This is a genomic window from Paenibacillus sp. USHLN196 (genome assembly GCF_037144955.1).
Classification (GTDB): domain Bacteria; phylum Bacillota; class Bacilli; order Paenibacillales; family Paenibacillaceae; genus Paenibacillus; species Paenibacillus xylanexedens_C.
In genome coordinates, this window is record NZ_JBBCYH010000029.1 from 1 (window position 1) to 48,598 (window position 48,598).

The following is a 48,598-nucleotide window of genomic DNA, read 5'->3' on the forward strand; positions in this document are numbered from 1 at the left end:
GGCGGCGTAGGGGTACCAGGAAATGCAAATTATGATGAATCTATTAGATCCAATGATTATTTCACTGGCGGCGGGAATTTACAAAATGAATCTGTGTCCTTATCAGGCGGCGCAGGGGCAGCACCAGGGAACGCAAATTATGATGAATCTGCTAGATCCAATGATTATTTCACTGGCGGCGGGAATTTACAAAATGAATCTGTGTCCTTATCAGGCGGCCAAGGATCTTCAGGAAATGACGCTTTTTTATTTGCGTCTTTGCCTAATGAGGATCAAGCGATAGACTCGCGTGTGCCGCATAACACCACTAATAGTGGACAAGCGCCACAGACGGTACCTCTTAACGTCATTCCTGGCACAAGACGGGAACAAAGCCAAACCCAAAGCTCAAGTCCAAGAAGACCGCAGCCAGAGAGAATACGAACATCCAGAGGGGTAGAATCTCTTGGGAACAGAAGCGTAGAACGTCAAGCAGCAGATCATGCCGATTCTACACCTATACGTTCTGGACAACAGGAAAACCGGGTGCAGAATATTCCGTTAAATCCTTCTAACAACGAGGGGGGCGACGAGTCATGAAGGGACCAGTGAAAACATGGCTTGGCTCAATTATAGCTTTAGGTATGATAGCCTTACTTATTGGATCGATTTTTGAAGGGAATCGCATTGAAAAAGAACGGGCTGCTGCTGAACAGAAGCAGCAGCCTGTTACTCAGGAGAAGCCGGTTCGCCAGTACACCCCAAATGAGCAAGCCGTATCAGAGAAGGAGGCTGAAGAGGTAGCGGCCCCAACGGAAGAAATGCAAACGGAGATCCAGAAAGTTATTCCGGAATTTCTGAAGGTGTATGTACCGTTCGATGTTGAAAGTCCAACTGATTTTTTAGAACAGTCTAAGCCTTATGTAACTGATAATCTCTATAAAGCATTAGAACAGGAGCAACGCCGGGGTACACTAACGATCGTCAAAACCAAGCTGATCAATGTAGATCTGGAACCGCAGAAAGAGGGATTGCAGGAACAATGGTGGAATGCAGACATTGAGGTGGAGCATACCGATCAGGACGGCCAAACTCGTGCAAGTACGTTAGCCTATATCATTAAGGTCAAATTGATAGATGGAAAATGGAAGATTGATGATCTTGGTGTACGTTCAAGGGCGTGGAATCCATGAAGAAATTCACTATATTTGGCGGATTGGCCTTAATTCCGATTTTCTTTGTTGGTGTCCTGTTTGTACTTATGTTTATGGTTATGATGTTCAGTAGCTCTGATTCTGGTGATTACGGGGGCGGTGCAGGATGGGGCAGTGGAATCATATCTGAGCTGGGCGAATCTGAGATCCCAGCGGAGTATATCCCAATTTATCAAGCTGCCGCAGAGAAATATGGAGTTCCTTGGAATCTATTGGCGGCAGTACACCGAATTGAAACCCGGTTCTCTACGTTAGATCCCATGATTTCATCCGTTGGGGCAGAAGGGCACATGCAGTTCATGCCATGTACTTTTATCGGATGGGGGCATAGCTCTTGCAGTGGTTCAGGAGCAGGGAATTTCAGTGCCGAAGAGAAAACCAGCTTGGTCGTTATTTCCCAGTATGGCGGCTATGGCGTAGATGCGAATGGTGATGGAAAAGCAGATATGTGGGATTTAGAGGATGCTGTCTTTTCCGCAGCCAATTACCTCGGGAAAAACGGTGCCGCTTCGGGTAACGTTGAAGCAGCGCTATACCAATACAACCACAGCCAAGAATATATTTCTGAAGTAATGAAGTACGCTACCCTTTACGTAACTGAAGGGTACGATGCTATTACGATACCGCAACCGGGTAAAGCCGGGTTTAGTCGTCCGGTCAACGGCCAGGTTACGTCCGGATTTGGCCCGCGTACACATCCCGTTACTGGCGAAGTAGGAAAACCGCATGAAGGTGTAGACTTTGCTTGTTCCCACGGACAGCCGATACCAGCATCTAAAGCTGGAAAGGTTATTATGGCGGGCTGGCAAGATGCGAGTAACCCCAGTAAAGGTTACGGCCAGTATGTACGTGTGGATCATGGGGGCGGTTATGTGACTACCTATGCCCATTTGTCTTCGATCAATGCTCGTGTAGGGGATCAAGTAGCTGCGGGAACTGTGCTTGGCGGGTGTGGGTCAACCGGCAGCAGCACCGGGAACCATCTACATTTCGAAATCATTATCAATGGCAGAAAAGTAGATCCTTTGCCGTTTGTGGGGGATAAGAGACGTGCTAAATGAAAAAATCATTGTGCGGGTAAAGGAACACGTCCCTGGATATGAGGGCAAGACCGTTGGGGTTGCCAGGAAAGGTGATATTTTTATTTTCCGGAATCCAATAGGTCATTTGAGTGATGCTGAATACCTGACATGTTATAAGCTTGGCAGAAGTGACTTTGTAGAGCCGTTCAAGCGCTCTACAGAGCGTCAGTGGATCGAACAGGAAGAAAAGTACCAGATATACTTCAATGAGCTTTCTGAGCGATTTATGCCCATTATAGAAGCCTATTGGCAAGAGGATGGGGCAGATGTAGAACTATATTGGTCTGTTATGGAGAAACAAGGTATAGAAAGCCACTGCGCGGATCTGATGCTCTTTAATCAGTATTTATGGCGTAAAGCCAGGGAGCTGGAAGAAAATGAATCGGCGAATCTTAGGCGAATTGATCAGGTTTATGAGATGATCAAGGGCATTAGTAAGATATTTGAGGTTAGAGCCGGACAAAGCTCAATAGAAACAGACTCTATATATTTCAAAACAGACGATTCTATTTTCTGGCATGGGTGCTTATAAGGGGGAGAATGCATGTTCAAGGCATACAGATTTATAAGGCGTGGTGGAAAGTATCTTCCACCTGATCCATTAGAAACGGCAGCGGACGTTTACCAATACGTCCAAACTCATAAGGAGCAATATCCGGAAGTCCGCATTACTGCCGATCATGACGAATTCATTGCAGTTCAAGCGCTAAACGGAATTATTGTCTTCCCAAAAAAATGGGCTTTGATGGAGGTCAAACAGAAGTACATCGATGAGCCCGTAAGTTTCAAATCAGACGCTTTTAAACAGGCTTTGGAACGGTCCGGGTTCCCTGCTGAACGAAATATAGACTTTACTGTTCTTGCTGCACAGCACTATTTAACGGAGCTGTACGAAGGCATAGAAGGAGAGGATTAGTTTCTTTTTACCAACAACAAGGCGGCTCCCTCGTGAGGGGAGCCGCCTCTATTTTTGACAGGTATTAATGGTACACTCTAATGGCACCTTCATACCCTAAATTCAAAGCAATATCTATTATCCGGTATTTAACATGGCGGATGTGTTTAACACGACAGGGGTTATTGCGGTCATGATTGACACGCTCCGGGCATCCAGAGCGGATAAGGCATCGAGTCAGAGATCAGATGAAAATCAGGCTTGAGGAATCATGCTCCAAAGATTCCGGAATAAAATCCAAAATGGCGATAGCGATTAAAATTCCTGCGCTTAAAGACATCAAATCATTCAAACCCTTGCGCGAACAGTCACGTTTTAACAAAAAAATTAGGCCGCCGATCACATTGGCGATCGCCGCCAGAAATACATAAAACAAACTTCCCCAATTATCACAACCACCCTGATCTAATCCGTACTGTCATTGAGAGGCTATTTTTGTGATGATCCAGATATTTCATTTCACTCTGTGTGTAATAGATTTTTAGGTTGTACATGTTTTTTTCTTTTCTTCAAATTAAGTCCTTCTCTTAACATTTTTGATCACTACTCTACTATGGGGAATGCTTGGTATGTTGACCATACTGAAACTTAAATCCTGGTCAGGAACTTCATAATTCATGCGATTCACTAAATAATCGAGACTCACTTTCATGACTTCAATGGTGACCCACTCACCGGCACAGCGATGTCCCATCAAGTAATCGCCACCACCTTGCGGAATGAAGCTGAAGGGGCTTCCGTCCCATTCGGCAAACCGAACCGGATTGAATACCTCAGGATTGTCCCATATTTTAGGATCATGATTGGTGCCATAAAGATCTAACAAAGTTAATGTGCCTTCTTCAAATTTATAGTTGTTCCAGGTGAAATCTTTTTTTACCAAAGCCGCGACAAACGGAAAAAACGGATAAAAGCGGCGTACTTCCTGTATAAACATCTGAGCATATTTTTCATCGCCGGATTCAAGTTTCCCCCTTTCTTCCGGATAATGATGTACTGCCAGCGCAGTGAAATTGATGAATATAGCGATAGCTACAATCGGTCTCAAAATATTGATCACTTCCACAGCAGCGGTCTCTGCATCCAGGAGATTCTCTTCTAGATCGCGATGCCAGGCAAACCTGTGTAATGCAGTATTTTCAGGGGGGGTTACTTTCCCATCACGAACCTCATTAATGAGTTCTTCGATCCACTTTTCTACCTGATTCCGTGCATGTCTCCCTAGCCAATGAGCTGGACCGATAGCAGCTGCCGACTCGAACATCGCTTCCAAATCGTTTGTCAGCTTCTTCACTTCGTCTTCTTGTACCGGTACACCAGCCCACTGGCAGGCTGTCCGGCACATAATTTCCTGCACTTCTTCATAAAGAACAACCTCATCCATCAGTTCCCATTTTTCCACTGCCATCTCCCACTGTTTTTTTGTAATCTCGGTCAGTTTCTCAAGTCCATCAGGAGACATAATTGACATAAACATTTCCTTACGGTGCTTATGGGCCTCTCCATCTAAAGCCTGAACACCATTTTTGCCAAACAATGTTTGTACCACCCGGTTTGGTGCTGCATCTTTCCTTTTGAATTTTTCAGTGTCATAAAAAACTTCCGCAGCTTCCTTTCCTCCCATGCAGATTGCTTTCTTTCCAAACACTCGGGTCTCGAATACATCAGAATTAAAACTGTGACGTCTGTTCAAAATGTACAAATATCCTTCTCTCATAAGACTTAGGCTATGGTCTATTCCTTGTTCTCTAGGCATTTCATTTGTATTTGACATATAATCCAACTCCATTCTTCATGAGTGATTATTCCTATTATTGGTAAAATATTCACTTTTCATTCGTAAGCGGCAAACCCAGCGCACCTTCTGCGTTACCCGAATTCATGAGAAAATGAGGCAACTTCAATTAGCAGGAGTTTGTCTCATGACGAAAAAAGAACAAAGACGTCAGGAAGATCAGTTAAGATATTGGCTTCGTACTTTGAAAGGTCGTTCGTCCAGGACGGCAAAATCCTCCGCGACGTTGTTCCGCTCTCCATCAGCGAACCAACGCCCCGTTCGGCACCCTCTCTTCATCCATATGTCGGCTTCGCACGGATTGAACTATCTACTTTACTGATGTTACCCCTTCTACGGGCAAAAGTACCGGCTTGCATTTGCACTTTGAAATCTTTGTTAATGGGCGGCGCGTTGATCCGTCTCCATTTATCGGTTTGTAAGGTTCGGAATTTTTAGGCGAATGGATCTCCTGCAGGCGACTTGAAGCGCGTGGATCTCGCCGGAAAACGAACGATCGCAGCTACATTTACTGTAGCTCTGTACAAACGGACGCGATACATTGCTCAAACAGGCCCTCCTATTATGAAGGATAGACAAGTATCCTCATGTTGGATGTACTAAAAGCGTAATCCGAAAATATCGGTCGAAGGTAGCTCCGGGCAGAAATGTCCGGAGCTGCTTCGTTTTATTTTACGGTCGTGCTGGGCCTTAGCATTACTTTGTAAAAACAATAAGAAACTTTATCTGATATTTAGCGTCATAAATAAGTCTATATTTGTCGAATAAAAGAGCAGAATTCTAAGACATCGAGGTGGAAAATGAAGAAACCTTTATCCATGTTGTTATTTATGTTGGTATCTTTTTCTATGTTCGCTGGAATCGGACAAGCAGAATCGATTTTTCCCAAGCTTTTTTTGAACGGGAAACAACTCGAAACCGAAACGCGTATTGTAAACAATTCAACGCTCGTTCCGATTCGTGCGGTGGCTGAAGGATTAGGTTTCGATGTGAGTTGGAATCAATCAAACAAGACGGTGGGTATACATAACGGTACAACCCAAATTACATTAAAGATTGATGATCGTATGGCACTTGTTAATGACAAAACAGTGAACTTGGATACGCCAGCAAAAATTTTCAACGATAATTCTTTGAAGTACGTAACGATGGTTCCGATTCGATTCGTCAGTGAAACAATGGGACTCAAGGTTAATTACGATAATCTGGCCAAATCTGTTTACCTCGATCAACCGATTGTAGCACCGGACAAAGATGCAGGATCGGGTTCCAACTCACTTCCTGACAATGTTACAGGTTTATTAAAGTCGATTCGGTTTGACGGGCTGGGTACCTTAACAATAGATTACCACGGGCAAGTCAATGTAAACGATCCTATTATTTTAAGTGACCCGGACCGTATTGTCATTGATATGCCGAATGCAGATTTCGCATCGAAGTTTAATCCGGCATTTATCAACTCATCTACGGGAGAGATTTCGGTCGACAATCATCCGGAACTAACCAAGATACGGTACTCCTATTATTCAGACAAACCCTCGACTGTAAGGGTCGTACTTGATTTGAAAGCCAAGACAGATTACCAGTTGATCAAAAAAGACGGTTCTATTCAAATTAGTCTGCTTAACGGAAATGAACCGGTAATTCCTTCTCCCGTGCCAACACCACCGTCATCGGGCGAAGATAAGATCTTTAAGGTTGTTATCGACCCTGGCCACGGGGGTAAAGACCCGGGAGCTCAGAGTTCAGGACGATCGGAGAAAGACTATAACTTGTCATTGTCACTAAAAGTTAATACGCTTCTTATGAACGAACCTCGGATCAAGCCATATATGACTCGTGCCGATGAAACGTTCGTCTCATTGAACGACAGGGCTTCATTCGCCAACAATCTTAAAGCTGATTTGTTTATTTCTCTTCATGCCAATAAAGCGGAATCATCAAGTGCTTCCGGGACAGAATCATTCTATTACCATACCAATAGTCAAACCTTAGCACAAATCATTCACAAGCATGTTCTTAAAGCCGTAGGTCTGAAAGACCGTGGCGTGAAAACCGCAGGGTATGTTGTTATCAAGAAAACGACTATGCCGGCGATTCTAATCGAATCTGGTTTCTTATCCAACCAAAACGATTCCTCCGTTCTCTTCGATGAAACGAAGCAAAATGAAATTGCCAAAGAAATTGTGGCAGGAATCAAAGAATATTTAAATATTTGACAAGGAGGGAAATCACATGAGGAAACCTTGGAAAATGATAGCTTGTTTTCTTTTGGGTAACATTGTTTGTTTTAGCAGCTGTAGCCTGTGGGACAAAGCAAGAATCCCCTGGAAACCAATTGGCTAGCAATCAAACGAATAGTAAAGAAGAAGTACAAAAGCGAGAAATTAACGTCTTCTTCGCTAATGCTGATTGGACCGATTTAATCGAACGGCAAATCGAAATCAGCTACAAGACCGATAACGAAAAAATCGAGCAAGCATTAGATGCGCTCCAAAAGGACGAAAATTCGGTAGAAACGTCTTTGTGGAAACAAGCCCAATTCAACAAAGTAACCGTGCAGGATGGAGTGATTACGCTTGATATCCACTTACCTAACAGTGCACGGCTTGGATCTACCGGCGAGGATATGGCACTTCAGGCGATTCAAAAAACGGTTTTTCAATTTGATGAAATCAAATCACTCGACATATTGGTCGATGGCAAAGCGGTTGAAAGTCTAATGGGTCACGTTGAATTGGAACATCCAATTATGAAAAGCAAAAATTAAATATTCTGACTTTCCACATTAATCTTCGGAAGCAGCTCGCGCTGCTTCTTTTTTTGTCTCGAAAAGCATGCTTTTCGAGACGGTGAAGATCCCCCCTATTTTCGCGTATCAAAATGTATTAAAATGATTTTAGGAACGTATCAAATAAATTCGATACTTTTTGATACATATTTAGGGGAGAGTGGTGAGCTTGAAGCTGGCATATGGCCGGGTATCGGCCAAAGACCAAAATCCGGAACGGCAGCTCGTCAAGTTCAGAGAGCTGGGCATTGAAGATCGGTTTATTTTTGTTGATAAACAGAGCGGCAAGGATTTCGACCGACCACGCTATCAGGCGATGCGTCTGATGATCCGGGAAGGTGACTTGGTTTATATTGATGCGCTGGATCGGCTTGGCCGGGATTACGATGGCATTATTACCGAATGGAAGTATATCACAAGGGAGATCGGCGCTGACATCGTATGCCTGGATAACGAAACGTTATTCGATTCCCGGAAGTTTAAGACGATGGGTGATTTTGGGAAAGTGATGGAGGATCAATTTTTAAGTCTACTGGCGTATGTAGCCGAACAGGAACGGAAGAAGAACCGGCAGCGGCAGGCGGAAGGGATCGAGGTTGCCCGGGCGGATGGTGTGACGTTCGGCAGGCCCAAGCAGGAGATCGACGACAAGTTTGTTCAGGCATATAGGGAGTGGAAAGCCGGTGCATTGACAGCGACCGCGGCCATGCAGCAAATCGGAATGAAGAAGCCGACTTTTTACCGGCGCGTCAAGGAGTATGAGCTGGAAATCAGGTAGCAGCTAGAAAGATGAGATCGAGACTGTCTGTTATAATTGGCATTTTACAAAACGAGTTAGCCTGGTCCAATATCTCAAGAAAATGAAATAGGCTTCCCGTGACAGGGAAGCCTATTTTTTATAGCAAAAATATTTTCAAAATGAATATTTTTCTCAAGCCGAAGAATAATCAAATATGTATTTGAATATACGAAAGGTTTGGAGTATTATAATAATCAAATTAACGTTTAATTGTTGAGGGGGCAAAGAATCGACTATGAATAACTCATGGAACAAAGTGATTTATCGGTTCTGGGCTCCCTTTTATGATTATCTCTTTAATTCCGGGCCCTTTTTAAAGGCACGGAAAAAGATTTTTGAGAACCTCGATATTAAGCCTAGAAGCAAAATTCTTTTTGTCGGTGTCGGTACGGGAGCAGACTTACAGTTCATTATGGGCAAAGATATTTCTGTTACTGCAATCGATTTGTCTTCCGAAATGCTTGATAAAGCAAGAAATAAATATGATGCACCAAACTTTACGTTCACAGAAATGGATGCGCAAGATTTGGCCTTTTCTCAGGAATCGTTCGATATGGTCATTGCGAATCTGATCCTATCTGTCGTACCCGATCCGGATCAGTGTTTTCAAGAAATGATTCGGGTTACTCGAACTGGGGGACGTATAGTCATTTTCGATAAATTTGCTCCTCCCTCGCAGGAATTGCCCGCAATTAAGAAATTCCTTCGTCCCGTCGTAGCAATGATGGGGACGGACATTGGCCGTCATTTTGAACAAATCGTAAAACCATACGAAAACCATATTCGAGTGGAGGAAGATGAGTCTGCCTTATTTAACGGTATGTATCGTAAAATCATACTTCGTAAAATCCAAGCTTAAACTACTGGCAAGATGGCGGATAGAGGGTGAAAGATGCGTAAACGAGACAATAGAGATTTTATACCAGCCCTGAGATTTCATTGGCTTACATCATTTTATGATCCGATATTACGCTGGACAAGGAGGGAGTCTACCTTCAAGAACAAATTAATTAGACAAATTATTAAGCTAAACCAGCTAATAGCTTGTCAAGATTTTTCATTATAAGGTCGAGAAAATACTGTTATTGTTGAGCACAAACAGACCATAATTCGTATTATGATTGATGGTTATAAAAAAAGGAATGGAGTGAAGTTTATTCACGTCATTCCATTCCCTTATTATAAATTTAGCGACTCTTTACCAATAACTCAATGGCTTCTTGAACAAGCTTATTGCTATCGCGTCCAGCTGATTGTTCTTCTAACAAACATTGCTGTAAGTTCTCAGCGACAATTTGAGCGATAGCCTTGTCGGATGCATTTCGCACAGCAGACAATTGACTCACGACTTCCTTACATGATTTACCTTCATCCATAAGTCTTAGTACGCCGCGTATCTGACCCTCGATTCTTTTCAACCTTGTTTTCATTTCATTCGTGTAATTGTAGTCCATGGGTTATTCACTTCCCTTCTAACATACCTGTATGGGTATATTATAAGCAAAAAAATAATTATGACAAGCTTTTCTAAATAAACAAATTCACTTTTGCATCAGTAGCATCCCCAAGATAAGCAGCAACACCTGCATATTCTAGCCCATCAATAAGTTCTTCTTGTTTTAAGCCCAGCAAGTCCATTGTCATCGTACAAGCAACAAGTTTGACTCCTTGCTCTTTCGCCAATTCAATAAGTTGGGGGAGGGAAAGCGCATTATGCTTTTTAATCACGTGATTAATCATCTTTGGTCCCATGCCCATAAAATTCATCTTAGACAACTCAAGCTTTTTAGATCCTCGCGGCATCATCCATCCGAACGCTTTTTCAAGCAATCCTTTTTTTACTTTTACGACTTCATCTTTGCGCATTGCGTTCAATCCCCAGAACGTAAAGAATATCGTTACTTCATGGTCATACGCAGCTGCTCCGTTGGCAATAATAAACGCTGCAATGGCTTTATCTAAATCTCCGCTGAAAAATACAATTGTCGACTTTTGCTTTGTTGGTTCCATCATGAATTCTCCTCTGAATAACGTATTATAAAATTGATATCCAAACTTTTATGGCAGTGAATGAAATTAAGACAACCAAGGCATAGCGTAAATACTTCGTATTGATTTTGGCACTCATTCTGGAACCGAGTGGAGCGCCAAGAATGCTACCGATGACAGTAAAGAGGGTAGGCGTAATCGGAATACTTCCAGCAGTAATCTTGCCGATTACGCCACCGATTGCAGAGATGAATACAATAGCAAGAGACGTTGCAATCGTTGTTCGAGTCGGGATTTTCAAGACGGTTAACATGATGGGAATAAGAATGAATGCCCCACCAGCTCCGACAATACCTGAAACGATGCCAACGATAAATGCCGATATTACAGCTATGGTCTTGTTAAATGTGATTTGTTTAGCGTTGTCTTCTTGTTTCCCCTTATTGGGAATCAACATTAATACAACAGCTACAATTGCCAATACGCCGTAGATGATATTGATGGTATCACCAACGATATATTTAGAAGCAATTCCTCCAATTAAGCTCCCACATAAAATGCTAATCCCCATGTAAAGAACAAGTCCAGCATGGATACGAGCGGTGTTTTTATTGTTCTTTTTCTTTCTGAAAGCAAGAACACCAGCAAGAGACGCGAAGAACACTTGGAACATGCTAATACTGGACACTTCATGAGCAGTAAAATCGGCAACTCCCAGGCTAGACGGTACAAAGAGCAGAAGGGGATAATTTATAATCGCGCCCCCGATGCCCAATAATCCCGAAAAAAACGAACCTACAAAACCAAGGAGCATCATCACGATATACAAAAAGGTATCCATAATACCTCCTTCGTTCGTCACAACATCTTTCGTGTAAACACTGTACGAAAGGTCAAATGTGATATATAATAAAACCAAGTAATTAAGTGTGGAAAGAAGGTGATACGCTTTGCTTCAATTTCTAAAATCGATGTTCATCCATAAATGTCCTGAATGTTCGGAACCCCTAGTTGCTGAAAATGATACGTTATGCTGTATCAAGACTTGTCCGAACGTGCATTATCGGGAAGAAACGTATTGTTCGATGGGTGTGAAAATCATATTTGATTCAAAATAAGAGCGAACACTATGCGGTAGTGTTCGCCTTATTTGTTCTTACAGCTTTTTCACAAGGAATTTATAAATGCCATCTTCTTGTTCGTGCGATACGAGTTCGTGTTTCGTTTGTTTGACCCAAGCTTGAAAGTCATTCAGAGAACCTTTATCCGTTGAAAGAACGAGCATGGTTTGTCCTGTTTGTAAGCCATCCAGTGCTTTTTTTGCTTTCACGATTGGCATCGGACAAGCCATTCCTTTTGTATCAACAATCATATCTGCTTGCATGATATATCCCCCTTAATTGTCGTGAACAGCACAACGATTTGGACCAATTTCCATCTCGCGTTGCTCTTCTTCACTTGGTTGAATTTTTCCCATATTGGTCTGTCTAATCTCTTGATATGCGTTAGGTTGCGGTGGCAAATTGTTCGTCACAATGTTACGGAACTCTGCTTCATCTTCGATATTCAGACCCCGATTATATTGATACAAATCCCCCAAACGAGCTGATACCGTTCCGTCATGACTTAGTTCGGTGATTTTCCCGAAATGGGCAGGAAGTACAACTAAATCATTTGAAAGTTCTTTATAACGTTTGTAGAGCGTTTCACGTAAATCTCCAACCCAATCCTCGGCTTTACCCGCTAAGTCAGGTCTCCCAATGGAGTCAACGAACAAAATATCTCCTGTCAGCAAATATTTATCATCAATTAAGAGTGTTGTACTTCCGATGGTGTGACCAGGCGAATAAATCGGTTGAATATTGATTTCAGTATTACCGACTCGAAGAGTATGACCTTCTTCAAGCTTTTCAAAACCAAAGATGACTTCCGTAGCATCTTTGGGCGGAAGCCAATATGTTGCTCCAACGTTATCCGCTAACTTTTTACCACCTGAGATATGGTCAGCGTGTAGATGAGTGTCGATGGTGTACTTGATTTGGACCTGATTTTCAGATGCAAAGCGTTCTAATTCATCCGTCATTCGTGGCGTATCAATGATGGTTGCTTCTCCGTTGGAAAAAACGAAATAACTTAAACAACCCTTGCCAATTCGGATAAATTGATAAATTGCGCCCCCGTTTTTCAAATCCCCAATTTTTATGGGTTCCAAATGTTCACTCCAAGACTTCATTCCACCTTGAAGATAAAAGATATGTTTGCGACCAGCTTCTACAATTTGGTCAGCCACAAATTTGGATGAACCTTCTTTTGCGCAAACAACCAATATCTTTTTATCATTCGGAATTTTATCAAGCTCTGGATCTACACCGTCCAACAATTCAAAGTATGGAATGTTAATGACTTCAATTCGTTCCCCTTCAATTTTCCAATTATTAAAGTCACTTTCGTTTCGAACATCCAAAATAAATAATTCTTCTTTGTTCAAAATCATACGAGTGAGTTCTTTGGCATTCATCAAGCTTGCTTCCACTTCAAACAACCTCCTTAAAACGACAATGAAATATTGGCATCTTTTGCAAAATCCAAGAATGTTACAGCCCCACCAACTTCAATTCCGTCAATAAAATCTTCTTTCTTCAAATTCATGACATCCATCGTCATTTGACATGCAATAATCTTTACGCCCATCTCTTGTGCCATACTGACCAGTTCAGGAATGGAGGGGATGTTGGCATTCTTGAAACCCTCGATGAAGTGTTCTTTACCAGAAGGCAAAGGAAGTTGATGATGGGCTTGTTTGTGAATGAGATTCAGCCCTTCAAAAGTAAAGAAAATGGTGACCTGTGCTTCGGTAGCCGCGGATGCAGTTGCAATGTTAAACACCTTATATGCGTCAAATAACCCACCGTTACTAGCGATAATGGCAACTTTTGTGGACATATTTATAACCTCCGTTAATTAGATTTTTTCAGTTGGACCTGTCCAGCCCGACATTCCAGGCAAAATGTTTGTTACTTGCTTAAACCCGTTTGCTGTTAGCAATTGACAAGCCATATCGCTACGGCTTCCAGTACGACAAATGACATGAATATCATCATCCTCATTCAGCTCATGCATACGTTGTTCCAGTTCACCAAGTGGAATGGACTTCGCACCTTGCAGATGATTGAATGCGTACTCTGCAGGTTCGCGAACATCCAGAACCGTTAGATTGTCGTTGTTTTCAATTTTCTGTTGTAAGTCCTCATTCGAAATGCTGTGAGGATGTTTCATTTCATCTTTTACTTCGTTGGCGGCTGCTTTTCGTACAAAATGTTTTAGCACTTCGCCTTCATGGACGGTTCCTAAATATTGATGCCCTGTATTCCTAGCCCATCCCTGAATATCAGCCAAAGAACCTTTATCCGTGGCTTGAACTTCAATGACTTGCCCAGCTTGAAGTTCATCAATTGCTTTTTTTGTTTTCACAATGGGCATCGGACAAGCAAGACCTTTACAATCCAATGTCTTATCTGCTTGGATATTGATTGTCATTTTTTTACCCCCAATTAGTTTTTCTCAACGGTTTTCCATTCCATTCCAATATGCCACCAATCATATTTTTAACGTTAGTGTACCCAATTGAAACCAAGAATTCGCAAGCTTTTGCACTTCTATTTCCGCTTCTGCAAATGCAGACGACTTCTTCATTAGGTTTAATCTCATTAGCCCTTTGAGCTAATTCACTTAGAGGAATGTGCTTTGTACCACCAATATGACCAGCTGCATATTCTTCGGCTTCTCTTACATCAATGAATTGAGTTTTTGAAGTGTATTTCAATTTTTCTTGTACTTCGTGAGGCGTAATGACTTGCCATTGTTGTTCACTCAATGTTGATCCTCCTCATTTTTATTTTCTTTTTAATTTACTCTACGAGCATATATACATATACCCCTATGGGTACTATATAGACGAATTTATCATTTGTCAATGTTAAATTGGTGGTTATAATCAAATGTATACTTGATTGTAGGAAAAGTTTGGTGTATCGTAATAATAAAACAAATATTTGATTGTTTGAGTGTGTGAAGTGCTTTCCTAAAGTTCGAAATGTACGAAGAACTTACTACTGGCAAGATAGCCGGATGGAGGGTGAAAGATGCGTAAACGAGACAATAGAGATTTTATACCAGCCCTGAGATTTCACTGGCTTACATCATTTTATGATCCGATATTACGCTGGACAATGAGGGAGTCTACCTTCAAGAACAAATTAATTAGACAAATTCAAGTTGATTCGGGGCAGCGAGTGCTTGATCTAGGATGCGGGACCGGTACATTAACCCTTTTTTTAAAACAAGCTTACCCGAAAGCAGAAGTAACCGGACTCGATATTGATCCGAATGTTCTCCGAATTGCAGAGAAAAAAGCAGTGGATATGGGAATGGACATCGTATTTAATCAAGGAATGTCGTTTGAACTTCCCTACCCTGATCATTCATTTGATCGTGTGGTCACAAGTCTAATGTTTCATCATTTGAATTTAGAAAATAAACTCCGAACACTAAAAGAAATTTTTCGTGTACTTAAACCAGAAGGTGAACTTCACATAGCGGATTGGGGAAAGGCGCAAAATCGGCTCATGCGCATTGCGTTCCTTTCAATCCAAATCCTCGATGGTTTTAAAACGACAGCAGATAATGTAAATGGCCTGATACCGCAAATCATTGATAAGGCCGGGTTTGCTAAATCTAAAGAGACGGATAGGTTCATGACAGTATACGGAACCCTTTCTTTATACAAAGCGAAGAAATAAAACAGCATTACGGTGAACTTAGCTTCGCTGCTACTGCCCCAAAAAGCTGACCGGAATAAACCTTTGTTAAATTGGTATGTTTAATCAAATAAGTATTTGGATATAAGAACAATGTAAATCTACAATTGGATGGAGCAAATCGCTATGTCACTCACATTAATTCTTTCCGCTATTGGCACGTTCATCGTGACAAACGTTGACGACATTTTTGTGCTGATGATCTTTTTCGCACAGATTGAGAAAGCGCGACACACACAAGTTGTTCTAGGGCAATATCTTGGGTTCGGATTGCTCGTTGTATTGAGCCTATTAGGGGCCTTCGGTTTTACATTTTTGCCACCCGAATGGGCCGGTTTTCTCGGGCTGATACCGATTTATCTCGGTATCCGAATGTTCTTCAAAAAGGAGGAAGAAGATGAGGCAGAGGAAGCGCTTGAGAAATTGGGCAATCTAAAGTCACAACCTTCAAACAACCGTTTGTTTGGACCACTAACCGGTAAGGTCGCTGCGATTACCTTTGCCAACGGGGGGGATAACCTGGGCATATACATTCCGTATTTTACGACCCAGGGCAATGCGTCACTTTTATCCATCGCGATTGTGTTCCTTTTGATGGTCGCGGTATGGTGTTTCCTGGCGAATCGGCTGGCAAGCTTCCCGGCCATTCTAAAGATTCTGGAAAAGTACGGAAGAGTCATTATTCCATTGGTGTTTATCGCATTAGGTATTTCGATCATGCTGCATGGTGATTCATTTTCATATCTCATAAGGTTGTTTGGATAACGTTCACAAAAATCGAAATGACGAATTGGAGGGAAACACAATGGTAGTAGGTGATGCAAGCATGCACACTCAGTTGTTGGTCATCGGCGGTGGTTCTGGGGGTTATGTTGCAGCTATACGAGCGGCGCAGCTTGGCAAGAAAGTGTTGCTGGTGGAAAAATCGGAACTCGGCGGTGTATGTCTTAATTGCGGCTGCGTGCCGTCAAAAGCGCTCATATCAGCGGCGCATCGTTATGAACAAATGCTGGAAAGCGATATATCTGGGTTAAAAGCGAACGGCGTTGAGATTGATTTTTTACAGATTCAACAGTGGAAACAGTCGAAAGTGGTGAATCGCCTCAAAACGGGAATTAAATCCTTACTCAAGAAGCATGAAATCTCGGTCTTCAAAGGGGAGGCACTGTTCATTAATGATCGGGAAGCCCGTCTCTATAATGAACAAGAATCGCTTCGATACCAATTTGACGATTGTATCGTTGCGGTTGGATCGCGCCCAATTGAATTAAAAGCATTTCCGTATGGAAATCGAATTTTGTCCTCCACGGAAGCACTCACCCTTACCGAAATCCCTGAGCGAATGGTCGTCATCGGCGGTGGCTATATCGGTATTGAGCTAGGCCAAATGTACGCGAAGTTCGGCACGAACGTAACCATTTTGGAAGGTTCACCTTCGATTCTGCCTGGATTCGAGAGTGAAATTACCCGGATTGTCAAAAAAAATCTGGATTCCCTTGGCGTTACGGTATATACGAACGCCATGGCTCAATCCGCCCAACAGTCGGCTGATGAAATCACGGTTACCTTTACGGTAGATCAGACCGAACAACAAGTGATGGCCGATTATGTTCTTGTGACAGTAGGACGCCGACCCAATACGGATGGCGAACTTGGTCTTGACCGGATTGGGGTAAAAATTGGAGACCGGGGACTGGTCGAAGTCGATCAACAAGGGCGAACGTCTATTCCTCATATTTATGCGATTGGCGATATTATCTCTGGTCCTGCACTGGCGCATAAAGCTTCATACGAAGGAAAAGTGGTTGCTGAAGCCATAGCTGGCCAGCCAAGTGCTTTCGACTATAAAGGGATTCCTGCGGTCGTGTTTTCCGATCCGGAAATTGCTTCCGTAGGACTTAGCGAACCTGAAGCCAAAGAGAAAGGATATGACATCATGGTAGGTAAGTTTCCGTTTGCGGCAAATGCGCGTGCTCTCTCTTTGAGTGCGTCCGAGGGGTTCGTTAAGCTGGTAGGCGATAAGAAAACAGGTTTGATCCTTGGCGGGCAAATCGTCGGCACAAACGCGTCCGATTTGATTCCGGAAATTGCCTTGGCGATTGAAATGGGAACGACCATGGAAGATTTAGCCCTCACGATTCATGCGCATCCGACACTTGGGGAGTTGTCGGCTGAAGCGGCAGAAGTTGCCCTTGGTCATCCCATTCATATTTAGTTTAATTTGCCTTTGACAAACCAATGCTGCAAGCATAATATAATAATCAAATGAACATTAGATTGAGGTGATGGGAAAATGAAGAACCAAGATTCTTGCGAGATCTTTTGTTATGACGAGGATAAGGTCAATCGAGTCCGGGAAAAATTAAGCAAAAATGACTTTCAGGATATGGCGCAAATCTTTAAAGTGCTTGCAGACCATACGCGGCTAAAGGTTGCTTATGCCCTGTGCGATGAAGACGAGTTATGTGTCTGTGATGTGGCCAATATTATCGGCTCCACGATGGCGACGGCTTCCCATCATTTGCGGCTGCTGCGGAACATGGGCATTGCGAATTATCGGAAGGAAGGGAAGCTCGTGTTTTATTCATTGGGGGATGAGCAGCTTAAACAAATGATAAGGCTCGCCATTGAGCAACAAAAGGAGGTTGTTGGCGTTGAATAAAGTGGCTGAATCATTAGAGAACAAAAACGTTTACCGCGTTGAAGGATTCACATGCGCGAATTGTGCCGGGAAATTTGAGAATAATGTCAAGCAATTGCCAGGCGTTCAAGGTGCGAAAGTGAACTTTGGTGCTTCAAAAATTGCCGTTTTCGGTGAAACTACTGTTGAAGAACTGGAGAAAGCTGGTGCATTTGAAAATTTAAAAGTGACCCCGGAAAAAGTGACACGGGAAACGAAACCGGAGGGCATCAAAGAAGCGAAAGAACCGTTTTATAAAAAACATAGCACATTGTTGAATGCAGTCTTATTGGTGGTTTTTGGATATATTTCTCAGTATGTGAATGGGGAAGAAAACCTAATCACTTCTCTGTTATTTGCAGCTTCTATTGTGATCGGGGGATTCTCGCTCTTTAAAGTCGGTTTTCAAAACTTGATGCGATTTGAATTTGACATGAAGACACTCATGACAGTTGCCATAATCGGAGCTGCGATCATTGGAGAATGGGCCGAAGGTGCAATTGTGGTTATCCTCTTTGCGATCAGTGAAGCGTTGGAACGCTTCTCGATGGATCGGGCTAGACAATCGATTCGTTCCTTAATGGACATTGCACCTAAAGAAGCACTCGTTAGGCGCAGCGGACAAGAAATGATGGTCAATGTCGATGACATCGCCATTGGGGATATCATGATTGTGAAGCCCGGTCAAAAGATTGCCATGGATGGTATGGTGGTCAGCGGCAACTCTGCCGTTAATCAGGCAGCGATCACCGGTGAGTCCGTTCCCGTTGGTAAAACGGTGGATGATGAGGTTTTTGCGGGGACCTTAAATGAAGAGGGCCTCCTTGAAGTCAAAGTAACCAAACTGGTCGATGATACGACCATCGCGAAGATCATACACTTGGTTGAGGAAGCACAGGGAGAACGTGCACCATCCCAAGCCTTTGTCGATAAGTTTGCGAAATACTACACGCCGATCATTATGGTCATTGCCGCATTAGTCGCGATACTTCCGCCACTTTTATTTGATGGAAGTTGGGCTACCTGGGTCTATCAAGGATTATCCGTTCTTGTAGTTGGTTGTCCTTGCGCACTCGTGATTTCCACTCCAATTTCCATTGTATCTGCAATCGGAAATGCAGCGAAAAATGGCGTACTTGTCAAAGGCGGTATTTACCTCGAAGAAATGGGTGCCATAAAGGCTATTGCGTTTGATAAAACCGGCACACTCACCAAAGGAGTCCCGGTTGTAACGGATTTCAACGTATTCAACCAGAATACAAACAAACAAGAATTGCTGTCCACCATTACTGCATTAGAGTACCGTTCGCAGCATCCTCTAGCTTCGGCCATTATGAAGAAAGCGGAACAGGAACATATATCTTATTCTGACGTCATGGTTGATGATTTTGCTTCCATCACCGGCAAAGGGATTAAAGGTACGGTAAACGGAACCATCTATTACATTGGTAATCCGAAACTCTTTAAAGAATTAGCGACAGCTGATTTTAGTAACGAACAAGAACAACTGGTGACTACACTGCAAAATCAAGGAAAAACGGCTATGGTGGTCGGAACGGATGAAGAAATTCTTGCGGTGATCGCGGTAGCCGATGAAGTGCGCGAATCCAGTCAAGAAATTATTCAGAAGCTGCATCACCTCGGGATCAAAAAAACCATCATGCTCACCGGTGATAACAAAGGTACCGCAAATGCGATTGCCGGACATGTTGGCGTATCGGATGTGCAGGCCGAATTGATGCCGCAGGATAAATTAGACTTTATTAAACAATTGAGAGCCGATTACGGCAATGTCGCCATGGTTGGTGATGGTGTCAATGATGCTCCAGCACTCGCAGCTTCTACCGTTGGGATTGCCATGGGCGGAGCCGGTACGGATACAGCTCTTGAAACGGCAGATGTGGCTTTAATGGGGGACGATTTAAGAAAACTGCCATTCGCGATCAAATTAAGCCGTAAAGCTTTAAATATCATCAAGCAAAACATTACCTTTGCGCTGGCTATAAAACTGATTGCTTTACTGCTCGTCATCCCGGGATGGTTAACGCTTTGGATTGCTATCCTTTCCGATATGGGAGCAACGCTCCTGGTTGCGTTAAATGGTTTGCGACTTATGAGAGTCAAAGAATAATATAATGCTAAAACATTCAGATTGAGTTAGAGGTGAAATACCTCTAACTCTTTTTTTGAAAGAAAGTGTGTTATGAACAACATTATTCCTCAAGTCAGTATTTCTAATTAATGGAAATTACTTTTCTGGTGGTGGCAGCTTTTCTGGTGTTACCCCGTTATTTTGTTTGTCCGTTATCAGAACTTTGTATGAAGAATTCAAGTCTTCTATTAAGGCACAGGGCGTTATTCTTTTAAATTACATATTTTTACACATGTTTGCGGGTGGTGTCAGCTACGCTGGTACGGCCCCTATTTGATAACACCATTATAAGAGAACGCATGTTCCATATCAACATTTGTGATGATCTGAAAGTTAATAGTACATATGATACAATGAGGAAAAAAATGGGAGAGGAAGAGGATGAATAAATCTAAAAATACGGGGATGGTACGCAAGTTGGATGCGCTTGGCCGTATTGTACTGCCTATTGAATTGCGGCGTACCCTGGGAATCGAGCTTCGCGATCCGCTTGAATATTTTGTTGATGATTCTAATGAACGTCTGACTTTAAGGAAATATAGAACAGCTGAATGTATGTTTTGTTCCTCAACGGAGGGACTTGCCTACTTTAAAGATTATTTCATTTGCAGTTCTTGTATAAATAGGGTCCCAGGAAAAGTGCGGAAAAGGAACGGGGATCCAAAAAGGAAGTTGTTCCTTCCATCGAAGCAGCCACAACAGAGCCTATTGTTGAAAAGAAGCAGACCCGCAGTAAGGATACAGCGCTGAAGCTTGTTAAGATAATGGCAGAGTACCCCGCTGCTTCACAAAAGAAATGGGCCGAGCTGCTGGGTGTATCCCAGGGCCGAGTGAGTCAGTTAATTCAAAAAATAAATGAGTCAGTTCCGAAGTCTTCCGGATCGGAAGAGAAATAAAGTACTTGGTTAAAACTGAAAATGAACTTCTGAAGCAAGGGCGTTCCTGGATTACCGGGATCGCTTTTTTCGTGTGCCTGGTTTTAACCAGGCATGGAACTGGTTTCAACCAATATTCGTTTAAAAGGGCGTCATATATTCAATAGGGATGTAGAGGTCAGTTTGGGACCGGGTCGGTACAAGGTCACGTTATAAAGACGGAGATTCAAACTTATGATGAAAATGTATCTGAATAAGCCGAAATTGAACGTTTCAGCTTAAAGTTCAAAACCCCGAAATCATGAATGGATCATTTATGTGAAATTGGGTAACCAGAATGACTTATAGAAGTGGGGAGCGATGAACGGGTTCCATCCTGTTCAAAGAGGTTAGACGCATGCTGTGTTATTAATCCAAATCTACTGCTTATGATGAATGATCAGTATCGTGATACACATCGTTTACGCTCTTACTGATAAGTAAATGGCTGCCTTACCTATATTGGTTGTAGCTCAGAAGAAAGGGGGAGGTCTAATGAAAGAACGACTGAAAGTCATCGTCCGTAAAATGTGGACAGGCATGAAAAGTGTTGGTCGCCGTGCTTGGGGGTTTCTAAAATCCAAAGAGGGGCGTCAAATGATGATTCAGATGGTCATCGTTTGGGGCGGGGAAATCATCAAAAACTTGTTTGGTTCATAATCAACGAAAGCGTTCAGGTGGAGTAATCTCCATTTGAACGCTTATTTTTGTTGTCTGATGATCCGGAAGAAGGAAGTCAATAGATGAAGGATTGAAGAACGATCGGGCTGATGCTACCGGCTCTAAGGCGGCAAGAGCGGCCACCTAAGAGCCGCTACGCACCGCTGCGGGGTTACTCAGGCCGATAACGAGAGCGTCTAAACCGGGGTAGAGCGTCCCGGCTAAGGCGCTCTACGTTCCTGTCCCTCGCTTGACACCCCGCACGGAGCCAAGGTCAAGGGCTTGTGGGGCAGATCAGCGAAGGAAGGAGAGAACCGGCTTATGCCGGTTCTTTTAGATTGGAAGCATTTTTTTCCCTTTTGCCTTCCGCATGGTAACCCGTGCAAGCCTACTAAGTGTCCGGCAGGCCGAGCCTCCGGCTTCGCCCCTCCACCTCCCGGACACTAAGTAGGCGGCCAGTCGTTCAAGGGGCAACAAAACTTTTTCTTCCCATTGGAAAAGAAAAAGCGGAAGAAAAACTTTTGTGTGCTGATCCCTTGACCGTCTGCCATTGCCCGGGTTCCCAAGCATGCGTCAAAAGGGAAAAAAATTCCCCTTTGGGGATGCCAGCCACGCGGCAGGCAACGTCCAAAAAATCTTTTTTGACACCCAAACCCAATTCAAAAAGAGAAAGGATGAAGTGCAATGCAAAAGCAAATTTTTATCGGGTTGTTTCCATTAGGAACGGTGGTAGTGACACCGGGATGCATGGAAGTAACGAGCGAGGAAGAACGGATTTCAGCACTAACCCGCCACGTAAACGGTGATTGGGGGGGCGTATCAGACTGCGACAAGCAATATAACGATGAAGCAATGGAAGACGAGGGGCGGCTTTTATCGGCTTATCTAACGTCCAGCGGGTTGAGATTTTGGATCATAACCGAGTGGGATAGGAGCGTAACCACAATACTGCTTCCGGAAGAGTATTGATTATGACAGAAGAAGAGAGCTGGTCATTGCTGCTAACCCTATGTTACCAACGAATCCATTGGTTGGAGTCTCGTATTTCCATATGTGAGAGCTTGAATCAAGATGTGAAGTGCTACAAAAAGGAACTAACTTGCTATCAAGACCTGAAAAAATTTGTGGATGAAAAGCTTGGTGGAAGATAGATTCTAGCGCGTTCAAACCTGAAAGGAGGTGAGGACGATGCAAAATGAAACGCTGCTCATGTTGGCCGTTATAGCGGCAGGGCTGCAAGTCATCATTCAGCTACTTGGTGCGCTTAAAGCATTCTTGGAATGGCTGACAGTTAGGGATAAGCGAAAGGGTTCCAATCGCTCGCAACGATTGCGGACTAAAAAAAATCGCAAGCCTAAATAGTTTTAGATTTCAACGTTTCAATTTCTGCTAAATGTTGGGTAAGGGGTTGCCCCCTTACCCTCCTATCAAACTACAGGAGGACAAGCCTAATGGAAATGTTACTTTTGATACTCATTTTGTTTTCAATTTTCCTTCAGTCCGTCACGTTCCTGCTCAACTGGTCAGCTAATAAATACCGCGAATAGGAACACGCGGCAGCAGCCGCCCGGCTGCTGCCCAATCTACTAAACGAGTCGGAGGAAAATCATGAAAACTCATAAACCTAAGATTGTAGCAGCTTTGACTGTCTGTCATGGCATTTATAAAAAAGCGATCTTTGTCTTGAATGGACAACCTGTGAAGATAAATTTTTTGACGATGGACGAGTACAGGGAAATGGTCGGTAATCTTTCACCCGCCAGAACGCATGAGTGGGCGGGGATGCTGAAGAGGGTAGACGAAAGAAAACCAATCTATTACTGCATTTGGACAGTAAAAGTCACTGAATGTCACCTGATAACCAACAAGATTCAAGAACTAATCGATGCGGTCATAAGCGAGAACGTGGCGACTTTTGAAATGGACATTTCATCTATCGAAATCCGCGGACAGCAAGAAGCAAATTAACCCCGTTGCGCCGGGTTTCTCCCGGCGCAGAAAGGAGACTTCAACAATGGCAGCTAAGAAAACAAAAAAAACAGTATATGAGATTGTGACGGAACGGATTTTACAGCTGTTGGCGGCGGGTGTCGTGCCATGGCGTAGGCCGTGGGTGGTCAATGGGGCTGTAAACTGGCTGACACAGCGACCATACCGGGGGATTAATACTTTGTTGCTGACGCCGGGAGAGTACGCCACCTATAAGCAGATTACTGAAGCAGGGGGCAGTGTAGAGGGCGCCAAATCCCAAATTGTTGTGTTCTGGCGTTGGTTAGAAAAAGAAGATGCTGATACCGGAGAAGCTGATAAAATACCGATGCTTCGCTATTATCGGGTGTTTGACATAAAGGATTGTAAGGGCATTAAGAGCAAGCGGAAGGAAGTCAGTTTTGAGCATGACCCCATAGCTGAAGCGGAAGCCATTTTGAACGGATATGCGGACGCGCCGCCTATCGGCTTCGCGTCTGGGCGGGCTTGTTATATGCCTGGTCCGGATAAGGTCAGCGTCCCGCCACTGCAAGACTACCCGAAGGCAGAAGAATACTATTCGACTTTATTTCATGAGCTGGCTCACAGCACCGGACACCGGAACCGTTTAAATCGGCCAGGCATCGAGGAATACGCCGCCTTTGGAGATGAAAATTATTCTAAAGAGGAATTGATTGCAGAAATCAGCGCAGCCATGCTGTGCGCCAGCTGCGGCATCGATAACAGCACTATCGAGAACAGCGCCGCTTATATCCATTCGTGGCATAGGAAATTGAAGAGTGATCCGACATTAATCGTCAAGGCCGCAGGGCAAGCGCAGAAGGCCACTGATTACATTTTAGGAACGACTTTTGAGGAACAGGGAAGTGAATAAATCGGCAGGGGCTTTGCCCCTGCTAACAATATTGAAAGGATGATTTACATGATTTACAGATACTATAAGCGACCAACTACCCGTAAAGCATTGCAGACGGTGAAACGATTAATAGAGCGGGGCCGATTGTGCCCGAGTGAAATTATATCTATACGAGGAAATTATACCGTTGGGCGGTGGTACCGCTTGACGATTCGGACAAAAGAGCAGCAGTTTCAATTTACTGGCTTTGCTTGGTTCTATTCAGGAGAAGGCCCCCGAGGGATTCAGCAGGCTTTACAGTGGCTTCTAGTACCGGCAGCGATAGTCCAGCGCCTAACTTGCCATGAATACCATGGGGATATGTACGAACCAAATTGCTTATTTATTGCCTGAAGACACAATAGCGAGGTAATGAGTTTCGCCAGGGGGATAACTCCCCCTGGACCCCCTCTCGGAAAACAGAACAGCCCACAATGGCTTATTGAAGGCTTGTTTTTGGAAGAAGTTACTTCTGTCCTTTTTCTCGTTCTTTGGCCGCTTGGCGTTCAGCGTCACGCCGTTTCTTGGCTATGGCCCACTGTACTAATGTGGGGATTGCAGAGCTAACGAGTTTATCCATAGATCCGAACCGCTTCCCAGTAAAGGGGCATACATATTGATCCCGTGTTTCAACAACTGCATTTTCGGCTTGATCAGGAAAGAGAATCTGATACATGGATTGTTTCGCCGCTTCTATGATATCGTCAGGCGGTAGAGGCTTATCAGAGAATCGCCAATGGATGTCCCACTGTTCTTCAGCGTGGCGGCGGGGATAGGTAACCGGATTACGTTCCTGTTCCCATTCCGGTCTTTGGACCAGAATGGGAACAGGAACGTTCTTTTTCATTTTATCCTTTAGAAAGGCGGCCACAGTTTTGCCTGATTGATCAATCTCGTGCCACTCTTCTTCGGTCAGCGTTAGCGAAACTTTTTTTGTGATTCCTTGGGGCGGGCGGCCAACTGGCCGAGGTTTCTCATTCAATAAGGTTCCCTCCTTGGAATTAAAGTAACCTAAATTGAAAGGTAATATAGGTTACTTTAATTGTCGAGATAGAAGCTGTCTCCCAAGAGTAAAGCTGATATAATGATGATAGACAAGTAACCGGTGGGATTTTTGTCACGGCGAAGCTACCCGAGAGGGGGTGACGCTGTGTCACTTGATCTGATCGTGAAGATTCTGGATTTGCTGCTAAAATTGGTCGGCATATTTGCTGGCCTAAAGACTTTGTTTGGCAGCCGGAAACAGAAGAAGTCACGTAAAGACAAGAAAAACCACCGGCGATAGGTTGGGCCCTTGATCCGGTGGTTTTTCGATCATTTGTAATGAAATCTCGCCGTGGTCGCCCACTGGAAATTTGTCTGGATAGTCGTGATGCGGTCAACATCACGGCTATTTTTATTATACCCAATGTCCATTGATATATGACGAGGGAAATTCAATTGCCGTTGTGCCAAGTATAGCACAACCATATCCTTATTTCTACAGATCGGTATGGTCTCTAGGGAATTTCCATTCGTCCATTTCGCGGGGATCAACGCCATACAAGTGACTAATTAGCAGGGCCAATGTGATACCTGGAATAACGACGCCATACTCTATGTTTTGATAATTTCGCAGTGAACATTTCATGTAATTGTTTATTTCTAGGACTATTGATTCTTGAGTAAATCCTGCTGCTATCCGAGCTTCCTTTAACTTCATTAATGCCCAAAGCTCCTCTTTTTAATGTAAATGATAGAGCAGATATGAAATTTTCATCACGATTTATATTTCACGAAATATATTGCGTGTTGCATATTGTTCTGGATATAATTAGGAAAAGCTGATGATTTTCAGCTTTTGAAACCTTTGCCGGGTGAATTGGGAAAGCTCTTACTATTGTTTGTAGGGGCTTTTTTCTATTTTAAGTCGTTAAAGACGCATACACGTTATTGACCGTCGTTTGATTCATAATTAGTATCAACTATATATAGGCTTTTAATCCTAAATTTTGGTTTTTGTAGCAGGGGGTGTCTTTGATTGGGATCTGTAAATTCTATTCGAGAAAAATTGATGCAGCATATGCAGAGTAATAATATTATTCATTCGCAATTTGCCGATATATCGGGTATCAATTCCGGTACACTTAGCCGGATCTTACAGGGTAATAAGCCCATTTCTATGAGACAGCTCATTGCCATCACCGCAGGAATGGGGTTACCTGAAGACTACTTTTTTGAGGATTACATAGAGGAATGCTTTTCCTTTTTGATCTCCATACGACGTATACGGCCGTTTATTTTTCGTTGTGCTGAATTAGATCGATTAGAATATGTTGAACAGATCGTGAATCGTCTGCTGGAGGATCTATCTTATGTATCTGTGCTTTTTGATATAGCTGAAGAATTGTTTTCGAACAACAGACGCCTTGCAGCTGGGATATTGTATAAAGGTGTGAGCGAAGCCGAAAAGTATCAGCATTCTGAACGGTTGGCGTTGTGTCAGTACCGTTTGTTTCTGATTGAGTTGGGAGATGATCTGGAAGAAAATTTGCGTGCGGCAACTCAATTTGAGCTGTACGTTAATCGTCTCGATGAAGCTGATCAGCTTGAAGCCTTAAAGCAACTGATGCACGTTTTCGGTATGGTTCACAAGTGGCCGAAAGTGGATGCTTTAGCCAAGGAAATGCACCGGATCGCAGCGATACAATATGATTTGCAATGTCGATCTGAACGAATAGAAGAAGGGCAGAAGCTCACGGAGCGACCTTTGTACTATTATATTTTGTATGCTTATCTGGCCCGAGCTACAGCTAGTGAAGAATGCGGCGACTACAACAGAGCATTAACATTTGTGGATTTGTATGCCAATGGTGAAAGTTGGGTGCAGGAGAAAGACGAGGAAGCCAGCCAAATTCTAGGGCAATTTGCTGAGTGGGGCGTTGCCAACACTTATCTGTATCGTTTAATGTCCGGAGAAGTGGAGGTACTGAATGAGTATGCCGATTACATAGCGTCTCAAGAAGATGAAATATTTATTGCTGTGCGGCATATTGTCCAAGCAGCTAATCTATATGGGTTCAATGTCGATAGCATCCTGGAGCGTTTTGCAGCATATATACCTTATCAATCGGACAAAACGGAGTTCGGCGAATATAAGCCGGCTATTTTAAAAGAGAGTTATGCCCAGTTTCTTAGCGACCTTGCGGTGTATCGTTTCAATCAAAGCAAGGATACTATCACTGCGATAAAACTTGTACTAGAAGGTTTGAATTTATCGATTACAATTAATAGTGGTAAGAATATCATTACTTGTATGACCCTTTTTGAGCAGTACAGGGATTGTGCGGATCTCGGAGCAAAAGAGAAATATAAAAAACTATCAAGTGAGGTGCAGCGACTCAATGCGAAAAAAAGTGTTGTTCTTCTTGACACTCTGTAGTGTTGCGATTGTCGTTTCTACGCCAATAACATTAGCTACAATGGGGCATGGGTGGGGAACTTAAAGCGAAAAGTACGAAGGGTGTTCCAGATTCTCGGGAGCACCTTTTTTCGTTTCCCTGGTTGTAACCTGGGCTTGGTTTAAACCAAGCCTGGAACAAACTGACGTTATCCCAACCCCTTGCTCAAAATGATCAACCCCTATATGTGGCATTGCTCATTTTGAGCAATGCCACATATAGGGGTTATTGTGGAATCATCGTCTTTAGATTGTTCAGGCTCGCTCTTTTAGATCGGGAGGGGCCGATCCGTCTGCAGGATGATCGAACGTGTTGCAGCTGCGGCGGTCAAACGAAGGAAGAAGACCAGGACAGGAGATTAAGTCGTTAGGGCTGATGCTACCGGCTCTAAGGCGGCAGGAGCGGCCACCTAAGAGCCGGTACGCACCGCTGCGGGGTTACTTGGCCCGATAACCAGAGCGCCTAACCCGGGGTAAAAGCTCCCCGAGCAATGGGGAATCCAACGTTTCCGATTAGCTGAATTACAGCCTGTAGATCCATAAGTAAAAACCTCCCTTCTTTAGTTTAATTATACTATATAACGTTACGTTACGCTATATAACAGATTTTCGAAATATACGTTACAATAACATATATTATATGTTATAATAAAGTGATGAATGATAGGGGGGTACTCATGGAATCAAAAGAAAAGCCTTCTAGGCTCACAGTTTATCTTCCGGAAAAAGCTAGAGAAGAGTTACTGAACATCGCTAATAATACCGGATTATCTCAATCGCATCTGGTAGTTCTTGCTACATATAGTTTAATAGCTAACTATAAGACTAAAGGAAATGCAATTTTTTCGGAGTTGTTAGGTATTGGTTCGAATTTTAATGGAAATGAGTTACAAAAAAAGGAGTAAAAATATTGTGGTACGTTACGAATCGCTATATAATATCCATAGTTGAAAAGGAGGGTGAATATGAAATATAGTATCAATTTATTTGGGTTTGCTGTGGACTGTGATATAAAGATCAATGGTGAGAATTTGGGTATAGAAATACCGGAGGAAAATCAGAAGGCATTAAAGCAGTATTTAATACGTGTATTGCCTAAATATGGAAGAGAAGCATCTAATGATTCGTCTTTAGATACTTTAGTAAGACTGTCCTTAGATGCTGAAAAGTCATTAGATGGTCGTATGGTAGAACCAAAGTTAAAATTACCCTATGAGTTCCAGCCTGAAATTAAGGAGAAATTAATTGAAGCAGCTGCATTACAAGAAACATCAGCTACTCAATTATTGATCCGTATTATCGAAAATAAATACCAAGAAGTCATGGGACAGGAGGAATAAATAATGGCATACGGAAATAAAGTTAAGTTTCATTATGACGTACCTGTGTACATTAAAAAACAGCTAGCTACGGCAGCAAAAAAACTAAATATGACAGCAACGGAACTGTTATCTAAAACAATTGAAGAAGAATATGAACGTGTAATAAGGGAAAAAAAGGCTAAGTGATATTAGCCTGTAAGACAAATTGATTCATCATTTTAATTTGATTTGAGGAAAGACTTAGGTAGGAATAGTCTTCTCCAATTTGGTCATATGAAAAAACGTGACAAATAGTATACGTTTCCAATAAGTTGTGTTCGATTAGATAAACATGAACATTAGGTATTTCTGTTGTTATATGACAATGGAATTGAGATGTCAAACTTGCATCCACGATCCCCATAATATGTTGCTTTACTTCTACTGGAAACAAAGTGAGACAGTTTGCAAGAACCTGGTTTTCATATACTAACATAAGACGAGGAACCCCCTTTTAGTTGAATAACCGTTTCTGTAATAGGTTCTACTATTATACCAAACGTACGTTCGCATGTTAAGGGTGTAATTTCCACATGAGTATATTTTTTACGTCTAAACAAAGTCATTTGTTTCGGTTTTTCAGGTTACAATATTGACGTTTTGTTGTTATTTTTATCAAATATTGTTTTATAATGAATAAATAGAGAAAGATTAATAAATTCATTTTCTAAAAATTCCTTTTTTTGAAAAAGGTGTTTTTTTATATCACATCATATTGCGTAACAATACGCTACGTTTTATAAAATGAAATAATGGTAATGATCGTGAATTGAAATGTTACTTTATTTTAATAATAAAATACATTTTTTAAACTTATTGGGTGTTAAGAATGTGTATACTAAAAAAAACTTACAAGTGGAGGATATTCGTTTGAAAAAAATCATTATTGTCACAATGGTAGGAGCTATTTTGTTGTCCGGATGTGGTGCAAATAATCAGTCTTCAAGTCCGGCAAAAATTGATGAGAATGCGTCCACAGAAAGTGCATCAACACCAGCTACATCAATTCCCAATATACTGCTATCCGAAACATCAGATAAGAAAATTGCTGTTTACGGAGTTCAAGAGAAAGCACAAGAAGATTTGTTTTCGTCCCTTGATGTAGTAATAAATGGAGAATCGAAAACATTCAATTGGAAAAATGTATCCAACCCCTCCTTTTATCCTCAAATTTCGGTCATTGATTTAGATGCAGATGGAGAACATGAAATTGTTATTGTTCTGACCAAAGCGACAGGAACTGGAATACATGATTCGGAAGTACACGTGCTTAAATCAGACTTTACAGAAATATCAGTTTCGGATCCGAAAGAATTTGTTCTGAACAATATTAAAGTTGATCTAAAAAAGGAAAAGGAAACTCGCCAATATACGGTTTCGGTTGATGGTAAAGAGTATTCATTTGAATTCAGTGAAAGCGATTCAAGCGATTGGTTTGAACAACCAACGGTTCAGAATATAGTGAGATTTGGAATAAAGGATAATCAGCTTATTGCAGAGTTGCCAATTCAGATTTCAACAGGTAATTATTTAGGGGATGCGATCGTTAGATATGCATTTGTTAATGGAAAATTAGAACCGTCTAAAATAGAGATTACAAAAGAAGGAAGCTCATTATGAGCTTCCTTCTTTTGTTGTACATGGATTATTAATATCCGTCTACTCGGTAGAACGTATGGTCTCCCAATACTTTCTTTTCAACAATTTTTTTGTTACCGGCTCCAAAGTTCCAATACTCTGTAGTGCCTGACTTGATGACTTTAGAAGCAAAGTAAGTATTGGTGACAAACCACAAGCATTTTCCGATAGGGTTAGAGAGACGTGAAGAGGCAAGAGCTTGTTCAACTGAATCACTCCAAGCGGTGCTTGAAGTGTTTGGCTGACGGGCATTAATGCTCGTCATACCTTCAAAAGCATTTGTTTTGAGGATAACACCTTTATATGTGTTTCCGCCAAATTCGCTCAAGTTTTTGTCAACACGGTTACTGACTACCCAAGCAACACCAGCTTTACCGGTTTTGGACTGTGTAGATGCCTCAGCATAAATGAGTCGTGCCAGCAAGTCAGTTGTATCAAGGTTATCAAATTCTGTAAGACCAGGTGAATTCGGAAGTGGATCTCCCATTGCCATAATAAATCGCTCCTTCATGATTATGATTTATCAAGATGGGGGGTTCTCTTCTTCTGAATGCCCCCTGCAATCAGTGAAGAGAAGATCTTGTAAACATAGAATATCATATAGCGTAACGTTACGCAATATAAAATAAGAATATTATTCAGTTTCCATTTTTCGTGCGGCGGTCAAACGAGGGAAGAAGACCCAGGATGATATAAGAGATTAAGGCATTAGGGCTGATGCTACCGGCTCTAAGGCGGCAAGAGCGGCCCCCTAAGAGCCGTTACGCGCCGCTGCGGGGTTACTTGGCCCGATAACCAGAGCGCCTAAACCGGGGGTAGAGCGCCCCGGCTAACGCGCTCTAGGTTCCTGTGCCGCGCTTTACACCCCGCACGGAGCCAAGGTCAAGGGCGTTCTGGGGCGGGTCAGGGAGGGCATGGCGGCATCATGTCCGCTCCGCTTTGCTGCGCTCCCATCAAGCAGCCATGCATAAAAGCAGCACCATGATTCCGCTGCGCTTCATCATCGTGCTATCCGTGAGCTGATTCCAGCGAAGGAAGGAGAGAACCGGCTTATGCCGGTTCTTTTAGATTGGAAGCATTTTTTTCCCTTTTGCCTTCCGCATGGTAACCCGTGCAAGCCTACTAAGTGTCCGGCAGGCCGAGCCTCCGGCTTCGCCCCTCCACCTCCCGGACACTAAGTAGGCGGCCAGTCGTTCAAGGGGCAACAAAACTTTTTCTTCCCATTGGAAAGGAAAAAGCGGAAGAAAAACTTTTGTGTGCTGATCCCTTGACCGTCTGCCATTGCCCGGGTTCCCAAGCATGCGTCAAAAGGGAAAAAAATTCCCCTTTGGGGATGCCAGCCACGCGGCAGGCAACGTCCAAAAAAATCTTTTTTGACACCCAAACCAATTCAATAAGAGAAAGGATGAAGTGCAATGGAATCTCAAGAGCTAAATTTTCACTATTACTATGACGAGGAACTTGATAAATGGCTGTTACCACAAGAAATGTGCCAGCTTGGGGGATGTGATACTAAAATCTTGGATTTTGATAGTGAAGATGCAGCCTACCAGAAGGCGCTGGCACTGACTAAGCAGGGGAAAACAACGAAGGTAGGGGCACCTTGTGCGGAATGTTACGAAGAACACTTAAACGATATGTAAGTGGACAAGCAATAAAAAAGGCTATAACCGCTCGCAACGGTTATAGCCCCTAACTTATAAATGGTTTCAACCTCTGCTAAAGGTTGGGTAAGAGGTAGATGCTTTCTCAACCCTTACATGTAAAAGTATACCATACTGCGACTGCATATGCCAATGTCAACTGTTCATTTTATCGTTTTTTGTGCCGTTAAAAGATTATGCTATTATCTGACAGCAAACCCTAAAATATCACAAAGGAGATGTGTACTATGACAAGAAGCATGCTCATGCAATTACGTATTGAACGTGCCAGGAATCGCCTTTACGTCCTGACAGAAAAATACGGGGATTTTCAGCATCCTGCTGTAATCAAGCAGTCTATGGTGTTGGATGAATTAATTAATCAGTATAATAGAGCAGGAGAGCAAATAAAAAAGCCGATTGTATGACCAATCGACTCTGGGCGAGAAACTTTTGCCGGGTTCACTCGCCCCTTTATTTTAACAGATCAAGCTCAAAAACGGGATGCAGTCATGTAAATAAATTTTAAATTAAAATGTGAGGAAGGAGTCCAGATCATGCAGACATGTGCGTATTGTGGATCGGAAGTTGAACCAGTCGGAAACGGGATGTATTGCTCGTTTTGTGATATGGAAGTCTACCAGGACGATATACAAAATAACGGAATGAGAAGACCGGTACGAGCTGATGAGATGGTTTTGCTTTCAGGCGCTGAACGATCAACACAAGAGCTTATGGAGAAAGACAGTTACTATTTGACTGTACTTTTAAGGCTGGTTCGAAATGAACGCAAGCGCACATACAATCTGCTGAGAGTAGTTAATAAAGGAGCAGCCTTACAACCAGGCGAATCTTCTTTTAAGTCTGGACAAGATGAAGGTGCGCGGAATTATCGCTATTGGACTCGGAAAGCGTGGATTATTGAAAACATTCTACGTGATAGAGCCGGTCACTATCCGGCAAAAATAACTGATAATATGCTCAATGGCATCATTGAACAAGTCCAGCAAAGTAATGAGAAACCGATGACGTTTTCTCCAAAATGATTGTTCGTGATTTGTTTCAAAATAGATCCGGGATCAGCTCCTTCAGCAGTCTTTATTTGGCTATAAAGCCGAACGTTAAAAAGATGGCCAACATGTAGAAGTTATGAAAATCCAAACGATAATATATAACTGAATTTAAGTTACCTAAAAGGGGTAAAGAATAATTAATAGGTCTTCAGCACAAAAAACCATCTTTCAGGCAAATGCCTGGTTAGATGGTTTTTTGTTTGAGTTTATTCATCCTCCATGCGTGAAGTGAACGCTTGCCCGCCGATCCCTGAAGGGAGTCGGCGGCGTTGTTCTGTTGTTTTTGGCGGTTCCTCGATACGCTGCTGCATTTGTTGTTTAGGGCTTGGAGCAACTGGCGTACCTTCGTTTTTTGTAGCATTTATGAAGTATACAGCAGCGAATTTAAGAAATCCGGCTTGGCTACCATACTGCTTCATGGCTTCCAGAATCTCTGCATGCTTTTCTTCGTTAAAAGTGACTTCGACACGAACTTTACTCAACGTTTATCACTCCGATCTAGCAGCTACCGTAGCTTTTGCGTATTTATAGAAACCCAAGGCATTAGCAATCTCTGCATCTTTAACAAAGTGGGCATATTGGTATTGGCTTTTAACTTCATCTTGTCTAACTACGTTTGATGTTCCACCAGTTAAGAGCATCGTATCGTTTCTTAACGTTGCTTTTAAAGTGGTGCTGATTATATTCAGCACATCCCTGGTGTATTTGGTTATGGCCTTATTTACAAAGTTTGTAATCGGGAAGGACTCATTTTTATTAGGTTTGAAGAAGTATCCTTCCTTTGGATCGGATTCTCGGAGGATTCTTTCGACTTCATAGGAGGTCAGTCCTTTAATTCCGGAATCGGTAACCAGGTTTACGATACGATCATAGAGTTCATAGGCACCGCTTGGTTTTTGGGTGCGAGGGCTGCTTAAATTCATGTTTTTCAATGTATCAATAAGCATCGTGCCGCCGCCAATGTCCACGACTACGACTTGTTCTTCTAATAGGCTTGCCTTTTCTTCAATAATAAATCCTTCAATGTCTAAGACCTCATTATAGGCTGTTCCCACTGGCTGAGGGTTTACAATAACTTCTTTAACCCGGACATTTAAGCTGAAATCTTCAACCTTGATATTGTGATCGCCTAGCAGCGTTTGGGTAATGGCCTTGACAGCAGATTCGGTGAAATCATCTGTCGGTACGCCGGTGGTCACTGTAACCTCTAGTATTCCTGTTTTGGCTTCCTCAAAGTCCATTGCCAATTCGCCTATGGACATGTCGGCCAGTACCTTAAACTCGCGGCGAGAATAACGGTCTTCAAAGCCGATTGTGCTAATGAATTTTTCTTCTGCGTGAACTAAATGTAGATCAGTTCCCCAGGCATAAGCAAAATCAGGATCTTTGCTAGAAACGTATTTTTTAATATGTAACTGATCTTTTGTGTTCAGTGCTGTTCGCTGATCGCCTAAGTCGTCATAGTCCAGATAGTGAGAAGGAAGTATTTTAGCTCCCAAACGCTCTACTAGAGTTTTGGGTTCATCCTTTTTTTTGGTAGATGCGTTGCGTTGCTGTTCTAAAGTCTTTTCAGATATTAGTTTCACTTGCTTATTTCCTAGATCCAATGAGAAAATAGTCATTTTTTTCATCCTCTCTTTAATACCGGTATATTTACGGTGAAATACCGTTCTATCTATTATAATACCCGGTAATATACCGGTATGTCAATAGAATGTAGTCAAAAAATACCGGTATTTTACTGGTAAATTAGTAGATTCATTTCCCTTTAATACCGTTAATATACCGGTATTTTTTGGCGGAAAAAAAGACGTATTTCCAGCGGAATACGTCTTCGGCTCATTTAGGAGAATCAAAACTACTTGCAAAAATAGAAGAATAGTGGCAAAATCTGATATATACACATATCCACAGGTTGATAATTTTCGAGCATATAAGAACGTTTTTAATATAAAAGAACAACAAAACACAAAAAAAATAAAGCACCACCACTTTTTATAGAGAAGCTCGGTCGCCAAACTAATCTTCTCTATAAAACCCAGAGTTGTGCTTTACTTTTAAAAGCTCTATTTGAGGTTCAATAATAACTTAACCTTTTTGTTAGGTCTATTATACCCCATTTGCGAAAAAAAAGTAAAGTACAAACTCTTATTTTCCTATTGCCTTTTTTGAAGGCAAGTGGTGCGGAAATGGGAGTTTTTTTATGTCTATTGCTGTCCAGTCAAAGGTGCCGCAAGGCCATATATTACGTCGTTTTTTTAGATCGCAAATTCAAGAGGTTCCAAGCAAGCACAAACAATCAGGTGCTGGCCGTGGATACGACTTCGGTTGGATTTATACCAGCCAGGATTGCCATACATATAAAGCATGCCGGTCATATGATACGTTAGCCTGGCAAGCAGAAAGTAATACATACTACACCCCGAATACATTTTTTCGAAACGATCGGCGCGCCCAGGATACCCTTCGCTGGCTAAATGCTGTTGTATTGGACGTTGATACAAAAAATGGCCAAAATGAAGGGCTTATTTTGCCTGATCTTTTGGATCGGATCAGCGCAGCCGGTCTACCCCAACCCTCCCTTATTGTCCGGACACCTTCAGGTGGATTTCATGTTCACTTTATCTTAGATCAGCCTCGCAAGGCGTATTCTAATGCTGTGCGCCGGTACCAGCTGCTTCAGCGGACAATCGCTGAAGCTATTGGTGCTGATCTTCAGGCCATCGGCGCTGAGCGCTTTTTCCGGATTCCTAATGACAAAAACACTATCTTTCAAACAGATGCTACGGTGTCGTTTGATGAATTAAATGACTGGTATTGGATTAACCGTGTTGAAAGCCGTACAAGCCATTCTAGGGCTGCTGGACGTGCTGATTTAAGTGGTAGAGGGATATTGCAGCATCCGGCTTTCCAGGCTCTTCTACGTGGTGTACAAGTTGGTGCCAGAGATCAGGCAGCGTATACTTTGGCACTGGCATTTAAGGTAGAAGGATATTCGGATGAAGAAGCAGCATCTAAATTGCACGCATGGAATGAGATGCTGGATAGACCTTTGCCGGGTCGAGAAATTGAAAAAAAAGTAAAAAGTGCATTCCGTGAAGGGGCGAAAAAAGGCCCGAAAGCATCCTTCGTAACGGAACTCTCTGGAATCGCATTTCAATATGGCCCGATCTGGGAGCCAGCGAAGCCGAGAGAAGAACGTAAAAACAGCCATTTTGACGAATGGGCAAATGATGTAATTGAATCCCTGAAGGCTTTGCCTGGGAATGTAATAGCAGATTCACAACGAAAACTGGCCGCTCATTGGGGCATGTCTTTATCATCTTTTCAGTATGTAATTCGCATGTTAATTGACTCGGGACGTATTACCGTAGAGGTTACCGGTAAAGGACGGGCAGCTCAGACGATTATTCAACTAGTCTGTGCAGATGTGGAACTGGCAGAAATGGACCTCAGATCCCCCATTGTATCCAGAGAGTCGAAGACTCAAAATTTTAATGTACCAAGCTCCAATACACTTATCTTAGATACGGAGGTGGGTGGGGCTGGTTTTCTTGTAGGTAGTTTCACTTACATGCACTTTTGGATTCCTGGGACTGATCCACCTTAATCGGCTGTACCCCCTTTCTGGGACTTCTTGGAACTGTTTCTCCAGGGCTATTTTCTGTTTCTATCTAGTTCGTATGTTCCATATGGGTACTGTTTGGGGCATGTAAATCTGGGAGTTTCTGTTCATTTTTTGGGGATTTTATACATTTGTCTGGTAGTTTGCTGTCGTACTTTGCTATACTAAAAACGTAACTAGAGCGTTACAAGGGGTATTAACCAAGACGTTAACTAGGCTGTCCACCTCTTACTATTTTAGTTGATATTTAAAAATGGCGCCAAGCCTTTTTGCTACTGGGGAGCGGGAATCCACCCACCCCCCGAGAGCAATTCCTGACCCCACCTACACAACGTCCGTAGTTGGGGTCAGGAATAACGGGGGGTGGGTGGATTCTAAGTTAGTGTGGTGTGTGGTGTGATTTTAATTATTTTAGATTTAAAGATTTAAAGAGGTGGATGAGGTGTGGAGGAAGGGGGAAAGAGTTAAAAGATTAAGTTCAAGAGATGAAAGAGAAAGAGTTACAGGTGAGGTTATGAGTTAGTGTGGAGGTAGGAGTTAATTTAGATCGGAGTATTGATGTGACTGTGTGGTTTGAGTTACTTTAGTGCGGATCGTGGAGATACTTTGGTGCTGGTATTGGATATGTTTGTGGTGGGTGCTAGCTAGTGCATTGAGTGCGTGCAGGTAGAGAATTGGTTAGAGATTGCGACAGGTCGTCGCTGAGCATTGATGTTGATTTGCTGCTTGTGGATATGTCTCTATTGGTTGCGAAGAGGCATTGATACTTGTGGATAAGTTATAGTCTTAGTTACGTTTTTAGTTACACTTTTTTATGTGGTATATCTGCGGAAGTGTTGAAGTATGTGTTGTGGTTTTGTTGAGTGACAGGCAATGTGCTTTTGATTAGAAGGTGGTCGGTAAGTATGCTGATTTAGGAAGACGTATCTACGACTTTTTTTTATTGATATACTGCGACTAACACTTTGTAATAATGAAGTACAATTTGCGATCTTAGTTACATTGCTAGTTACTGTTCAGAAACGTTTACGAATGATATCTGAAATTTGGTATAGTTAGAAGGAGAGTGATTTAGTCAACGAACGGGGGGCGCTTTTTTGATTAGCAAATACACGGATTTTAAAGCGAAGGACTTGGAGATTCTACGCTTTATTCTGAAACATGGAATCGTTACATCAAAGCAAATCCAGACCCACATTAATGAAGATGGTATTCATAATGTTTATCGTAGATTACGAAAGTTGGAGAATGCAGGAATGATCTGGAAGAAGAAACTTGCGCTCACATTGAACGTTTATTTTCCAAAGCGCGATGCCAGGGATTTTTTAGACTATCCGGTTACTGTTGCGAATGATACAAGTATGTATACCGCACAGCATGATTTAATTATCAATGATTTGATTCTGCATTTGAAGGCGCAGCTGAAGAACCAAACATTTGACTACAAAACGGAACGGGAATATCGCTTTGAATTGCTGGAAGATCGAGGTAAGGCGGATATGCTCAAAAAGTGGAATGAGATCCGCGAAACGTTGCCCGATTTTGTCATTCTGCTGACGAATCATACGATAGCTGTTGAAGCCGAACTGAATACGAAAGCTGTATCCAGGCTGCAAAAAAAGATTGATCTTTATGCGAGAGAGATCCGGGAGGGGAAATATACTGATGTTTGGTATTTTGTCCCTAACGGCACGGTGGGAAATGCTATCGAACGTGCGAAGGTTCTAGTGGCAAAAGAATGGGCAAACAAAGCCAGGCCTGCGGAAACCGAAGCTGGCGTGAATGTATTCCGGCAAATCAGCGTGAAATCCCTACCGGAAGAGGTAAGGGGCTGAACATGTGCAGCGAAGTGCTGACGACGATCAACTACTACAAGGCAGAGGAACTGACGAAGAAGCCAAGACGGTAGGACAGATAGCAATTGCTGTGATCGGGCTTGTGGCTGCGTGCTTTACTTTATTCGCTCTTATAGCGGCGGCATTGATTTATGTGGGGGCAGTGTTTGGAATCAAGAAAAAATGGATTTTGTACACGCTCCTACCAATGGCTGCATTCGGGTTACTGATTATACACGGGGCTCACGAATGGATGGCTCTATTAGGTTTCATGTCCTGGCTTCAGATCCCGTATGTTACTCCATTGGCGGAAGAATACTTGAATCGCAACCAACCTTTTCCGATCAATGCTTTTAGCTATTTAGGGACGTTATCCCTGGGAATCCTGATGGCAAATGCGGCGCATCCGTTTATCGAATACTACCGCAGTAAAATCATCAAGTCGAAACATGATGGACTCCGAAAGCGGAAAAAGGAACGCGACTATCGACAATTCCGACTAAACAGGGAAAAATACTTGAATAAAAAACAACTTCATTTCCGGAAATCTAACTCGTCCGAAAACTTTATTGGATATGACGAATTTCAGGAACGAGTGGCTTTGAAAGCACATGAGCCGAACCAGCATATTTTGGCTGTTGCCACAACCGGTGGCGGTAAGACTGTCTTGATCGGAACGAACGTGGAAAACGCATTGCGTCAAAACAAGCCCATCATTTTTATGGATGGCAAGGGTGAGCTTAAATCGATGCTTGAATTCAAGGAAATGTGCGAGAAACATGGACGTACCGTCCATATGTTCACCGATATAGACGAATTATCATTTAACTTTCTGCGGCATGGATCTCCAACGCAACTGCGGGATAAGGTCATGAACCTGTTTGAATGGTCCGAACCATTTTATAAAACGAACTGTTCCAGGTTTCTGCAGCTCGTCTTTCGGATGCTTCGAGACTTTGACCAGCCGATAGAACTTGCAACGGTATACGATTTTACAGCCAAGTCGAAGGTTGCGCGATTTCTGGCTGAACAGACTGAACGTGCGAAGGTGATGATTGAGGTTCCCAAGCCGGCTAAATTTATTCTGGATCAAGAACTGCTGCCGGAAGAACCACAGCCAGAACCGGAACCCATTGAGCTGACCAGTGAAGAACTCACGAAAGTGTTGGATGAAGAATATTCATCAATGGAACCGCCAGAGGAACGGGAGCCAACGCCAGAACTACCTGTTGAACTCACTAGTGAAGAACTTGCGAAACTGTTAGACGGCGAACCTTCAGCAGCAGTAGAGCCGGAACCTGATTCTGCCGCGTCCCTTTTTGGGCTTCAAGAAGTGAACGAATCGTTCGTTACCGTTGAACCAGAACCAGAGCAATTATCCGAGGTAGCAGAGCCTGTAGAGGAAGAAGCTAAGGAGCTTCCAGCAGATGCTATATCAGAAGAGCCTATAAAAGAAGATCCGGAAGAGGAAACAGCTCCGGTGAAAGCAAGCATGTTGTTTGAAGGGCTTGACCATGGCGAGGATGAGGGACTGAGTGAACCCGAGGTGCGGTATCAGGTTGAATGGGACGAGGAAATGAGAGCCAAAATCCAATATTACCGGGAGCGGTTTTTTGGATTAGAAGAAGAGGATGACGAGGATGAACCGTCAGGAATCAGTTTTGGCGCACTCACCAGTTTGCGTAATCAACTGGCCGAACTCATTGAATCGGATCTTGGACATTTATTTGTTGAAAGAGAAGACGGTATAGACCTTAAAACGATCACGGATAACAATGAAGTTGCGATATTCTCCATATCCGGAAACAAGTATAAGGATTATATCAAGACCCTTGGCCGTGTCGTGATAATGGAAGTGAATACTTTGGTAGACTACCGTCAAAAAGAGGGCAAGAAGTCTATCATGTCGGTCTACGACGAATTTTCGGCTTACGTCAGCCATGAAGTGGTGGACGTTATTAATAAGAGCCGGTCTGCTGGTTTCGAGTGCCTGTTGTCCGTACAGGGACTATCAGATATTGATGCTGTTGATCCTGTGCTTACCCGGCAGATCATTAACAACTGCAATACCTACATGATTGGGCGGGTCAACGATCCGGCAGATGCAGAGGTACTTGCGGCGGCATGCGGTACTTATGAAGACGCAGACATTACCAGTCAGGTGGAGAAAAACGCTTGGAAGAAGCGGTTTGAATCTGAAATGGGGACTGTACGAATGGTACAGCGTTACCGGGCGCATCCGGATGATATTCGCGGACTTGGTACAGGCGAAGTTTTCTTATGCCGGAAGACTATTGAGCAGGACGGCGCGCCTTATGTGGCTCGTGTCTATGTTCGCAACGCGCTTGATCTCACCGGAATCGGTGCTTAAATACAGGGGGTGTAACTATGGCGAAAAGTTTAGCCAAGCGGAAAGCTGCGGATGATGCGCCACAGCAAGAAAAAGTGTCTGTTTGGGAGAAGATAAAACGATTTTTTCGGAACTTACAGAAACCCAAGGTGGAAGAACGTAAAGCCTATCGTCCACGTGGCTATCGTACAAGGAAATTTGGAACAATCGTTTTTTGGATCATGTTTGGTTTTGTGTTTCTGGTGTTTTTCTTCTCTACGCTGAATCCGTCTAAGCAAGAGGATGTGAATGCAGCAGCTGTGGAACAAACTCCAACACTAAACCCTGCCACAACCACTACAGCTGTCCAATATGCCGAGAATTTTGCCAAGGAGTATTTTACTTGGAAGCCAGGTAGCGAAGCGCTGGCGAAGCGTCAAGAGCGTTTGGCGCCATATCTGGCTGAAGGCATCGATCCACACGCTGGCTTAGAGCCAACGTCATTAAAAACCACTTCGGTCTTATTGTCAACGGAAATCGCCAATATCGAGGAAAAGGGCGATAACAAGGCTTACGTTACCCTAAAGGTGTATCAGAAGCTTGGTATTCCGAAGGAAGTTGAGACTACAGACAAAAAGACGAAAAAGAAAACCACAACCACTAAATATGAACCTAAGGAAGTTAGTAAATTTTTTGTTGTACCGGTAGCCTATGCACAGAATTATGGAATCTATGATCTACCGAAGTACACCTATATCAATCCGCAGACTACCGTTGTCGCGTCAGATCCGAAAAATGGTTTACAGGATGTAGCAGAATCTGAGGTTAAGCAAAATATTCGCAATTTCCTTGATACTTTCTTTGGCTCTTATGCCACAGATCCTGCTGACAAGTTAGCATATCTGCTTGAAGACAAAGATCATCCAAGCGGACTGAATAAGCGCATGAACTTTGTGAACGTTAAAAATTCGCAAATTTATCAGGGTGAGACTCCCGAAACTTATATTGTCTTTGCCACTGTAGTATTGGAAGATCCCGTTTCAGAGGATCGCTTCGTAACCAATTACAGATTGGATATTACACAAAAAGATGGGCGTTACGTTGTAAGTAAAATAGATCAACAATAGGAGGAATCAACATGAATATTGGTTTTGATGGGTTGCTGGACTGGGCATCAGAGCAAGGAGGGAATTTGATCCTGGTTGCTGCTATTTTCTTCGCTATTGTCCTTGCCTTTAAACGTCAGTTTATCGGTGCTATTGGTACATTTTTGGTACTGTTGGTGGCATATTTGATTGTTTCGAAACCAGAGGTGCTAGGGAAAATTTCTGAATGGGCTGCGAAACTAGTCGGCATAAATTAAAGGGGGCAACCTTTATGCAGCAGCGAAAGGATATGTTTGTTCTCAATGAGTTTCTGAAGTTTGAACGCAAGCTGTATCAGTTTGCTGGTTTTAAAGTTGGGCGACCTCTCAAATTGAAGTCTATTGGCTACTTTTTCGGTATCGCCGCAATTATGGTTGGTTGGTATTACATTCCTGTGCTGAATATACCTTTGAAAATAATACCAAGCTCCATTTTAATTGCGGCACCGTTCATGCTTACGTATCTCCTGATTGACGTGGGGACGGAGAATCGACCACCGATTAAGTTTGCTAGAAGCATGGTGCTTTATCACATGAGGAAGGCAAAGCGCGTCACTTACTTTAAGGGAATGGAGCTGGACCGACCAAAGTCATATGGCTTTGGCGGTCAGCTTTCTGCCAGAGAATATCGCTTGAAGAAGAAAAAGAAGAAACGTACCAATTATCAATTTGAAGGGTACATGACCATGCGAGATTAGAGGAAGGAAGGTGATCTAATGAAGGTATTTACCGAATTTCCGACAAAGCACATTGAAGGAAACTTAGCTTTTGGGCGGGATGGAAGCGTGTGGGCTTATTATCAGGTCGAAGGTTATGGGTACGACTTCCGGGATTATGTCCAGAAGATCCACCCTTTCAATAATCAGTTATCCTATTATGTCGAAAATATGAGTGATCTACATTTCCTTATGATCCCGTCCCTTACGGACGTCAACGGGATTTTGGATGAAACGATAGAGAGCATTATGAGAAAGGATTATCCCCTGAAAGAGAACGGGATTGATTACTTCGAAAGGTTGAAACAGACGCTCAGTAATCAACGTTCTTCCCGGGAAACCAATGAATATCATACCTACATCGGGGTACAACTTGATCCTAAAAAAAATGAGTTTAGAAAGGTTGGTAATACCGGCCTAGCGGTGGTTGCCGGACTGACGGACTTCATCAATGGTTTTAAATCGCCAGTGTACCGCGCAATGGGGCTGGAACCGAACGATATTCTGAAAGTAGACATTGAGCAGTATAAACATCAGGCTGAAGGGCTGCGAGAAACCCTGAGTCAGTCCATGTCTTCCCTGGTCCGGATGCTCAGTAAGGAAGAAACACTGTTCCTGATCGAGCAGAACTTTAGCGTTACGCCGAACGATACCAAGCTGCGGAAGGGGTATGAAACCAGCGTAGACGTTTCCGGCATTGATGGGGAGCGGAAGGAGCATGAAGCGCGTCGTGGCCGGACGCAGTCATTCTATGAACTTCAAAATGCAGAAATTGAAGAATACGACCAAAAGACACTCAAGCTTTACAAAATGGTGGATGAGGAAATCAAGGAAAGTTACGTCCAGTACCTGGTTGCTGATAAAATGACGCCACACAGTTTGCATCCAGGATCGGAATGGATGTTTCATATCCAAAACCGGCTACGCTTTCCGGTTGCAGTGTCGGTAAAAGCTGGGCTGCTGCGAAATGATCAGATCATTAAAAACCTCAGTAACGTGCGGCTTTCCTACGAGGATCAACGGCAAGAAGCCCACAAGGGCGACAGTCACGTGGATCTCAACACCGAAAAGGCTGAGAGTGGAGCTATTCAAATGGAAAGCCGGTTTACGGATACTGGTTACCCGGCATATGGATGTAGCTTTGTTTTCCGTGTATCGGCCAAAGACAAAGACCAGCTGCGTGTCAGAGTAGACGAGTTGAAGCGGGAAATGCAAGCTTTCGGTATTCACTTGCTCAGTCCGTATGGGGAAATGATCTCGTACTTTATGGAATTTATTCCGACTTGTCCGCGGATCAATAAGGACTATATTCAATACGTGGAGCCAACAAAGCTGGCCGGGATGATGTTTGGAGCCACGACGAACATTGGCGACAATCGCGGTTTTTACATCGGGCAGACGCTCAAGCTCAACCGGCCAGTGTTTATCCAACCTGACTTGGCCGCAAAAGCATTTGAAGGCGTAAATAACGTTGTCGATTCCCTGGCTATGATGATTGCAGGCATGACCGGTAAAGGTAAGTCATTTTGGGCCAATCTGTATACCTATCTATGTGTACTTACCGGATCACGCGCACTCATTATTGATCCAAAGGGTGACCGAAAAGGGTGGGCAGCGGGCTTGCCATTCATTCCACCGGAATTTATTTCGGTCTGGACATTGGGAGCAGATAAGAGGGACGCAGGTTGCCTAGATCCGTTTCGCACAAGTGTTTCCATTCAAGAAGCGAAGGACATTTCATTGGATATTCTTTCGTTCTTGTGCGATCTAAATTTGGGAGATCCGGGATTTACGCGATTGAGTGAAGCAGTGGAGCAAGAGGGGGATCAGCATGATCCGTGTCTTGGAGGGGTGCTGCATTACTTCAAAGGGCAGCTTGGAATAGGCGGTTTGAGTGAGCGGAACCGTGAAGCTATTCAGGGGATAGTGGAAACTCTTGAGACATTGAAGCGCACTCAGATTGCTGGTCTGCTCTTCGGTGAAAAAGGCCAGGATTATCGAGTCCTGGAAGTGACGAAGCCACTCCAGGTGTTAATGGTGCAGAACTTGAAGCTGCCGCGCGGTAACAAAGCGCCAAGACCGATCGAAAAGATTTCCGAAGCCATTCTGATATCGATTACCTCCTTTACGAAGCAATACATGCTGGAACAGGATCGGTCGATTCATAAGGTTATCATGCAAGACGAGTCCAAGACGATTGAAAATTCGTCTGAAGGCAAGAACCAGATGGACTTCATCGTTCGTATGGGGCGTCACTATAATACGACTTTGGTCAAAGGGACACAAAACGCTACGGACTATGACGAGGATGTATCCAATATGGGAATGAAGTTCTGCTTTGCTTTGAAAAAACTCGAAGAAGCAGAAGAAATGCTCAGATATTTTGGTCTACCGGTTACACCATCCAACATTGAATATCTTAATAGCCTGGATCGAGGTACGGCACTGTTCCAAGATATCTATGGTCGGACAGCTGCTGTCCGGATACATCCAGTATACAAAGAGATCGAGGAAGCCTTCGATAGCTCAACCGCTACTCAGGAAGACCGGGAATACGAGCGGGAACGCCAAGAAAAAATTCGGATGGGGGTATGAGTATGCGGACAGGTCGGACTATCTTTAACACGAGCTTTGTAAGCCTAATGCTTCTATTGTTTCTTATCGGCTGTTCATCAAAGCAAGGGGGTACTGAACCATCCGCTGATGTGAAATCAGCGGATGCCCTGGCTCTAACCTATATTCAGGCTAGTGTTGAATTCGATGATGATTTATTTAAGACCATATTATTTTCGGATCAGCCTAGATACGCAAATTTGAAAGAAGGGAAGCATTCTAATCCTGGGAATTTTGAGAAACTTGGAGAGAAATATTCAATCTATCGGTACAGTGAGGAACCCAACGAACAAGGCCAAATTTATTATAAGGTAAGTTATTTTTTGGATAATCATCAAAAGTATTTTTCAGATCTGCTGAGAATGAGTAAAGAAGATGGGCAGTGGAAGATTCGAGAAATTGACGAAGAGGAAATGTCGAGAAATGCGAATCCAGACGAAGTAATAACTGTGCACAAAAGCGATGACGAGGGGTGATCCAGAATGAAACGCTGGATTCGATATGGCATGCTCGTCCTTATTTTTTTCGTGAGCTGTATGCTGCCAATAGCCAGCGCAGCCGATCCGGATGTGCTGGCTGGTAAAAACATTTCGTCAAACCTGTTTAACACAGACCACGAAGTAACCAGCAACGGATCTCCAGCCTATTACCAAATTGATGTCACTTCGAAAACAGGAGACGAAGAAGAAGAAGGTAACGTTTTTACCAAAGCTTTCTCGACGGTTGGTAGCTGGATTTCGGGTGATGCCGTTAAGGACTCGATCATGGCCCAATTTTATGAGGCGATGAACTTCATGGTCAATATCCTGTTCAAAATGAATCTGTACATGACCAATGCCATGCTAACCGTTCTCGACTATGCATTTGATTTTGATGTAGTAAATACATTGATCGAGCGTATTGAGGGAGTCATGCAAAGTGTAACGGGCATATCCTCCATGGGCTTTAGTGGTATGGGACTGTACGGGAAGTTAATTGGAATCATTGGAATTTCTGTTGGATTACTATTTGCTTATCAGTATTTCTTTAAGCACGCGCAAATTGAAGCAGTCGGAAACCTGGTCAAGACATTCCTAATCTTGGTTATTACGCTATTGTTCTTCAGTAACTATGCCACTGTGCTGAAGGGGGCTAATTCTCTTACGACAGAAGCTTCAGCCATTATCATGGGAGCCGGTTCGTCCCTAAGTGAAGACGGTTTAAGCGCAAGGCAAAGCATGGGCAACAATATGTGGGATTTATTTGTACATCGTCCCTATTTATATATGCAATATGGAACGGATAAGGAAAGTGAGGTAGGAGAAAGTCGGGTTGATGAACTTTTGAGTAAGCCGCCAGGACAAGTGAGGCAGGATTTCGTAGAAAAGAACGAAGTCAAAGAGTCAGGAAATGGAATGATGACTTATGTACAAGTACCGGAGCGTTTGGTTTTCACTGGATTGTACACTGTAGTTAATGGGATTACATCCATTCCGATATTTGCCTTGGCATTACTCATCATCGTGCTTCAGTTTTGGTTTTTGGCCGTGGCCTCACTTGCACCGTTTTACTTACTCATTGCAGCATTTCCGGCGGGTGGAGGCGTGTTCCGCCGATATACGGAGGAACTGGCATTGCCGCTCATTCTTAAATTGGGCGTATCGTTTATAGCGTTGATTGTATTTACGATGTCGGAGATCGTGTATCAGGAGGGGAATAGCGACAGCATCGGATACATTGCCGTTGCCATCATTGAGTTTGTTATCCTGGTGTTGATCTTCCTGATTCGTAATCGCCTAATCAAAATATTATTTGCCGGCAACCAAGCTGCGCGGCAACTGGCTATGGAAGCATCACAGTTTGACCGTCGCATGAACGCTGCTAGGCATAAGGTGACACGTGGAGCTGCTCAAGCAGCAGGAACCATGGCCGGTGGACCAGCGGCGGGAGCTGCGGCGGGAGCAGCCGTAGATAGTATGGAGAGCGGCAGAGAAACAGGCACCGTAGCAGCATTGGAGAATGAACGCCTGGACGCTTCAGATATTAATGCTACTGCCGGTACTGATACAGATAACGATCTTGACGATAACGCGCCGTTGCAAACTGAAAGTTTAGGAGATCCGCCACCACTAGGAGCCAGTGGAAGCGGCGTGAGCGCCAAGGTGTTAGCTGGGGTAATGGCGGGTAGTGCCGGAGCAGAAGTAGCGGCGACAAGCTCCGCGAGTGTGCCACAAACGGTGTCTTTAAACGATACGAAAGGCAGCATTGGCGCTGCGGGAGACTTGGCAATACCAGCCTTCATGCGCCAGAGACCGCATAACGGCCAATCGTCTGGAAGTGTTCAGGGAATGGGTAATGGTTCTAACGTTACGCCGCTACACGGCGGCGTAGGGGTACCAGGAAATGCAAATTATGATGAATCTATTAGATCCAATGATTATTTCACTGGCGGCGGGAATTTACAAAATGAATCTGTGTCCTTATCAGGCGGC

The 48,598-nt window shown here is 43.2% G+C and carries 51 protein-coding genes; 38 read left to right on the top strand and 13 right to left on the bottom strand.

Annotated elements, in window-relative coordinates:
- The 5 genes from WFI24_RS33475 to WFI24_RS33495 form a co-directional block, all read left to right on the top strand.
- Positions 1 to 579 (top strand): hypothetical protein (locus WFI24_RS33475; protein ID WP_336766088.1); only part of this gene is annotated, 579 nt, incomplete at its 5' end.
- A complete protein-coding gene (locus WFI24_RS33480) occupies positions 576 to 1,172 on the top strand; it encodes a hypothetical protein (RefSeq protein WP_336766090.1) in 597 nt (198 codons plus the stop codon). The genes WFI24_RS33475 and WFI24_RS33480, both read left to right, overlap by 4 nt.
- A complete protein-coding gene (locus WFI24_RS33485) occupies positions 1,169 to 2,254 on the top strand; it encodes a peptidoglycan DD-metalloendopeptidase family protein (protein WP_336766092.1) in 1,086 nt (361 codons plus the stop codon). The genes WFI24_RS33480 and WFI24_RS33485 overlap by 4 nt, the downstream gene beginning before the upstream one ends.
- Positions 2,244 to 2,807, top strand: coding sequence for a hypothetical protein (locus tag WFI24_RS33490; protein ID WP_336766094.1), 564 nt, complete (start codon positions 2,244 to 2,246; stop codon positions 2,805 to 2,807). The genes WFI24_RS33485 and WFI24_RS33490 overlap by 11 nt, the downstream gene beginning before the upstream one ends.
- A 12-nt stretch (positions 2,808 to 2,819) precedes the next feature.
- The gene (locus WFI24_RS33495) at positions 2,820 to 3,191 is read left to right on the top strand and encodes a hypothetical protein (RefSeq protein ID WP_336766096.1); all 372 of its coding nucleotides are present in this window, start codon (positions 2,820 to 2,822) and stop codon (positions 3,189 to 3,191) included.
- 553 nt (positions 3,192 to 3,744) lie between these two features.
- Here WFI24_RS33495 and WFI24_RS33500 read toward each other — a convergent pair.
- Positions 3,745 to 5,004, bottom strand: a complete 1,260-nt coding sequence (locus tag WFI24_RS33500) for a cytochrome P450 (RefSeq protein WP_336766097.1) — start codon at positions 5,002 to 5,004, stop codon at positions 3,745 to 3,747.
- An 821-nt stretch (positions 5,005 to 5,825) separates the two neighbouring features.
- On the opposite strand from WFI24_RS33500, the gene WFI24_RS33505 reads away from it, so the two are divergent.
- The 4 genes from WFI24_RS33505 (at position 5,826) to WFI24_RS33520 (ending at position 9,474) form a co-directional block, all read left to right on the top strand.
- Positions 5,826 to 7,244 carry an N-acetylmuramoyl-L-alanine amidase family protein gene (locus WFI24_RS33505; RefSeq protein WP_336766099.1) on the top strand — a complete coding sequence of 473 codons (1,419 nt, stop codon included), beginning with the start codon at positions 5,826 to 5,828 and terminating at the stop codon, positions 7,242 to 7,244.
- Between the two features lie 119 nt (positions 7,245 to 7,363).
- Complete coding sequence (locus WFI24_RS33510; RefSeq protein WP_336766100.1) at positions 7,364 to 7,795, top strand: GerMN domain-containing protein; 432 nt, start codon at positions 7,364 to 7,366, stop codon at positions 7,793 to 7,795.
- Positions 7,796 to 7,985: 190 nt separating this feature from the next.
- On the top strand, positions 7,986 to 8,594 hold the full coding sequence (locus tag WFI24_RS33515) for a recombinase family protein (RefSeq protein WP_336766157.1): 609 nt from the start codon (positions 7,986 to 7,988) through the stop codon (positions 8,592 to 8,594).
- Positions 8,595 to 8,850: 256 nt separating this feature from the next.
- Positions 8,851 to 9,474, top strand: a complete 624-nt coding sequence (locus tag WFI24_RS33520; protein WP_336766101.1) for a class I SAM-dependent methyltransferase — start codon at positions 8,851 to 8,853, stop codon at positions 9,472 to 9,474.
- A 328-nt stretch (positions 9,475 to 9,802) separates the two neighbouring features.
- Here the strand turns inward: WFI24_RS33520 and WFI24_RS33525 are convergent, their stop codons facing one another.
- The 8 genes from WFI24_RS33525 to WFI24_RS33560 all read right to left on the bottom strand — a co-directional run bounded on the left by WFI24_RS33525 (position 9,803) and on the right by WFI24_RS33560 (position 14,478).
- Complete coding sequence (locus tag WFI24_RS33525; protein ID WP_336766102.1) at positions 9,803 to 10,069, bottom strand: metal-sensitive transcriptional regulator; 267 nt, start codon at positions 10,067 to 10,069, stop codon at positions 9,803 to 9,805.
- A gap of 73 nt (positions 10,070 to 10,142) precedes the next feature.
- A complete protein-coding gene (locus WFI24_RS33530) occupies positions 10,143 to 10,625 on the bottom strand; it encodes a DsrE/DsrF/DrsH-like family protein (protein ID WP_336766159.1) in 483 nt (160 codons plus the stop codon).
- A 25-nt stretch (positions 10,626 to 10,650) separates the two neighbouring features.
- Positions 10,651 to 11,445, bottom strand: coding sequence for a sulfite exporter TauE/SafE family protein (locus tag WFI24_RS33535; RefSeq protein WP_336766104.1), 795 nt, complete (start codon positions 11,443 to 11,445; stop codon positions 10,651 to 10,653).
- Positions 11,446 to 11,760: 315 nt separating this feature from the next.
- Entirely contained in the window at positions 11,761 to 11,988 is a 228-nt protein-coding gene (locus WFI24_RS33540) for a sulfurtransferase TusA family protein (RefSeq protein ID WP_336766106.1), read from the bottom strand.
- A 12-nt stretch (positions 11,989 to 12,000) separates the two neighbouring features.
- Positions 12,001 to 13,122: an MBL fold metallo-hydrolase gene (locus WFI24_RS33545; protein ID WP_336766161.1), complete on the bottom strand. Its 1,122-nt coding sequence runs from the start codon at positions 13,120 to 13,122 to the stop codon at positions 12,001 to 12,003.
- A 29-nt stretch (positions 13,123 to 13,151) separates the two neighbouring features.
- Entirely contained in the window at positions 13,152 to 13,547 is a 396-nt protein-coding gene (locus WFI24_RS33550) for a DsrE/DsrF/DrsH-like family protein (RefSeq protein ID WP_336766108.1), read from the bottom strand.
- Positions 13,548 to 13,565: 18 nt separating this feature from the next.
- Entirely contained in the window at positions 13,566 to 14,141 is a 576-nt protein-coding gene (locus WFI24_RS33555; protein ID WP_336766110.1) for a sulfurtransferase TusA family protein, read from the bottom strand.
- A gap of 4 nt (positions 14,142 to 14,145) precedes the next feature.
- The gene (locus tag WFI24_RS33560) at positions 14,146 to 14,478 is read right to left on the bottom strand and encodes a rhodanese-like domain-containing protein (protein WP_336766111.1); all 333 of its coding nucleotides are present in this window, start codon (positions 14,476 to 14,478) and stop codon (positions 14,146 to 14,148) included.
- 268 nt (positions 14,479 to 14,746) lie between these two features.
- On the opposite strand from WFI24_RS33560, the gene WFI24_RS33565 reads away from it, so the two are divergent.
- From WFI24_RS33565 to WFI24_RS33615, 11 genes are all read left to right on the top strand, one after another.
- A complete protein-coding gene (locus WFI24_RS33565; RefSeq protein ID WP_336766112.1) occupies positions 14,747 to 15,403 on the top strand; it encodes a class I SAM-dependent methyltransferase in 657 nt (218 codons plus the stop codon).
- Positions 15,404 to 15,547: 144 nt separating this feature from the next.
- Entirely contained in the window at positions 15,548 to 16,186 is a 639-nt protein-coding gene (locus tag WFI24_RS33570; RefSeq protein WP_336766114.1) for a CadD family cadmium resistance transporter, read from the top strand.
- A gap of 40 nt (positions 16,187 to 16,226) precedes the next feature.
- Complete coding sequence (gene lpdA, locus WFI24_RS33575; RefSeq protein ID WP_336766115.1) at positions 16,227 to 17,636, top strand: dihydrolipoyl dehydrogenase; 1,410 nt, start codon at positions 16,227 to 16,229, stop codon at positions 17,634 to 17,636.
- 78 nt (positions 17,637 to 17,714) lie between these two features.
- The gene (locus tag WFI24_RS33580; RefSeq protein WP_336766117.1) at positions 17,715 to 18,083 is read left to right on the top strand and encodes an ArsR/SmtB family transcription factor; all 369 of its coding nucleotides are present in this window, start codon (positions 17,715 to 17,717) and stop codon (positions 18,081 to 18,083) included.
- Entirely contained in the window at positions 18,076 to 20,232 is a 2,157-nt protein-coding gene (locus WFI24_RS33585; RefSeq protein ID WP_336766119.1) for a heavy metal translocating P-type ATPase, read from the top strand. The genes WFI24_RS33580 and WFI24_RS33585 overlap by 8 nt, the downstream gene beginning before the upstream one ends.
- Before the next feature lie 402 nt (positions 20,233 to 20,634).
- Positions 20,635 to 21,003, top strand: coding sequence for an AbrB/MazE/SpoVT family DNA-binding domain-containing protein (locus WFI24_RS33590; protein WP_336766120.1), 369 nt, complete (start codon positions 20,635 to 20,637; stop codon positions 21,001 to 21,003).
- Positions 21,004 to 21,662: 659 nt separating this feature from the next.
- A complete protein-coding gene (locus WFI24_RS33595; protein ID WP_179133062.1) occupies positions 21,663 to 21,827 on the top strand; it encodes a hypothetical protein in 165 nt (54 codons plus the stop codon).
- A gap of 684 nt (positions 21,828 to 22,511) precedes the next feature.
- Positions 22,512 to 22,796: a hypothetical protein gene (locus WFI24_RS33600; RefSeq protein WP_336766121.1), complete on the top strand. Its 285-nt coding sequence runs from the start codon at positions 22,512 to 22,514 to the stop codon at positions 22,794 to 22,796.
- Positions 22,797 to 23,015: 219 nt separating this feature from the next.
- Positions 23,016 to 23,189, top strand: coding sequence for a hypothetical protein (locus WFI24_RS33605; RefSeq protein WP_179133060.1), 174 nt, complete (start codon positions 23,016 to 23,018; stop codon positions 23,187 to 23,189).
- A 246-nt stretch (positions 23,190 to 23,435) separates the two neighbouring features.
- The gene (locus WFI24_RS33610) at positions 23,436 to 23,795 is read left to right on the top strand and encodes a hypothetical protein (RefSeq protein ID WP_079351247.1); all 360 of its coding nucleotides are present in this window, start codon (positions 23,436 to 23,438) and stop codon (positions 23,793 to 23,795) included.
- A gap of 46 nt (positions 23,796 to 23,841) precedes the next feature.
- Positions 23,842 to 24,690, top strand: a complete 849-nt coding sequence (locus WFI24_RS33615; protein WP_336766123.1) for an ArdC family protein — start codon at positions 23,842 to 23,844, stop codon at positions 24,688 to 24,690.
- A gap of 487 nt (positions 24,691 to 25,177) precedes the next feature.
- Here the strand turns inward: WFI24_RS33615 and WFI24_RS33620 are convergent, their stop codons facing one another.
- Positions 25,178 to 25,693 (bottom strand): hypothetical protein, encoded by a 516-nt coding sequence (locus tag WFI24_RS33620; RefSeq protein WP_336766125.1) that lies wholly within the window; start codon positions 25,691 to 25,693, stop codon positions 25,178 to 25,180.
- 168 nt (positions 25,694 to 25,861) lie between these two features.
- On the opposite strand from WFI24_RS33620, the gene WFI24_RS33625 reads away from it, so the two are divergent.
- From WFI24_RS33625 to WFI24_RS33650, 6 genes are all read left to right on the top strand, one after another.
- Positions 25,862 to 25,996: a hypothetical protein gene (locus WFI24_RS33625; RefSeq protein WP_263364118.1), complete on the top strand. Its 135-nt coding sequence runs from the start codon at positions 25,862 to 25,864 to the stop codon at positions 25,994 to 25,996.
- A 735-nt stretch (positions 25,997 to 26,731) separates the two neighbouring features.
- A complete protein-coding gene (locus WFI24_RS33630) occupies positions 26,732 to 28,132 on the top strand; it encodes a helix-turn-helix domain-containing protein (protein ID WP_336766127.1) in 1,401 nt (466 codons plus the stop codon).
- 695 nt (positions 28,133 to 28,827) lie between these two features.
- Positions 28,828 to 29,055 carry a hypothetical protein gene (locus WFI24_RS33635; RefSeq protein ID WP_336766128.1) on the top strand — a complete coding sequence of 76 codons (228 nt, stop codon included), beginning with the start codon at positions 28,828 to 28,830 and terminating at the stop codon, positions 29,053 to 29,055.
- A 60-nt stretch (positions 29,056 to 29,115) separates the two neighbouring features.
- Positions 29,116 to 29,490 (top strand): hypothetical protein, encoded by a 375-nt coding sequence (locus WFI24_RS33640; protein WP_336766130.1) that lies wholly within the window; start codon positions 29,116 to 29,118, stop codon positions 29,488 to 29,490.
- Positions 29,491 to 29,493: 3 nt separating this feature from the next.
- The gene (locus WFI24_RS33645; protein ID WP_336766132.1) at positions 29,494 to 29,658 is read left to right on the top strand and encodes a hypothetical protein; all 165 of its coding nucleotides are present in this window, start codon (positions 29,494 to 29,496) and stop codon (positions 29,656 to 29,658) included.
- Positions 29,659 to 30,381: 723 nt separating this feature from the next.
- Positions 30,382 to 31,131 carry a hypothetical protein gene (locus WFI24_RS33650; protein WP_336766134.1) on the top strand — a complete coding sequence of 250 codons (750 nt, stop codon included), beginning with the start codon at positions 30,382 to 30,384 and terminating at the stop codon, positions 31,129 to 31,131.
- Between the two features lie 28 nt (positions 31,132 to 31,159).
- Here WFI24_RS33650 and WFI24_RS33655 read toward each other — a convergent pair whose 3' ends face one another.
- Positions 31,160 to 31,642, bottom strand: a complete 483-nt coding sequence (locus tag WFI24_RS33655) for a cell wall hydrolase (protein ID WP_336766136.1) — start codon at positions 31,640 to 31,642, stop codon at positions 31,160 to 31,162.
- A gap of 922 nt (positions 31,643 to 32,564) precedes the next feature.
- Here WFI24_RS33655 and WFI24_RS33660 point away from each other — a divergent pair.
- From WFI24_RS33660 to WFI24_RS33670, 3 genes are all read left to right on the top strand, one after another.
- Positions 32,565 to 32,792, top strand: coding sequence for a hypothetical protein (locus WFI24_RS33660; RefSeq protein WP_336766138.1), 228 nt, complete (start codon positions 32,565 to 32,567; stop codon positions 32,790 to 32,792).
- A gap of 248 nt (positions 32,793 to 33,040) precedes the next feature.
- Positions 33,041 to 33,220: an aspartyl-phosphate phosphatase Spo0E family protein gene (locus tag WFI24_RS33665; protein ID WP_143805850.1), complete on the top strand. Its 180-nt coding sequence runs from the start codon at positions 33,041 to 33,043 to the stop codon at positions 33,218 to 33,220.
- Positions 33,221 to 33,349: 129 nt separating this feature from the next.
- A complete protein-coding gene (locus tag WFI24_RS33670; protein WP_336766141.1) occupies positions 33,350 to 33,838 on the top strand; it encodes a hypothetical protein in 489 nt (162 codons plus the stop codon).
- A 233-nt stretch (positions 33,839 to 34,071) separates the two neighbouring features.
- Here the strand turns inward: WFI24_RS33670 and WFI24_RS33675 are convergent, their stop codons facing one another.
- Positions 34,072 to 34,347: a hypothetical protein gene (locus WFI24_RS33675; RefSeq protein ID WP_336766142.1), complete on the bottom strand. Its 276-nt coding sequence runs from the start codon at positions 34,345 to 34,347 to the stop codon at positions 34,072 to 34,074.
- 6 nt (positions 34,348 to 34,353) lie between these two features.
- Entirely contained in the window at positions 34,354 to 35,487 is a 1,134-nt protein-coding gene (locus WFI24_RS33680; RefSeq protein WP_336766143.1) for an Alp7A family actin-like protein, read from the bottom strand.
- A 581-nt stretch (positions 35,488 to 36,068) separates the two neighbouring features.
- On the opposite strand from WFI24_RS33680, the gene WFI24_RS33685 reads away from it, so the two are divergent.
- From WFI24_RS33685 to WFI24_RS33725, 9 genes are all read left to right on the top strand, one after another.
- The gene (locus WFI24_RS33685) at positions 36,069 to 37,475 is read left to right on the top strand and encodes a primase C-terminal domain-containing protein (protein ID WP_336766145.1); all 1,407 of its coding nucleotides are present in this window, start codon (positions 36,069 to 36,071) and stop codon (positions 37,473 to 37,475) included.
- Positions 37,476 to 38,587: 1,112 nt separating this feature from the next.
- Positions 38,588 to 39,325: a replication-relaxation family protein gene (locus tag WFI24_RS33690; RefSeq protein WP_079351231.1), complete on the top strand. Its 738-nt coding sequence runs from the start codon at positions 38,588 to 38,590 to the stop codon at positions 39,323 to 39,325.
- A gap of 4 nt (positions 39,326 to 39,329) precedes the next feature.
- Positions 39,330 to 41,696, top strand: a complete 2,367-nt coding sequence (locus WFI24_RS33695; RefSeq protein ID WP_336766147.1) for a TraM recognition domain-containing protein — start codon at positions 39,330 to 39,332, stop codon at positions 41,694 to 41,696.
- A gap of 17 nt (positions 41,697 to 41,713) precedes the next feature.
- Entirely contained in the window at positions 41,714 to 42,781 is a 1,068-nt protein-coding gene (locus WFI24_RS33700; protein ID WP_336766149.1) for a conjugal transfer protein, read from the top strand.
- An 11-nt stretch (positions 42,782 to 42,792) separates the two neighbouring features.
- Entirely contained in the window at positions 42,793 to 43,017 is a 225-nt protein-coding gene (locus WFI24_RS33705) for a hypothetical protein (protein ID WP_079351285.1), read from the top strand.
- Between the two features lie 14 nt (positions 43,018 to 43,031).
- Positions 43,032 to 43,496, top strand: coding sequence for a TcpE family conjugal transfer membrane protein (locus WFI24_RS33710; RefSeq protein WP_336766151.1), 465 nt, complete (start codon positions 43,032 to 43,034; stop codon positions 43,494 to 43,496).
- Positions 43,497 to 43,514: 18 nt separating this feature from the next.
- The gene (locus tag WFI24_RS33715; protein ID WP_336766152.1) at positions 43,515 to 46,109 is read left to right on the top strand and encodes an ATP-binding protein; all 2,595 of its coding nucleotides are present in this window, start codon (positions 43,515 to 43,517) and stop codon (positions 46,107 to 46,109) included.
- Between the two features lie 2 nt (positions 46,110 to 46,111).
- Positions 46,112 to 46,603: a hypothetical protein gene (locus tag WFI24_RS33720; RefSeq protein WP_336766154.1), complete on the top strand. Its 492-nt coding sequence runs from the start codon at positions 46,112 to 46,114 to the stop codon at positions 46,601 to 46,603.
- Positions 46,604 to 46,609: 6 nt separating this feature from the next.
- The coding region (locus tag WFI24_RS33725; protein WP_336766156.1) for a CD3337/EF1877 family mobilome membrane protein at positions 46,610 to 48,598 on the top strand (1,989 nt) is incomplete at its 3' end.

Bases quoted from the DNA above. Each gene is read 5' to 3' on its own strand.
- WFI24_RS33480 (WP_336766090.1), top strand. From the start codon at position 576: ATGAAGGGACCAGTGAAAACATGGCTTGGCTCAATTATAGCTTTAGGT.
- WFI24_RS33485 (WP_336766092.1), top strand. From the start codon at position 1,169: ATGAAGAAATTCACTATATTTGGCGGATTGGCCTTAATTCCGATTTTC.
- WFI24_RS33495 (WP_336766096.1), top strand. From the start codon at position 2,820: ATGTTCAAGGCATACAGATTTATAAGGCGTGGTGGAAAGTATCTTCCA.
- WFI24_RS33500 (WP_336766097.1), bottom strand. From the start codon at position 5,004: ATGTCAAATACAAATGAAATGCCTAGAGAACAAGGAATAGACCATAGC.
- WFI24_RS33505 (WP_336766099.1), top strand. From the start codon at position 5,826: ATGAAGAAACCTTTATCCATGTTGTTATTTATGTTGGTATCTTTTTCT.
- WFI24_RS33520 (WP_336766101.1), top strand. From the start codon at position 8,851: ATGAATAACTCATGGAACAAAGTGATTTATCGGTTCTGGGCTCCCTTT.
- WFI24_RS33525 (WP_336766102.1), bottom strand. From the start codon at position 10,069: ATGGACTACAATTACACGAATGAAATGAAAACAAGGTTGAAAAGAATC.
- WFI24_RS33530 (WP_336766159.1), bottom strand. From the start codon at position 10,625: ATGGAACCAACAAAGCAAAAGTCGACAATTGTATTTTTCAGCGGAGAT.
- WFI24_RS33535 (WP_336766104.1), bottom strand. From the start codon at position 11,445: ATGGATACCTTTTTGTATATCGTGATGATGCTCCTTGGTTTTGTAGGT.
- WFI24_RS33540 (WP_336766106.1), bottom strand. From the start codon at position 11,988: ATGCAAGCAGATATGATTGTTGATACAAAAGGAATGGCTTGTCCGATG.
- WFI24_RS33545 (WP_336766161.1), bottom strand. From the start codon at position 13,122: ATGAATGCCAAAGAACTCACTCGTATGATTTTGAACAAAGAAGAATTA.
- WFI24_RS33550 (WP_336766108.1), bottom strand. From the start codon at position 13,547: ATGTCCACAAAAGTTGCCATTATCGCTAGTAACGGTGGGTTATTTGAC.
- WFI24_RS33555 (WP_336766110.1), bottom strand. From the start codon at position 14,141: ATGACAATCAATATCCAAGCAGATAAGACATTGGATTGTAAAGGTCTT.
- WFI24_RS33565 (WP_336766112.1), top strand. From the start codon at position 14,747: ATGCGTAAACGAGACAATAGAGATTTTATACCAGCCCTGAGATTTCAC.
- WFI24_RS33570 (WP_336766114.1), top strand. From the start codon at position 15,548: ATGTCACTCACATTAATTCTTTCCGCTATTGGCACGTTCATCGTGACA.
- lpdA (WP_336766115.1), top strand. From the start codon at position 16,227: ATGGTAGTAGGTGATGCAAGCATGCACACTCAGTTGTTGGTCATCGGC.
- WFI24_RS33580 (WP_336766117.1), top strand. From the start codon at position 17,715: ATGAAGAACCAAGATTCTTGCGAGATCTTTTGTTATGACGAGGATAAG.
- WFI24_RS33590 (WP_336766120.1), top strand. From the start codon at position 20,635: ATGAATAAATCTAAAAATACGGGGATGGTACGCAAGTTGGATGCGCTT.
- WFI24_RS33595 (WP_179133062.1), top strand. From the start codon at position 21,663: ATGAAAGAACGACTGAAAGTCATCGTCCGTAAAATGTGGACAGGCATG.
- WFI24_RS33600 (WP_336766121.1), top strand. From the start codon at position 22,512: ATGCAAAAGCAAATTTTTATCGGGTTGTTTCCATTAGGAACGGTGGTA.
- WFI24_RS33605 (WP_179133060.1), top strand. From the start codon at position 23,016: ATGCAAAATGAAACGCTGCTCATGTTGGCCGTTATAGCGGCAGGGCTG.
- WFI24_RS33610 (WP_079351247.1), top strand. From the start codon at position 23,436: ATGAAAACTCATAAACCTAAGATTGTAGCAGCTTTGACTGTCTGTCAT.
- WFI24_RS33615 (WP_336766123.1), top strand. From the start codon at position 23,842: ATGGCAGCTAAGAAAACAAAAAAAACAGTATATGAGATTGTGACGGAA.
- WFI24_RS33635 (WP_336766128.1), top strand. From the start codon at position 28,828: ATGGAATCAAAAGAAAAGCCTTCTAGGCTCACAGTTTATCTTCCGGAA.
- WFI24_RS33640 (WP_336766130.1), top strand. From the start codon at position 29,116: ATGAAATATAGTATCAATTTATTTGGGTTTGCTGTGGACTGTGATATA.
- WFI24_RS33645 (WP_336766132.1), top strand. From the start codon at position 29,494: ATGGCATACGGAAATAAAGTTAAGTTTCATTATGACGTACCTGTGTAC.
- WFI24_RS33655 (WP_336766136.1), bottom strand. From the start codon at position 31,642: ATGGCAATGGGAGATCCACTTCCGAATTCACCTGGTCTTACAGAATTT.
- WFI24_RS33660 (WP_336766138.1), top strand. From the start codon at position 32,565: ATGGAATCTCAAGAGCTAAATTTTCACTATTACTATGACGAGGAACTT.
- WFI24_RS33665 (WP_143805850.1), top strand. From the start codon at position 33,041: ATGACAAGAAGCATGCTCATGCAATTACGTATTGAACGTGCCAGGAAT.
- WFI24_RS33670 (WP_336766141.1), top strand. From the start codon at position 33,350: ATGCAGACATGTGCGTATTGTGGATCGGAAGTTGAACCAGTCGGAAAC.
- WFI24_RS33680 (WP_336766143.1), bottom strand. From the start codon at position 35,487: ATGACTATTTTCTCATTGGATCTAGGAAATAAGCAAGTGAAACTAATA.
- WFI24_RS33685 (WP_336766145.1), top strand. From the start codon at position 36,069: ATGTCTATTGCTGTCCAGTCAAAGGTGCCGCAAGGCCATATATTACGT.
- WFI24_RS33700 (WP_336766149.1), top strand. From the start codon at position 41,714: ATGGCGAAAAGTTTAGCCAAGCGGAAAGCTGCGGATGATGCGCCACAG.
- WFI24_RS33705 (WP_079351285.1), top strand. From the start codon at position 42,793: ATGAATATTGGTTTTGATGGGTTGCTGGACTGGGCATCAGAGCAAGGA.
- WFI24_RS33710 (WP_336766151.1), top strand. From the start codon at position 43,032: ATGCAGCAGCGAAAGGATATGTTTGTTCTCAATGAGTTTCTGAAGTTT.
- WFI24_RS33715 (WP_336766152.1), top strand. From the start codon at position 43,515: ATGAAGGTATTTACCGAATTTCCGACAAAGCACATTGAAGGAAACTTA.
- WFI24_RS33720 (WP_336766154.1), top strand. From the start codon at position 46,112: ATGCGGACAGGTCGGACTATCTTTAACACGAGCTTTGTAAGCCTAATG.